Raw genomic sequence first — 57,671 nt, 5'->3', positions numbered from 1 at the left:
GCGCCGACAACAAGCCCGTCTACAACCCCAACCCCGGCCCGCCGCTGCCGGGCTGGAACGGCTCCAACCCGCAGATCAACAGCTCCGACAGCTTCTCGGTTTGGTACAACACCACCGATGGCGTGAACATGGAATTCGACGGTGAGATCGTGCTCGAGGAGACCTTCCCGGGCTCGGGGGTCTACAGCTTCGCGGACAACATGTTCTACCCCCTCACCGACATGGGCTTTGGCAACAACACCACGCCAAACTACGGCGGCGAGACCTACCCCAACTGGAACGGGGCGTTCACCACCGAGATCCACGTCGAGTTCGAGTATCAGCCCGGGCAGGAATTCACCTACATCGGCGACGACGACGTCTGGGTGTTCATCGACGGCATGCTCGCCCTGGATCTGGGCGGCCTGCACGGCCCGGTCGAAGGGACGATCTTCCTCGACGATCTGGGCCTCGTCGCCGGGCAGTACTACCCGCTGGACGTGTTCCACGCCGAGCGCTGCGGCTCGGGCTCCAACTTCCGGATCGACACCTCGATCCAATGTATCAACCCGCAGTGAAACGCAAACCAGAAGCGGTCGCTCGAATCGGCAAATCGAGAGCGTTCGCTGGCCCGCCAAAGCGCCCCCCTCCCAGGGGGGCACCTCGGGCGGTCTAGAACCCACGAACGACCCCGCCCGACGAGCGCAGCGAGGAGAGGACCTGCCAAAGGCAGGTCCGCTGCGGCCCCAGGCGAAAGCGCCTGCGGGGGGTCTAAATCAGTTGAACGCGCTGAGGCCCGTCAGCGCGCGGCCGATGGCGAGGGTGTGAATCTCGTGGGTGCCCTCGTAGGTGTAGACCGTCTCGAGGTTGCACAGGTGCCGCATGATGTGGAACTCGCCCATGATGCCGTTGCCGCCGAGCATGGTCCGGGCGGTCTTGGCACATTCGCGGGCGAGCTGGATGTTGTCGCGCTTGATGAAGCTGACCTGGACCGGGTCGAGCTTGCCCTCTTGCTTGAGGCGGCCGCAGTGGTGGGCGAGGAGCAGTCCCTTGCCGATGGCGTTGTGCATCTCGACGAGCTTTTGCTGGGTCAGCTGGAAGCCGGCGATGGGCTTGCCGAACTGGACGCGCTCGAGGGTGTAGCGCCGGGCTCGCTCGTAGACGTCCATGGCCGCGCCGACGCCACCCCAGCCGATGCCGTAGCGGGCCTGGGTCAGGCAGCTGAGCGGGCCCTTGAGGCCGCGAACGCCCGGGAGCATGTTCTCCTTGGGCACGCGCACGTCGTCGAGGACGATCTCGCCGGTGATCGAGGCGCGCAGGCTGAGCTTGCCGTGGGTCTCGGGGGTGCTCAGGCCCTTCATGCCGCGCTCGACGACGAAGCCGCGGATCACCGGGGCGTCGCTGCCGAAGTCGAGGGTCTTGGCCCAGACCACGCACAAGTTGGAGATCGGGCTGTTGGTGATCCACATCTTCTGACCGTTCAAGATGTAGTCGCCGCCCTCGGACTCCTGCTTGGCGTGGGTGCGCATGGAGCCGGGGTCGGAGCCGGAGTTGGGCTCGGTCAGGCCAAAGCAGCCGATGAGCTCGCCGTGGGCCATGCCGGGCAGCCACTTTTGCTTCTGCTCTTCGGTGCCGTAGGCCCAGATCGGGTACATGGCGAGGGCGGTCTGGACCGAGCAAAACGAGCGGATGCCCGAGTCCACGCGCTCGAGCTCGAGCATGATCGTGCCGTAGGCGACGGGGTTGAGGCCGGCGCAGTCGTAGCCCTCGAGGGAGCAGCCCAAAAAGCCCATCTCGGCGAACTCGGGGATGAGCTCCTTGGGGAAGGTCCCGGCCTCGTAGTGCTTCTCGATCACCGGCATGACCCGGGACTGGCAAAAGTCGTGGGCGGCCTTCCAGGTCAGCCGCTCGTCTTCGGTCAGCAGGTGATCGATGCCCAGGAGGTAGGTACGCGGGTCCTTCGACGCCATGGACCATCGATAACACGGCGCGCCAGCTGCGACGGCGCCGCGCGGGCGTGGGCGTGAGAGCTAGCGCTCGCCCGGCTGAGCTTCCGGCTCATCCTCACTGGCGCCGCGCAGCTCGGGCGGCCAAAACGCGAGGCCGATGGCCGCGAGCAAGCCCACGTCGCGGATCAGCAGCGGCCAGCCGACGGCGCTGGCCTCGGAGGCCTCGCCGAAGCAGCCGCAGGCCAAATCGATGTCGCGCACGATGATCGAGACGATCAGGCCGAGAAAAGCCACGGTCAGCGCGCCGAGTACGAGCGCGCCGGCGCGTCGCTTGAAGCCGGTGAGCACGGCGAGGCCGCCGACGATCTCGGCGATCGGCACGAAGGTCGCGGCGAGGTTGAGGCTCCAGTCCGGGAAGGCCTGGTAGTTGGCGATGTCCTCGGCGAAGGCGAGGGGGTCGAGGAGCTTGAGCCCGCCCGCGTAGATGAACACGCCGCCGACGACGACCCGCGCGATCCACCCGGCGACGAGCAGGGCGCGGTCGCGGGGTTCGGCCTCGGCCCAAGCAGTGGCGAGCGCGTTCACGGCGACACCTCCGAGCTCGACATGCCCGAGCCAAAGCGGGTCGGGCCCTGGACCGTCTCGCCGTCGGCCGCGGTCCAGGCCTGCCACCCGCCATCGAGGACGCGGACGGAACGACACAGGTCGCGGCTCTCGAGCACGGCGCCGAGGAAGTTGGACTGCTCGCACGAGCCCCCGTCGCAGTAGGTGATGACCTGGGCGTCGGGGGCGATGGGCAGGGACTGGATCTCGAGCAGGACCTCGGCGTCGGGGGCCGGGAGGTTCACGGCGCCGGGGATGTGCGCGTACTCGTAGAGCGAGGTCGCCCGGGCGTCGATGAAGGTGACCCCGGGCTTGCCGAGCAGGGCCTTCGCCTCGTCGATGCCGATGCGTTCGAGGTTCGGGTCTTCGGCGGCGCCCTCCTCACCCTCGGCCCCGCAGACCTCGTCCGCGCGGGGCTCGGCGAGGATCGTCAGGTCCGGGTGGGCGGTCAGCAGGGCCAACGCGCCGACCAGGCTGACCCCCACCAGCCAGGCTGCGTCCCGGAGCAGGTCGAAGTGGTGGGCGAGGACGGCGGAGACCCCCGCGAGGCCGATGAGGAGGAGTAGACCCATCGTCGGAGGGAGAGAGTAGCCGATTTCCCGGGGCTCGCAGCCCGCAGCGCCCGGAATCACTCCAGCTTCGATACCCGCTCGGGGGGTGCCCAAACCCCGCGGCGCCGGGAATCGCCTGACCTGATCGTGGTTCTAGGAGAGATCTGCGCGACAGAATCGCGCGAAGGTTTCGGGTCTCGCGCGCGTCCGCTACAACTCCACAGGCCCCGCGATGTCGACCGCCCCCAAGTCCTCGCTCTCCCCGCGCCTGCCCCGGGCGCTCCTGCTCCTCCGTGCCGTGCTGATGGGCGCGGCGCTCTGGCTCGCCTCGGCGCCCCTGACCAGCGGCGAAGCCCTCGCCGGTCCAGCCCCGACCAAGGAAACGCTGAACACGCGACCGGGCGGGACGAACTCGACCACCGGCGAGAGCAAGATGCCGGACTTCGTCTACGGCGGAAACGCGCTCTCCTTCCACGGTCCCATGCAGTTCGGCCTGACCCGCAAGGGCTTCTACCCCCGGGCGCGCCTGGCCTTTCAGTACGACCGCCAGCTGCACCGCGCCCACTGGGCGCACGTCAACGTCGCGGCGCTGTTCGACCGCGGCAACTGGGAGACCTTCGGCATGGACAGCTGCGGGCTGACCCAGGCCGGGACATGCGAGGCGGGCACCGTCGCCGGCATGGACATCGCGGTGGGCTACACCTACAAGCTGTTCATCGAGGACAAGCCGTGGATCGTGCCGACCTTCCGCGCCGGGCTGGCCGGCGGCTTTTGGTACTACCCGCGCCTGGGCGGCACCCGCGAGCAGACCCGCGAGCTGACCTGGACCCTCGGCATTCAGGCCGCCGCAGGCGTCCGCTTCTTCCTGCTCCGCGAGCTCGCCATCGGCCTCGACATCGAGTTCCGCCCCGGCCTGGCCGTGCACCGCGAGCGCCAGGAGGCCGCGAGCGACTCGGACAACCTCGCGGGCTTCGTGCTCCCCTTGCAGGTGCTCCCGCTCATCGTCGAGTACCGCTTTTGAGCCCGCGAGCGTCGAATCGCCATTCGCTTCACTGTCGAACGCACGGTGAACCAGGCTCCGCCTCGCGGCGCGGGTCATGAGCCGGCTTCACACGGCCTGAGTCGTGGACGTGGGGCAGGGAGGGCGTGGCGTCGTCCACGACGGCTAAATAGGCAGAGGGCCCGTTCTCGTGGTCTGGGCACTGATGTGCGCATCGGAGGATGCGATGGCAGCCATGGATTACGTCGAGTGGTTCGCGCCCCGACGGCGACCCATTACTGCTGCCAATGCGTTGCTCGACTACTTCTGCCTTGTCTCTATTGTTTCTAGCGACCATGCCCGCTTGCGCGTCCGGAGAGGGCCTCGACACCAACGAGACCTTCGGAGAGGGCGGCGGCTCCTCGTCGGAGGACACCGGCGACACCGAGACCGATGGGGGCGAAACCGAGACCGACACGGGCGAGACCGACACCGACGGCACCACCGACACCGGCGAGGATCCGCTGCTGTTCTTCTCCGGCCCGACCAAGGGTGGGCCCATCGCCGCGTCTCCCGACGGGGCCCACCTCGCGGTGGTCAACGGGATCAGCGGTGAGCTGACCCTCTTCGCCCTCCCGGACCTCCAGGAGGAAGGCCGCGTGATGCTCGGCGGGCAGCCCGAGTCCGTGGCCTTCTCCCCCTCTGGCGAGGAGCTGTTCGCGGTGCTGCGCGAGCAAGGCTCGGTCGTGCGCGTGAGCGGGATCGGTGGCGAGCTGCTCATCGACGCCGGCGTCAGCGTGGGCTCCGAGCCCGGCCGGGCCGCGCTCTCGGCCGCCGGCACCCGGCTTTGGGTCCCGCTGTGGGCCGAGGGCTACGTGCTCGCCGTCGACGCCCAGAGCATGGAGATCGCCGCCGAGTTCGAGACCGGCGGGTCGCCCTACGCGGTCTGCGTCACCAACGACCTCGACGAGGACGAGGGCGACGAGACCGTGTTCGTGACCGACTTCTACGGCGTCCCCAAGGCCGGCGCCCGCGAGGCCACGGACGACGCCCGCGAGGGCCGGGTGTTCACGATCCGCGACGGAGAGCTCGGGGAGCTGCGCCTGCCCGCGCTCGCCAGCTCCGGGACCCCCGGCTTCGAGGCGACCGGGGCCTACCCCAACCAGCTGTACTCGTGCGTGGTCAACCAGGACACCCTCTACGTGACCAGCGTCGGGGCCTCTCCCGCCGCCTTCGAGGGCGCGACCGACTTCCGCCAAAACCTCCAGGGCCTCGTCCACCGGGTCGACGTCGCCACGCTGACCCCGGACGCCCAGCCCGTCGACCTCAACGCCCTCGTCGACGCCCTCGACGCGCCCAAGCGCTTCATCCCCGTCCCGACCGACATCACCTTCGCGCCCAACAGCGAGTTCGCCTACCTGAGCTCGCTGAGCTCGGACAGCGTCCTGCGCGTGGACTTCGAGGTCAGCCCGCCCACCGCCGGCTCCCCCTCGGGCGCCAACTTCCTCCCGGCGAGCCAGTCTCCGGTCGGGGTCGCGATCGTCGGCAAGGAGATGTACACGGCCAACGAGGTCGGGCACAGCATCTCGCTGACGAGCCTCGCCGACCAAGAGACCATCGTCACCGACATCCCCGCGGGGACCCTGCCCGCCACGGCCGCGGAGCTCGAGGCGCTCCAGGGCCAGCGCTTCTTCAACACGGGCATGGGCCGGTGGTCGACCAACGGCTGGGTCAGCTGCGCGGGCTGCCACCCCTTCGGGACCACCGACAACGTGACCTGGTCCTTCCCCGCCGGGCCGCGGCAGACCGTCGACACCTCGGCGACCTTCAGCGCGAGCGGGACGGAGCAGCGGATCCTCAACTGGACGGCGATCTTCGACGAGATCCACGACTTCGAGCTCAACACCCGGAGCGTGGCCGGCGGGACCGGGGCGATCGTCAGCGACACGACCCTCAACGCCGACGGCTCGGCCAACACCGCCGCGCGCATCGACATCGTCGGGCTGGGGGGCGTCGCCGACCCGATCAACGCCTTCAACCGCGGCTCGGCCCGGGGCGCCGCCCTGACCGGCGCGACCCCGGATGACTGGGACGCGATCGAGGCCTACATCGCCAGCATCCGCTCGCCCAAGGGCTCGACGCGCCTGGACGGCGACCCCCTCGCAGGCCGCGAGATCTTCCTCGAGGGCGGCTGCGACAATTGCCACAGCGGCTCGCTGTGGACCTCGTCCCAGCGCAGCTACACCCCCGCCTTCAACCCGAACGACGGCACCGACAACGACGAGCGCGCGGTCAGCTTGCTCGAGGTCGGCGTGACCTCGACAGGCGACGTGCGCCCCGACCAGCTGACGAGCACCGACACCTCCGTGCTGACCGTCCTCGCGGACGACACAAACGGCGCTCCCGCGCGCCAGGTGTGCACCTCACGCATCGTGGGGACCTACGGGGCCGAAGGCGCGACGACCCAGGGGGCCGAGGAGCTGCGTCAAAATGGCACCCAGGCCCAAGGCGTCGACGGCTACAACGTGCCCTCGCTCCTCGGCGCGGGCCAGGGCGCGCCCTACCTGCACAACGGGGCGGCGGAGAGCCTCGAGGAGCTCTTGGAGCCGGGGGGAGCGTTCAGCACCCACCTCCGCGCCGGGAACCAGGTGTTCTCGCCGACGGACGAGCAGCTCGCCGACCTCATCGCCTTCGTCGCGTCGATCGACGACGACACGGAGGTCATCCCGCTCGACTCGAGCTACGACATCTGCCCGGACTCGGTCCCGCAATAGCGGGACGATCGAAGCTAGCAGACTCCTTGGAGCCGCGTGCATCGATGCCCCCGCCTCGATGAGGCATGATGCGATCGGCATGGACCTGACGCACCTCCGCTACTTTCGGATGATCGCCGAGGTCGGCAACCTGACCGCGGCGGCCAAGCGCCTGGGCGTCGCCCAGTCCACGCTCACGACCGCCGTCAAGCGGCTCGAGAAGCACTACGACAGCACGCTCTTGCTGCGCAATTCTCGGGGCGTGACCGTGACCCCGACGGGGCGCGAGCTGGCGAGCTCGGCGGGCGAGATCCTCGGCATGGTCGAGGAGATGGAGGAGCGGATCCGCGGGCTCGAGAACGACGACGTCGGCGAGTTCACCATCGGCTGCCACGAGTCCCTGGGCGCCTACTTCCTGCCCCAGTTCCTCAACAAGTTCCTCGAGACCGACACCGGCATCGAGCTGCGCGTGTGGAACGGGACCTCCGAGGGCGTGCGCCAGGCGGTCATCGATCGCAGCGTGCACTTTGGGCTCATCGTCAATCCCCTGCCCCACGACGAGCTGGTGATGATCGAGGCCTTCCGCGACGCCGTCGCGCTCATCGGCCACAGCGAAGGCCACGGCCGGCCCGGGACGCGCGCGGAGTTCGAGGAGCGGCTGCGCTCCTCGCCGCTGATCTACGCCGACCGCGTGGACCAGTGCAAACAGATCGTCGACACCCTGCGCGGGATGGACCTGCTGCCCGAGCGGCTGATCACCACCGGCGACCTCGAGCTGACCAAGACCCTGGTGCTCGCCAACGTGGGCATCGGGATCCTGCCGCGGCGCGTGGCCAACTACGGCCACGAGGGCGAGCTGGTCGTGCTCAGCCCCTCCTTCCCGGAGATCCCCGACCGCATCCTGCTGTGCTTTCGCGCCGACGCCCACCGGACCGCGGCGTGGCGGCGGACCAAGCAGGCCCTGCTCGAGCACGCCAACCACCTCGCGCCCATCCCCGCCGCGCGCAAGACCCCGAACCCGGCTCCCTAGCGGGATTTATGGTTATCCAGGGTCGGCGGCAAGGTGTTGCCGGCCGCCTGCAGGCTCAGGGCCTCGGGGTTGGCTTTGTAGTGGGCCCGGAGAGCCTGGGCCAGCTTCGCGCGGGTCGCCTCGTCGACCTCCGAAGCGCCCCCCTCCGCGCCGGCCGGCAGCGCCTCGACGAGGGCCCGGACCAGCGGGCGCTGCAGCGCGGGCACCTTCGACTCCCACGACGCGAGCCGCTCGCGGTCCACGAAGCTCGGCAGCGAGCCCATGATGCCGACGTCGTTTTGGTCGTGGACGAGGATGCCCGAGGTCGTCCCGCGGTCGAGGGTGAGCACCTGGAACAGGTAGACGGTGTGGTAGGCGAGCTGGGCCGCGCGCTCCGGTCCGCTCGGCGGGCCGCCCTGGGCGACGGCGGCGAAGCGCTCGCCGAGGATCTCGACGTAGGTGTCGAGCACGACCTCGCCAAAGCGCCGCGCGAGGTTGTGGTCGGCCTCGGCGTCGTCGGTGGCGTAGCCCTCGAGGTAGAAGTGGACCACGCCGCGGTGGCGCTCGAGGGCGGGGATCGAGAAGTAGCGATCGCCCTGGGCCGCGGCCTCTGCGTAGCGCTCGCCGGCGACCTCGCGCATGCGCGCGGCGAAGCGCTCGCGGTCGGCCGCGTTGGCCAGGGCCGGGTTGAGGTCAGCCATCATCCGCCAGTAGCCCGTCCCGTCCTTGCGCTCGGTCCAGCTGATGTGCACGTGGACCGAGGGCGCCCGCGGATCCCGGGGGTGGATGATGGTCGAGAGCGCCGACGCCGAGCCCAGCTTGCGGCCCGGATCGTCGTCGTAGTGGACGTGGGACACGTTGATGGCCGCGCGGTTGAACAGCGGCCCGAAGGACGCGGCGTAGCGCATCCCCCCGCCGTGGCGGCCCTCGTCGCGCAGCCACTCGATGCGCTCGAAGGGATCGGCCTGCCCGCGCGCCGCCGCGACCGACTCGAGCCCGACCTTGAAGCGGGCCTGGAGGCTCTCGACGAGTTCGATGGCGGCGGCAGCCGTGGGCGAGCTGGAGCGTGTGCGGGTCACGTCGCCCTTGATAACCCATGCCCGCGCGTACCAGCCCGGGGTCCGACGGCAGCCTTTTCGTCCGCCTGCTCACGCCACGAAAAAGGCGGCCGGAGCATGGGGCTCCGACCGCCAGGGTGGGGACGCGGTAGCAGAGAATTCTCGGGACTCAGTTGCCGTCGTGACGAGGACCGTGGTCGCGGCCGTGGCGGGGACCGTGCTTGCGCCCGTGGCCCTTGCCGCCCTTGCCGAGCATCGCCCGGGGGCCCTTGGCGGCGATCTCATCGGCGACCTGGGCCCGCTGCTCGGGGGTCAAGATGGCGTGGACCTCGGCGGCGACGGAGCCAAAGCCCCGCTCCATCTTGCCCTCGCCCTTGGTCTTCAGGGCCAGCAGCGCCGCCTTGGCGGCGTCCTCGTCGAGGCCCTCGGCGCTCAGGGCCGCGGCCAGCGGAGCGAAGTCCGGCTTGCCCTCGGCGCGGCGCTCCTCGTGGGCCCCCTCGAAGGCGGCGCGAAGCTGCGACTGCTGGTCCTCGGTGCACGCGAGGGGCTCGCAAAAGCGCTCGACGTGGTGGGCGAGGCGAGCCTCGTGGTGGGCCTTGCGGTCGAACTTGCCGCCTTCACCCTGGGCCTGCCCGCTGTGCTCGCGCTCGCGGTGCTGTCCGTTCTCGGGGTGGCGCTGCCGCGAGCGGTGGGGCGCGTGGGGCAGGGGCAGCTCGCCCGCGGCGATCTCCTTCGACAGCTGCTCGCGCTGCTCGGGGGTCAACAGCGCCGTGAGCTCGGCGAGCATCGCCACGGCCTCATCGACGTGGGCTGACGGATCCCCGCCCACCCCACCCTCCCCCTCGAACTTCGCCTTGGCGCCGGCGTGGATCGCCTCGAACACGCTCGGGTCGAAGTCCTCGCCGCGGAAGGCCTCGGCGAGGCTCTGGTGGGCCTGGTCGCGCATGGCTTTGTGGGCCTCACGGTCGATGTCCATGCCCTCGAAGCGCTCGTGCGCCGCGGCCTTGCGGGCCTCGAACACGCCCTCGATCTGCGCTTGCTGCTCCTCGCTGCACTCGACCATGGCGCACAGCTTGGCGCCGGGCTTCATGCGGTGCTTGCCGCGCTTCATCGCGCGGTCGTCGGGGGAGCACGGGGGCTCGTCCAACTCGGAGGATGCGGCGGGGTCGTCGACGTCGGCGTCGAGGGCTGCGCTGCGCTCGACGTCGGTGTCGAGCTCCGAGTCGCAGGCGCCCATGAAGCAGAGCGCGGTGGCCAGGAGAAATGCGGTGCTGAGCTTGGTGGTGGTCATGGTCGGTGTCCGGTGCTCTCTCAAGCTAGCCCGACACCCGCGCAAAGTGCGTCAGCGTCTCGCAGTCCGAATGTAATCCTCGTGCAAAGCGAGCCGTCCGCGGTGAATGCCAATCTGGCGCGACGCGGACGGCTCGACTGTCAAAGCTGCATTTCAGGTCGCACTGCGACGGCGCCGGATCAGGCCCAAGAGCCCAAGGAACGCGAGTCCAAGGGCCCCGCGACCGGGCGCGTCGGTGTCCGCTCGGCAGTTGCAGCCATCGTCGAGGAGCTCCCCGTCGGCGCCCGCTTCACCGGTACCGTCGGTCCCGACCTCGTCCACGGCGTCGTCGGCCGAGCCGTCTCCGTCGCCCTCCGAGTCGCCCCCGCTCTCGCCCTGACCGGTCCCGCCCTCGCTGGACTCGTCCGTGTCCGCGCTGTCGTCGGTGCTCGTGTCCGCCGTGCCGCCGTCGGTGCTCGTATCCATCCCGCCGTCGGTGCTCGTATCCATCCCGCCGTCCGTCGTGTCCACGCCCCCGTCGGTCGTGTCCATCCCGCCGTCCGTCGTGTCCACGCCCCCATCGGTCGTGTCCATCCCACCGTCGGTCGTGTCCACGCCGCCATCGGTCGTGTCCATCCCGCCGTCGGTCGTGTCCATCCCGTCGTCGGTCGTGTCCATCCCGTCGTCCGTCGTGTCCACCATCCCCTCGCACTCGAGGTCCGGATCGTCCGGGCAGGGGTCACACGCGTCGCCCAGCCCGTCCATGTCCGAGTCGGCCTGGTCGGGGTTGGCGACGTCGGGGCAGTTGTCCTCGGCGCAGACCAGGTCCGCGTCGTTGTCCCCGGGGCTCGACACGATCTCGCAGGGTCCCCCGCCGTTGCACTCGATCCCCTCGACCGAGGTGAACAGGTCCTCGAAGTCGTTGTCGCCGCCTTGCAGCAGGTCCTCCCAGGCGAAGTAGTAGGTCCGCGGCTGGTTGGCGCTCTCGTAGATCAGCAGGTGGATGTAGGGGTCCTGCTGGTTGCTGTCCGGGTTCCACTCGATCTCCGAGTAGAGCACGTGGATCACGCTGGCCGGGTTGTCGACGTCGGCGCAGCCGCCCACGGCCTGGAAGAAGCCAATCTCGCCGCCCTCGTAGTTCGGGTCGCTGAGGATGTCGACGGTCTTGGCCGTGTCGACGGGCTCGTCGCAGTCGAGGATCTGGTGGAGGTCCTCGAAGGCCGGCGCCACCCCGTTGGCGTTGTACCAACCAAAGGAATTTTGATAGCCGGCGTTGCGCAGGTGCACGACGAAGGACACCTCGCAGTTGGGGATGAAGGTCGCCGGCGTGACCTCGGCGTCGAGGACCGCGTCGACGGGATCGTTGAGGGCGTCGAAGCCCTGGACCTGCAGCGAAGAGCCCTGCGGGATGGCCGTGGAGTCGGGCTGGAACAGCGGGCCGGCCCATGCCGAGGTCGGGCCGACGAGCGCCAGCGCGACCAAGCCGACGGCGGTGATCGAGCCGAACAGAGCAAGTCGAGAAGAGGTCGTGCGCAATCCCCGTGACATGCCTCTAGCTTGCACGCATCGGCGTCGGGAGACGAGGCCCAAGACGCCTCAATTCGGCTCCAAAACGCAAAGCAGACCGTTTCCGCGCCCGCACGGGTGTGCTAACAACCCAGCCCCATGGCCAGCGCAGAGCCCGAACTCATGCAGAAGATCGTTTCCCTGTGTAAACGCAGGGGCTTCGTGTTTCAGAGCTCCGAGATCTACGGGGGTCTGCGCAGCGCTTACGACTACGGCCCCATGGGCGTCGAGCTCAAGCGCAACCTGATGAACGAGTGGTGGACCTCCATGGTCCACAGCCGCGAGGACATCTACGGCCTCGACGCGTCGATCATCATGCACCCCAAGGTGTGGCGCAGCAGCGGCCACCTCGCCAACTTCACCGACCCCCTCGTCGACTGCCAGGTCTGCCAGGAGCGCTTTAGGGCCGACAAGGCACCCAAGCTCGCCGAGGGCGAGGACGCGCCGATCACCCTGGGCGACAAGGGCCGGGCCAAGGCCGCCCTGGCCAAGCTCCACGAGGCCGGCCACGAGCACATCGAGCGCAAGGGCAAGCAGCTGTTCGGGGCCAAGGCCGGCGACCGCGGCTACGTATGCCCCAACTGCGGCTCGCCCTACCTCTCGGCCGAGCGCGACTTCAACGGCATGTTCCGGACCAGCCTGGGCGCCGTCGACCCGATGGCCCAAGTCATCGCCGCGGTCAAGGCCAGCGTCGCCGAGGGCGGCGACGACAAGGCCATCCGCAAGGCCGTCGACGCGGCCCTCGAGGAGTCCGCGGTCTACCTGCGCCCCGAGACCGCCCAGGGCATGTTCGTGCAGTTCCTGAACGTGCAGCAGTCCATGGCCGCGAAGATCCCCTTCGGCATCGCGCAGATGGGCAAGTCCTTCCGCAACGAGGTCACCGTCGAGCACTTCATCTTCCGCTCCTGCGAGTTCGAGCAGATGGAGATGGAGTGGTTTTGCGAGCCGGGCACGGGCCGCGAGTGGCTCGAGTACTGGAAGGAGACGCGCATGAAGTGGTGGCAGAGCATCGGCCTGAGCGCCGACAAGCTGCGCCTGCGCGAGCACGAGAGCAGCGAGCTCGCCCACTACTCCGACGGCACCTTCGACGTCGAGTACGACTTCCCCTGGGGCTGGGACGAGCTCGAGGGCATCGCCTCGCGCACCAACTACGACCTCAACGCCCACGCCGAGGGCTCGAACAAGAAGCTGGTCTACACCGACCCCGAAAAAGACAACCCCGAGACCGGCAAGAAGGGCTGGCGCTACGTCCCCCACGTCGTCGAGCCGGCCGCCGGCGCGACCCGGGGCATGCTCGCGGTGCTGTGCGCCGCCTACGACGAGGAGCCCGGCGACGAGTCCGGCAAGGGCGCGCGCACGGTCCTGCGCCTGCACCCGCGCCTGGCCCCGGTCAAGGCCGCCGTCTTGCCCCTGGTCCGCAAGCAGGGCATGCCCGAGACCGCCCGCAAGATCGCCGACGCCTTCTTCGCCGCCGGCGTCAACGCCAAGCTCGACATGCAGCACGCCATCGGCCGCCGCTACGCTCGCCACGACGAGATCGGCACGCCCTACTGCATCACCGTCGACGGCCAGACCGCCGAGGACGACACGGTCACGATTCGCTACCGCGACGATCGTCGCCAGGAGCGGATCAAGGTCGAGGCCGCCGTCGACGAGGTCCGCCGGGCGCTCCGCGAAGGCCGCGAGTAGATCGCTCACTCAATTCGGCAAAGCGCGCAGGTCCTCGAAGACCTGCGCGTTTTGTTATTCGAGGCTGTCGAAATCCGCACCTGCTCCGAAGCCACGGTTCGGAAACGAACCTCGGCGGGACAACGCGCGCGCTGGCGCCCCCGAAGTCCCGTGGACATGGGGTATGACTCAAACCGGCTTTGCGCCGAGCCCATGCCCGACGGTCCGCACATTCGCGCGCGCCAGGTTCAAAACAGCCTCGCCGCCCTGGCCAAGCTCACCCCCGAGCGCGAGCACGAGATCTACGCCAAGCTCGACGCCATCGACCCGGCCATCCTCGCCGGCGTTCGTAGAGCCCGGGCGCGGGACTGGATCCCCCTGGCCCACGACGTCCAGCTGTCCGAGGTCGTCGAGGCGACCCTCGGCCCCGGCTCAGACCGCGCCCGCGCCCGCGCCTCCTTGACCCTCTCGCTCGAGTCGTCGACCTTCCTCGAGCCCCTCGTCCGCGGCGTCGAGCTGGTCTTTGGCCTCGAGCCCTCGGCCCTCCTGCGCCAGACCACCCGGGGCTGGGCCGCGCTCTTCCTGAACGCGGGCTCGATCCGCTACGTCGTCGCCGGCCCCAGCGAGCGGCTGATCGAGTACACCGAGATCCCCCAGGTCGTCGTCGACAGCGAGGTCTACCTCAACTCCATCGCCGGCGCCCTCGAGGCCCTCGCCGGCCTGGCCAAGGTCGCCGCCACGGTCGAGGTCCGCGAGCGCGACACCGCCGAGCGCCGGGCGGTGTTTCGCGCGCGCTGGTGACCCTCGCCCGCGCAGCCGCCCCCCAGGCTTCCAGGTCCCAGGCGCCTCACCACCGCCCATTTACCCCGAGCGCTTGATTTCCCGGCTCAGGTCGCCAACTCTTGCCCCGCGATGAACCAAGCGCGCGTGGTCCAATGCATCAAGCTCGGGGAAGAGCTGCCGGGCATCCCCTTCCAGCCCCTGCCCACGGAGTTCGGCAAGCTCTTGTTCGAGAAGGTCTCGATGCAGGCGTGGCAGATGTGGCTGCGCGAGTCCCCGCGGCTGATCAACACCTACCGCGTGGACCTGCAGACCGCCGAGGGTCGGGCCTTCCTCGAGAACCAGATGAAGATCTTCTTCGGCTTCGAGCAGGGCGACATGGCCGACACGGCCTGGCGGCCCCCCGAAGAGGGCTGACTCCTCCTCGAGGGCTCAGGCTCAGGCCATCATCGCGGTCAGCGGCTGGCGGTCGAGGCTCGCGTCGCCGAAGTCGCTGATCAGCTCGTCCGAGGGCGTGCGCAGCCCGGCCGCGCTGCCGAGGGTGTTGAGCACGGCGGCGTGGTTGGCCACGTTGTCGCCCTCGTGGAGCTCGATGCACTCGCCCTGGCGCAGGAAGCCGCCCGCGCTGCCAGCGATGATCATCGGGATGCCCCGCCGCGAGTGCCCGGGGCCGCTCCCGTTGTCGTTGTACCAGACGCAGGTGCCGCAATCGACGAGGCTCTCGGCGTTGGGCAGCTCGTAGGCCGCGAGGCGATCGACGAGGTAGTTGAAGGTCTGCGCGAACTGGCGATCGACCATGGCGTGGAGCTTGTCGGCGTTGGGGATCGGGTCGCCGCTGCTGTCGTGGGAGGCCCGCCGGTGGGAGACGTAGTGGAAATTCTCCATCAGCGAGTCGTCGTCGAGGTTGCGGTAGCGCGTCGAGCCGTCGTTGCCCGAGCCGACCTGGATGGACACCGAGCGGGTGTAGCCGCAGGCGACCGCGAGCGCGGCGACGTGCATGTGCGCGCGCACGGCCGCGAGCACCTCGTCGCCGATGTTGCTCTCGTAGCCCGCGGACAGCCCCGCGAGCATGGCCAGCTCGTCCTCGGCGAAGTTGCAGCCGAGGTTGTTCTCGAGCTCGCGGATGCTGTCGAAGTGCAGCTCGAGGCGCTGGAGGTCGTTGCTGCTGAGCTTGGGCGAGCTCATCAGGGTGTCGAGCTGGTCCTTGACCATGTCGTTGACGCTCGACTGCCGGGCGATGAGCTCCTCGAGCTGGTCGCCGTCGAGGCCCATCATGGTCTGGTAGGCGAGCATCGGATCGTGGAGCGCGGCCCGGCGGTTGTTGGGCCCGCGGTAGGCGATGCACGGCCCGCCCAGCCAGCCCCCGCTCATCCCGGCGTAGAGCACGAGCGAGTCGCGGCCCTCGGGGTTGAGCTCCCGACCGATGCGGTGGTCGATGGACTCGCCGTTGGCCTCGGAGTCTCCGCCCACGCCGGGGACCACGGGCCCCTGCGCGGTCAGGCCCTGGAGCGCCCCGCGGGCGTGGCCGTCGGCGAAGTCGAAGGCCTCCATGTTGACGTTGCGGACCACGAGCAGGCGCGAGAGGTGCCCTGTGAGCTCGTCGAGGGAGCGGCCGGCGACGGTCTCGGGCGTGAGCGCGCCGAGGGCCGTGGGCCAAAAGCTCTCGGGCTCGTCGCCGAACTCGGTGCTCTGGGCACAGGCGACGCCGTTGGCCTGGCGAAAGAAGATGGCGAAGGGCTCGATGTCCCCGGAGTTGGCCCGCGCGGGCCGGGGCGCGAGGGCCTCGAGGAAGGGCAGGCCCACGGCGACGCCGCCCAAGCCCGCGAGGAAGGCCCGGCGGGTGGTCTGACCGCGGCTGTTGTGGCCCTGGTGGCGAGCGCGGCGTTTCAGGAGGTCGAGTAGGGCGGTCATTGCAGCTCCTCGGCGGCGCGGGTGGAGAAGGCGACGGAGGTGGTCAGGGCGACGAGCAGCTCGCGCATCGACTGCTCCTCGGCGAGGGAGTCCCCGCCCAGGCGGGACACGGTCGGCGCGTCTCCAAACACGTAGTTGCGGCCGGTCGCGTACTCGAGCCAGTGCCGGGCGTAGCACTCGTGCACCTGCTCGCTCGCGGCCATGACCTCGGCGAGCTCGACGGCTCCAGACACGGACTGCTGCCCGTCCAGGAGCACCATCGTCGCGGTGTCGACGGGCTGGCCGTTGTCCACGGTCCGCCAGGCCCCGAGGGCGTCGTAGCTCTCGTAGGGGAAGCCGAAGGGGTTGATCAGCGGCCCGTGGCAGCTGGCGCAGGGGTTGCCCGAGGTGTGCGCCTCGACGCGCTCGCGGTTGGTCTGGTCCTCGCCCAGGGGCGGCAGCGGGGGCACGCCGTCAGGGGGCGCGGCGATGGTGTGGCAGGCCATGCGCTTGGCCAGGAACACCCCGCGGTGGATCGGGTCGGGGTCGAAGGAGCTCGCGTTGGCGGCCAGGAAGCCCAGCTGGGTGAACACGCCGCGGCGCTGGGTGGGGTCGAGGTCGACCTCGACGAAGTCCGAGCCGGTGACCCCGGCGACGCCGTAGATCGCCGCGAGCTCGGACTCGACCATGGTCTGGCTCGAGGTCAGCAGCTCGATCAGCCCGCCGCCGTTGCCAAACACGACGTCGCGGATGAAGTGCTCGTGCTCTTCGATGGCCAGCTCCGGGAGGTTGTCGGGCACGTCGAAGACCAGCTCCGAGGGCGAGATGGTCTCCATCTTCTCGACCTCGAGCAGCTGGTGGTGGAAGCGGACGACCATCTCGGCGGCCCGGGGGTCGGCGAGCATGCGCTCGGCCTGGGCGGCGATGTCGGCCGCGGTCTCCAGCTCGCCCGCCTCGGCCGCGTCGAACAGCTCGGCGTCGGGCATGGTGTTCCACAGGAAGTAGGACAGGCGCGAGGCCAGCTCGTAGTCCGACAGCGGGATGACCCCGTCGACCACGGCCTCGCTGGTCTCGACGCGGTAGAGGAAGTAGGGCGACTGCAGCACCGCCTCGATGACGTGGCGAACCCCGGCGACGAAGGGGTCCTGCACGCCCGAGTAGAGGCCCGAGCCGGCGTTGAAGAGGTCGGCGAGCGCCGCGACCTCGGCCTCGCTCAGCGGCCGCCGGTAGGCCCGCGTGCCGAAGCTGCGCACGAAGCTGTCGATGCGCTCGGCCTCCGTGTCCCCGGGCACGTCGACGAAGGGCGCGAGCAGGTCCGGGTCCTCGGTCACGGTCTGGGCCAGCTCGCCCGCCGCGATGCGGTAGCCGGTCCACAGCGCCTCGTCGACCTCGAGGCTGGTCGCGTCGTTGTCGAACACGTAGCCGGCGATCTTTGGATCATCTCGGAGCAGGCCGGTCAGCCCCGTGGGGCCCGGCAGCCCGAGCAGGTCCTGGGCCGTGTTGTCCCACTGCGCGTGGGTCAGGCGGTAGGTCCGGGGCGCCGGCGCCGGCGCCTCCTCGGCCGGGCCGCCCTCGCCGCCCCCATCCGAGGAGCCGTCCTCGCCCTCGCCCGCCTCCGACTGGGTCTCGTCCCCGCCGTCGGCGTAGCTGTCCTCATCGATTCCGGCGTAGCAAGCCAGCGGCGCGCAACAGCACACCGCGACGGACCACGCGGGCCACCGCAACATCATCGCCATGGTCAGACTATCGATTAAAGGAGCTACGAATTCAATGAGCAATCCCGTGGGGAAACCATGCAATTTAATTTCATCCAAACCGCCAAAGTAGGATTCACGGTAGTTCGAGAGCGACCCCGCGTAATCGGGGTAGAGCAGCTCACGGTCGCAATTCAACGCCGCTCGAACGCACCCACAGAGCGTTGTTTTGGGTGGCACTGCGCGTCCCGGGCGACGCCGCGCGAATGGTCACTACAAAGACCGTACGCAGTGGGATTATTGGCTCAATCGAGCCACTCGAGCAAGCTCCGAGGCGGGAGCCAGGCCCGGGGAGACGGGCCCTCACCGGCCAGCGCGGCTTCGATCGCGCGGACCGTCGCCGCGGTGTCGCCGGGCTCGACCGCGCGCACGCTCGCAGGCTCGAGCAGCCCGGTCGAGGCCAGCGTTCCGACCACGGGGATGCCCCGCTCGAGGGCAGCCGTGACCGCGGAGGGGTGGGACTCGAGGGGGCTCAGGCTGAGCACGACCCCCACGCCGTCGAGGCTGCGATCGACCCGAACCCGCGGATGCTCGAGCAGCCCGGACGGCTCGGCGGCGGGGCCGGGCTGAACCCGGAGCTCCCGCCCGGGCAGGGCCTCGAGCAGGGCCGGGAGCTGCGTGGAGCCGCAGCGGGCCAAGGGCGGGCCCGCGAACGCGATCGCGAGGCCAGACCGGTGCGTCGCCCTGGACGGCTCCTGGGGGATCGCTACCCGCTCCTTCGCGTCGCCGAGGCGCTGCCAGGCCACGCGCCCGCGGACGGCGATGACGTCGCTCTGCCACCGCTCCGCCCGCTGGCGGGCGTGATCCCGGGCGCGCGGTCGATGGTTGCGGAGAAAGGACGCCCGGGGGTGGGCGCGCGCCATCCGGTCGAGGCCGTCGACGAGGCTGTCGAGGTCGGGCATGTCCTCCACGAGCACGCAGGTGCTGCCGAGGGCTCGGGCGCGGGCGAAGCTTCGGCGGGCGCCCAAGCTGGGGGCGAGGACCAGGCGGGGCGGGCCAGCCTCGCGGCGCCCCAGGAGCAGCGCCGCCGTGGCGTCGGCGAGGGCCCGCATGTGGACGCGGTTGGCCAGGGTCCGCGCGGTCTTGCCCCGGGCGAAGGCTCGAGCGAGCAGCTCGGCGGCGGTGAACCATCCCCGCCCGCGAGCGCCGGGCAGGTCGTGGCCCTCGCGGCGCCGCACGAAGCCCACCCGCCGGCCCAGGCGGACGACGGCCCCCGGGAGCACCCAGGGCGCGAACACCTCGACGGGTCCTCGGGCCTGCAGCACCTCGAGCACGGGCCCCAGCCAGTCCGCGGGCTCGGGCGCGACGACGAAGACCCCTACGTTGGGCCGCTTGGGCTGCTTGGGCTGCTCGGGCTCAGGCCCCGCGGTGTCGGCCACAGCTGTGTTCCTGACAGGTGTCGCAGTTGCGGGTCGGCATCACGATCAATTTTTTGCGATCGCGGCCGATGGTGGTCGGGCCCCGTCGAATCGTCGTGTGGACGTAGCGCTGTCCGGCCTCGACGCAGATCTGGGGCTCGGAGACCTCGACCGGCCAGGCCTCGACGGGCGCGTCGCCGTGCAGCGCGAGGTGCAGCCCGTCTTTGCGAGAGCGCGTGCTCAGGCGCAACAGGCCCCGGGCCGGGGCGAAGCGCAGGTCGACGTAGGGCCACTTGACGGTCGCGTCGACGCGCTTGCGCCGGGGGCCCTTGGGGCCGCGGTCGACGGCCAGGGTGTGCCCGTGTCGCTCGAGGATCGTGCACCCCGAGCGCAGCGCGAGATCGAACAGGGCGTCGCTCAGCGAGCAGACCCCCCCGCCCACCGCCGGGACGATGCAGCCGCCCTCGAAGTGCGCCCCCTCCACGAAGCCTCGGCCGGCGCTCAGGCGCCCGACCGTGCGCCAAAACGAGAACGGGCTGGCCGCCGAGATGCCCACGCCGTCGAGGGCCGTGGCGGCCAAGCCCAGGTTGTGCCAGCGCCCGCGCTCGAGCTTCGGCCCAAACGAGGAGGCCCGGCGGGGGATCACGAGCTGCGCGACGAGGTGGGGCGCCGCGTCGGCGCCGACGCGGGTCGGCTCGGGGTAGCGCTCGGGCTGCAGGGCCCAGCCGGCGAGGCGCTTGGCCGCCAACCCGGCGACGCGCGCGGCGAAGTCCGCTCGCTCGAGGGTGGACCAGGGACCGGAGGATGAGGGCGAACGCCGCACGGGGCCTTGGAGACGCACGAGCCCGCGCAGAGATTCCAGAGACTCCAGCCCACCCAAGCTACACATCGATGGCGGGGACCTTCACGGCGCGCGCGACCTCCCGGCGGCGCATGCTGAGGATCATCGGCGTCAGCGCGGCCCCAACGGCGAAGCCGAACAGGTGCGCGTACCAGGCCACGCCCGCGTCCTCGGCGATGAGGCTCAGCAGCGCCTGCAGCCCGACCCACACGAACAGGTAGACCCAGGCCGGCAGCTTGAGCTGGATGAACATGACCACCTGAAACAGCTTGTTCCGCGGGAAGCACCACAAGTACGCGGCCATCACCCCGGCGATGCCGCCAGAGGCGCCGACGAGCGGCGCGAGGGTGTTTTGGGTCAGCAGCACCTCGCCCAAGCCCCCGCCGACCGCGGCGAGCAGGAAAAAGAGCGCGAAGCGGACCCGGCCGAACAGGTGCTCGACGTTGTCGCCAAAGATGTAGAGGAAGTAGGCGTTGCCGAGGATGTGCGCCCAGCCGCCGTGGAGGAACCAGTAGGTCAGCAGGGTGTACCAGGTCCCGCTGACGAGGGCCTGCGGGCCCTGGTTCTCCCACTGGTTGCGCAGCGCTCCGGCCACCGGGGCCAGGCAGCCCGAGCCCAGGGGCATCCCGCCCGCGCCGGGCATGCACGCCTCGAGGTCGATGGTCCCGGCGATCTGCAGGCCGAACATCGCGGCCACGATCACGAGCAGGGAGTAGACGACCCAGGGCGTGCCCGAGGCGGGGTTCTCGACCTCGACGGGCAGCTGCGTGAGCAGCTGCGCCGCCCAGATCACCCCGCGCCGAGCGATGCGCTTGCCCCGAGTCCGCTGGCCCTCCTTCGTCGTCGCCTGGGCGAGCTTTTGGCGCTCGTAGCCGTCGAGCCACACGCCGTGGCAGGTCGGGCAGTGGTCCAGGGGCGTGTTGATCTGCCCGGGCAGCGCCCGCTCTTGCATGATCCCGTGGCCCCGGGGGCAGCGGCGCCGGCTCTGTTGGCTCGGCGCGGCGAGCAGGCTCTCGAGGTTCGCGCTCTCGCCCGCGAGCAGGTTGAGCTCGCCCGGGTCGAACCAGGCGCCGCGGCAAACCGGGCACGCGTCGATCTGCACGACGCCCGGCGGCGGCGGGCCTTTGTGGTTCTCGAGGGTCTTCCACAGCCCCTCTTCGCCCCGCTGCAAGTACACGGGGACCAGCTCGTGCAGCCAACACGAGGGGCACTGCGCGCTGATCTCCTCGTGCCCGTGCGCCCCGTGGGTCGGTGTCTGTGGGGATGGCTGCGACATGAGCGGGGGCCTCGATTGTACGCCATGGACTTCGCGCGGCGCGTATCGCTCATGACCGCGTGACCTCAACGGCGTTCGAGAAAAAATCGGATCCTTCTCGCCGAGTTCATCGAAGACATGCGTGCGACGCACGTCTGTTGCCGTACACTCCTCCAGTCGAGTCTCATGTTCCGCACTGCACGCCTACTCAGCCTCTCTCTGCTCTCCCTCGCGCTGGTGCTCCCCGCCTGCGGAAAGTCCGCGAACGACGCCAACAAGCCCCAGCGCAGCCTGAAGGTCCGCGTGGGCAAGGGCGACGCCAAGTCGGTCACGGCCAACGTCGCCGACTTCGATCCCAACGGCGACTTCAACCTCGACCTCGACGCCTACGGCAGCGAGCGCCCCGACGAGTACGCGGTCCAGCAGGCCTTCTTCGGCCAGTTCGAGGCCCTCGACGCCTGCGTGTGGACCGAGAAGGAGCGGCGCTCGAGCGAGGACCAGCTCCCCGGCGACGCGGTCATGGCCGTGATGCTCAACCCCAAGCAGGCCCGCCCCCTCGGCGTCAACGCGACCATGCCCGAGGCGCTGACCAAGGCCTCGAAGCTGACCGACTGCCTGCGCGAGGCGACCGCGGCCGCGCCCTACCCCACCTACGACGGGCCGCCGGTCGTCGTCGAGTTCGAGTTCGAGGTCGACCCCGGCTCCTACGAAGTCGTCGAGTAGGCGACCCAAGCATCAACAAATCAACAAGCCCGCGTCGAAGGACGCGGGCTTTTTGTGGCTGGCGGAGCTACTCGTTGATGACGTTGAGCATCATGTCCGCGAGCGCGGCGTGGCCGGAGGCCGTGGGGTGGATGCAGGTCAGGTCGAACCAGGTCTCGGACCCGGGCCCGCGGTAGCAGGGCCCCTCGGGGTTGTCCGCCTGGTAGCCGTGGCCGCAAAAGCCCTCGAACATGAACACCACGTCGGTGCCGGTGTCCTTGGCCATCTGCGCGTACTCGGTGTTGATGTAGACCATGATGTCGATCAGGAAGTCCGGGTCGTCGGGGTTTTGGTCAAAGCCGGCCGCCGACGCGAAGGGGCACGAGAGCAGGTCCGTGGTCCCGTCGGTGAACTCGTAGACGTTGGCGAAGACCACGAACACGCCGTTGGGGAAGGTGTCCGGGTCGGCGAGCAGCCAGTCGATGAACTGGCGCTGGTAGTCGAGCATGGACTCGACCTCGTCCCAGATCGCGGTCTCCTCGACGCCGTCGATGGTGTCCTTGGCGATGGACGCCAGGTCGTTGCCGCCCATGGTCGTGATCACCAGGGTGCGCTTGTCGAGGGTGTCGGCGGGGAAGCAGTCGTTGAGCTGGCCGCCGCCGCGGATGAAGTCGTCGGTCCGGGCGCCCCACTCGGAGCAGGACGCGAAGTCGCCGTCCTCCTTGAGGATCGACTTGCCGCTGAAGGGGTCGTACTGCTTCCACAGGAAGCTGGGCGCGACCAGGTCGAACTTCATGGCCAGCTCGTCGGCGACGATCGAGCGGTAGAAGTCCCCGGCCCCGGCCGGCGGCGTGCCGACGGTGACCGAGTCGCCGAGGAAGACCACGCGCTCGATGCCCTCGATCTCCTGGTAGTTGCTGCCGTCGCAGTGCGAGCCGATGGTCAGCTCGAGCTCGGCGTAGTCGACCCCGGGGGGCGGGCCGTTGACGAAGGGCTCGTTGATGCAGGCGTAGGGGTCCTCCTCGCCGGTGGTCTCCGTCCCCTCGTCCGTCGTGTCCGTCCCCTCGTCCGTCGTCTCCGTCCCCTCGTCCGTCGTCTCCTCGGTGCTCTCCTCGGTCGAGTCCGTGTCCGTGCCGACCTCGTCCATGCCCTGGTCGCCGGTCTCGGCGTCGGTGCTCTCCTCGGTCGTGTCGTCCCCGGTGTCCTCTTCGGTCCCCGCCTCGTCGTCGGTGCCGTCGGTGCCAGCGTCGTCTGCACACGCCGCCAGCGTCATCGCGCCACACAGGATCGAGGCGCCCATCAGAGTCGAGAAACGGTCTTTCATGGGGGTTTTCATGGTCATCAATGCCAGTCGCAGTCGAGAAGTGGCGCAAAGGTACACCAAAATAAAGTGCGCAGTTTGGTCTTTGTGGCCGGCCGGCCTTTGGTCGCCCGAGCAGCCACGCTAGCCTCGGACCATGCGCACCTTCGAGCGGATCCTGGTCCCCGTCGACTTCACCGAAGACGCCGACGCCGAAGTCCACTCCGGCTTTGGCGTCGAGACCGAGGGCGGCACCGTGGCCATCGCGCCAGCGACCGCGCGAGTCCTCCAGCTCGCGGCCCGACTCGCGGGCGAGGACGGCGAGCTGCGCCTCGTGCACGTGACGCCGACCTACGAGAGCGCCCGCATCTACGGCGGGGCGAGCATGGGCGTGCTCGGCTCCAAGGACATCGAGGCCATCCACAGCGCGGCCAGGGATGCGTCCTTGCAGGTGCTCGAGACCGTCGCGCAGCGCTTCGCCGCGAACGCCCGCTGCACCTTCCTGGTCAAGCCCGGCGCCGCCTTGCCGGTGATCCTGGAGGAAGCCACGGGCTTCGACGCCCAGCTCATCGTGATCGCGGCGAGCGGGCGCAGCCGGGTGGCGCGCTTTTTCCTGGGCAGCACCGCGGACCGCATCATCCGCGAGTCCCCCTGCCCGGTGATGGTGCTCCCCTGCCACGACGCCCACTGACAAAAAGGGCAGCGGAAACTCTCGGCGAGGCGCGGGGCTCCAGGGGCCCGCGGCGTCGCCGGGCTCGCCGTGGCCCGCGAGCGCGGAGTCTGCGACAATCGCGACCATGATGGCTTCGCACTCGTCCTCGCCCCGCGCCCTCGCCCTGTCCGTGGTCGGCGCGTGCCTGCTCGGCGGACTCGGCGTGCTCGCGCCGAGCGCTGCCCAGGCCTGCGGCGGCACCTTCTGCGACCAGGGGCCGCAGGTCATGCCCGTCGATCAGACCGGCGAGACCATCTTGTTTTGGCTCGACGAGTCCCAGGCCGAGCCCTTCACCGAGGCCCACATCCAGATCGCCTACGAGGGCGACGCCGAGCGCTTCGCGTGGATTGTCCCGGTCATGGCCGCGCCGGAGGTCCTGGTCAGCTCCCAGCGCCTGTTTGACAACCTGCTCAACGCGACCGTCCCGACCTTCACCCTGCAATTTCAGACCTCGGACTGCATCGGCGACGACTCGGTGAGCCTGTGCGGCGGGGTCTCGAGCTTCGAGGGCGACTTCATCGGCGACACCGGCTTCTCCAGCTTCGGCGACGACGAGGTCGGCGGCGAGGAGGGGGGCGGCGGCATCGAGATCATCGACCGCGGCCTCGCCGGCGCCTTCGAGTACGTCGTGCTCACCGGCTCGACCGTCGACGAGGTCGTCGACTGGCTCGACGAGGCGGGCTACGCCCAGGACGAGGACGCCCCGCCGATCCTCCAAGAGTACCTCGACGAGGACTTCCTGTTCGTGGCCCTCAAGCTGCAAAGCGGCGCGGGCGTCGACGAGATCCACCCGCTGGCGATCCGCTACCCGGGCACCGAGCCGTGCATCCCGATCCGGCTCACGCGCATCGCCGCCGTCGAGGACATGGCCGTGCGCGCGCTCTTCCTCGGCGACCAGCGCGTGGCGTCGAGCAACTGGCCCATGGTCGACCTCAACTTCGCCGCCCTCGACTGGGTCGGCAACACCGCGGCCAGCTACGAGGAGCTCGTGTCCCTGGCCGTCGACGAGGCGGGCGGCCGCGCGTTCACCACGGAGTACGCGGGCACCAGCGCCCTGGTCAATCAAAACGGCATCTACAGCGCGAGCTGGAACGCGGCCGCCTTCGCCGAGATCGACCCCACCCTCGTGGTCGAGCAGCTCGACGCCCAGGGCCTCTACGAGTGCGGCTTCGACGACTGGGGCGAGGGCGAGGAGATCTGCCAGTTCACCCACCCGCAGGTCCAGGCGCTGCTCGAGAAGTACCTGCCCGTCCCCCTCGGCGTCGACCCCATGGAGTTTTGGGGCGACCTGGCGATGTACGCCGACGGCATCGACCTCGACGCGTGGATGGCCAGCCCCGGCTTCTCCGCCGACTTCGAGGAGCGCATCGTAATCCCGGGGCAGCACGGCATCGAGATGCTCGACGGCTCCAGCCAGCTGACCCGGCTCTACACCCGCATCTCGCCCCACGAGATGATCGAGGACCCGCTCTTCCACGAGACCGAGCTCGGGCCCGTCGACAACAGCTACTCCGCCACGCAGATCAGCGACTGCAACGGCGAGGTCCCGGACTACCTCGAGCTCGACGGCGGCCGCACCCTCGCCCTGCCCAACGGCGTCTCGGCCAGCGTTCCCGGGGCCGCCAACGCCCGGCGCATCAGCCTGGCCCCCGCCACCGGCCCCGAGCAGGTCCAGACCGACAACGCCGCGGCCATCGACGAGGCCATCGAGGACTTCAACCGCGAGTTCCTCGTGGGCCCCCAGGCCGGCTGCAGCATCACCAGCGCCCGGGCCGAGGCCATCCTCGCCCTGCTCGCCGTGTTCGGCATCGCGGGGCTCCAGCGAACCCGGCGCCGCTCGCGCTAGTGCCATCTCGGTCGCGGATCGATCATGCTCCTGGCCCCAGCCGGCCGGAGGAGGGTCACACCGCAATTTGGATCCAAGTTGGCCCTGCGTGTGAACCGGTCGGCGCCGCGAGGGACGAACCCCGCGTCCCCCCCGCGATTGCCTCTCGGAGCGCGCCATGATCGACCGCCAGCTCAACTCCCGCCTCACCACCTTGGCCGCCACCGCCGCGCTGACCTGCGCGAGCGCCCTGGCGGCCTTCTCCCTTGCCCCCAGCCAGGCCGAGGCCTGCGGCGGCACCTTCTGCGACGCCGGCCCCCAGGTCATGCCCGTCGATCAGTCGGGGGAGAACATCCTGTTTTGGATCGACCAAAACGAGGGCGAGCCGCACACCGAGGCGCACATCCAGATTCAGTACGAGGGCGACGCCGAGCGCTTCGCCTGGCTGATCCCCGTGATGGAGGTGCCCGAGGTGCTCGTCGGCTCCCAGGCCCTGTTCGATCGCCTGCTCGGCTCGACGGTCCCGACCTTCACGATCAACACGCGCTTCGACGGGGACTGCGGCGGCGTCAGCGGCATCGGCTGCGGCTTCGCCCTCGAGGACGCGTCCGTCGCCGGAGGCGGCGACGAGGCCTCCAACGGGACCTTCGGCCAGGAGGACGACGTCGGCGGCGTCGACGTCATCGATCGCGGCTTCGCGGGCGCCTTCGAGTACGTCGTGCTGACCGGGACCTCCGTCGAGGAGATCGTGACCTGGCTCGACGACGCCGGCTACGCCCAGGACGAGGACGCCCCGCCCATCCTCCAGGAGTACCTCGACGAGGACTTCAAGTTCGTCGCCGTGAAGCTCAAGAGCGGGGCCGGGGTCGACGAGATCCACCCCCTGGCGATCCGCTACCCGGGCATCGAGCCGTGCGTGCCGATCCGCCTGACCCGCATCGCCGCCACCGAGGACATGGCGATCCGCACCTTCTTCCTCGGCCAGAGCCGCGCCGCCCCGCAGAACTGGCCGCACGTCAGCCTCAACCTCCTCGGCCTCGACTGGACCACCGATCCCAGCGCCGACTACAACGAGCTCGTGTCCCTCGCCGTCGACGAGGCCGGCGGCCGGGCCTTCGTCACGGAGTACGCGGGCACCGACTCCGTCGTCGACCCCACGGGCATCTTCAACACCGACTGGAACAGCGCAGCCTTCGCCGAGGTCGAGCCCGTCAACGCCGTCGCGCTCCTCGGCCAGCAGGGCCTGGCGAGCTGCAACTACGCCACCCGCAACGGCGAGGCCTGCGAGTTCTTCCATCCCCAGGTCCGGCCCCTGCTCGAGAAGTACCTGCCCGCGCCCGTGGGCGTCGAGCCCCTCGAGTACTGGGACGACCTCGGCGGCTACGAGGAGTTCATCGACATGGAGGCGTGGAACACCTCCCCGGGCTTCGCCGCCGAGTTCGAAGAGCGCATCTCGATGCCAGCCGAGCACGCCATCGACATGCTCGACGACGCCTCCTACCTGACCCGGCTGTTCACCCTGCTCTCGCCCCACGAGATGCTCGAGGACCCGCTCTTCCACGAGGTCACCGACCTCGGCACGGTCGACAACAACATCACCGCGACCCGCGTGTTCTCCTGCGACGAGTCCCCGGACTACTTCGAGTTCACCGACGGCCGCACCCTCGCGCTCGAGGACTCGATCAACTACCCGACCCTCGAGGGCATGCCCCTGGCCGAGCGCATCGAGCTCGTCCCGATGATGGGCCCGCCCCAAGTTCAGACCGACAACGGCGCCATCATCGACGACTTCGTCGATGAGTGGAACAGCGACCGAATCCTCGGGCCGTCCGCGGGCTGCTCGGTGACCCGGGTCCGCGCCGAGGCGATCCTCAGCTTCATGGCGATCTTCGGCATCGCCTGGTTCCAGCGTCGCCGCCGTCGCGACGCCTGACCTGGGAGCTCAAGCTCGAGCGTGCGCCGGGACACCACCCGGCGTCGCGCGTCGACCAAGCCCGCGGCGGGGTCTGCCTTCGGCGACACCACCGCAACTTCGCGACTCGCGCCCGACCACGAGGCCATGGACCGAGACCGAAGCTGGGGGTAGAGTTGCCACGGCATGGTCCATCCGGTCCAGAGCGTCATCGACTCGCTGTACGCCGCCGGGCGTTGCCCTCGCCTGCACGTCAACGCGACCTGCGAGGGCGTGGTCTGCCCCGACCACATCCGCGAGCAGTGGCAAGAAGAGCTGATCATCGACCTCGACGCCAGCTACCCCCTCGACCTGACCTTCGCCGAGGACGGCATCGGGGCCGACCTGTCCTTTGGCGGCTACGTCACGCGCTGCACCTTCCCCTGGGAGGCCATCTACGTCGTCGCCGACCGCGCGACCGGGCGCGGCATCGTCCTCGACCAGAACATGCCGGACTCGGTCCGCCACGGCCGACGCCAGCCCGAGATCATCCCCATGGACGAGGCGACCACCGCGGCCCTCGACGGCCTGCTCGAGCGCCGCGGGGCGACCAACCCCAACGCGACGCCCGCCCAGGACTACGCGGCCCGCGAGCGCGAGGCCCAGCGACGGCGCGCGGCCTTCCGCGTCATCGAAGGCGGAGAGTGAACCCTGGCCGCGGACGAAGCAGCGAGCGCGAGCGGGCCCAGTGAGCCCCCGCCCGATCCCAGCGTCGACATCCCGCTGGCCAAGATCACCGGCATCGCCTCGATCGGCATCGCCGCCGCCGTGTTCGTGTTCTGGCTCGGCTGGGTGCGCGCGCCGAGCCCCGAGGTCGTCTGCGCCCACAAGATCCAGCTGATCGTCGAGACCGCCACGCCCGACCAGCGCGAGGGCGCCGAGGCCCTGGTCAACCGCCTCGAGGGGCGCTGCGTGACCGCGATCCAGCGCAAGATCCAGCTGCGCGGCAAGCTGGTCTACGCCGAGTACGCCAAGTGCGTGATGGCGGCCGAGTCCCTCATGGACGCCGAGCGGTGCTGACTCGACCCCCGCATCCATCCTGAACCGGGGACGCGTCGTCGCTGTCCGCTCCTGCGCTCAGGGATCAGCCCGCAGCACTCGTTGGAGCCATGCAAAAGTGTAAAGTGGCACTTTACACCTCGCCGGGGGACGCGAGACCATGAGGTCGATGATGGCGCGCGGGAAATCTCGAGTCATGGACCTCCTCCCGCGGGTGCTGCGACCGCGCGCCGAGCAGCTCAGCCGCGACGTCGAGATGGTGTTGGCGGGGCTGCGGGGAGAGCGAGCGCCTCCGTGGCTGGCCCGCGACGGCGCGCGCTACGGGGCGCCCCTGGTTCCCAACCCGCAGCGCAGCCACGACGCCCGCGCGCTCGCGCAGATCCTCGCCGTCGAGATCGAGGCCTCCGACGCGGTCAGCTTGATCCTGCGCTGGCCCGAAGCCTTCCCCGCCCCGCGCCCGGGCCAGTTCATCACCCTCGAGCTCCCCGAAGTGGACGAGGGACTGCGCCGGACCTACTCGATCAGCTCCGACTGCCGCGCGCCGGAGCGCGTGTCGATCACCGTCCGCCGCGTGGCCAATGGCCGGGCCTCGACCTGGCTCAACCGGGAGGCTCGCGCGGGCATGGAGCTGCGTGTGACCCGGCCCGCCGGGCGCTTTGGCGAGGCCCTCGAGACCTCCGAGGGCGCGGTGGTGATGGTCGCTGGTGGCAGCGGGATCACGCCGTTGATGGCGATGCTGCGCTCGGGCCTGGGCGACCCCGGCTCGCCCCGGGCGGTCACGCTGATCTACGCCAACCGCAGCGCCGAGTCGACGATCTTCGGCGCCGAGCTGCGCGCCATGGCGGCGGCCCCCGAGTCTGCGCTGCGCCTCATCGAGGTCCTCGAGCCCAGCCACGGGCGCCTCGACGCGGCCTGCTTCGCGTCCCTCGTCGACCGCCACGCCGCGCTCGCCGAGGCCCTCGGACAACGCTCGACCCAGGTCCTGGTGTGCGGGCCGCCGCCGATGATGGGCGGCGTCGTCGAGCAGCTACGCGGACGCGGCGTCGACGACGAGCAGATCCACCTCGAGCACTTCACCGCCGGGCGAACGCGGGCCGAGCCCAACCCCGAGCGGGGCCGCGCCTGGTCCGTGGAGTTCGTCGAGGGCCCCGACGGGCCGGCGACCACCGTCGTCGTCCAGCCCGGGCAGTCGCTGCTCGACGCGGGCCTCGACGCCAACATCAACCTCCCCTACTCCTGCGCCATGGGGGGCTGCGGCGCGTGCATGTCGACCCTCGAGGAGGGCTCCGTCGCCATGGACGAGCCCAACTGCCTGCGGCCCCGCGAGCGCGCCGAGGGCCGCGTGCTCACCTGCGTCGGCCGCCCCACCAGCCCCTGTCGCCTCCGGATCACCACGGGCTCCTAGGACCTCGACATGGCCCCCAAGGCGAACAAGGCCGTCGACCGTACGCGCTGGCCCTACCGGATGCGCGACCTGTGCGAGCGCACCGGCCTCGATCGCCAGACGATCCACTTCTACATCACCAAGCAGCTCGTCCCCGAGGGCTTCAAGACCGGGCGCAACATGGCCTACTACGGCGAGGAGCACCTCGAGCGCCTGCGCCTGGTGCTCGAGCTCAAGAACGAGCGCTTCTTGCCCCTCGACACCATCCGGGCCGTGCTCAACGGCGACGACGACGGCTTCACCCCGGAGCAGCGGAGCTTGCTGTCGGAGGTCAAGGGCCGGGTCAGCGACGTGCTCGGGCCCCTCGAGCCCCGGCCCGACGGCAGCCCGCGCGAGCGCGTCCGCGTGTCCGAGCTCGTCGAGCGCTATGCGATCACCGCCGCCGAGCTGACCGAGCTCGACGGCCTCGGCTTGCTCAACCTCGTTGCGACGGACGCCGAGCCCCACCTGCCCGCCGACGATCTGTGGCTCGTGGAGCTGTGGCACGACCTGCGCGGGGCCGGGTTCACGCGCGAGCGGGGCTTCGAGGTCGCCGACCTGGCGCTCTACGCCGACACCATCCGCGGGCTGTTCCAGGCCGAGCTGCGCACGCTGACCCCTCGCCTCGCCCGCCTGCCCGCCGACGAGGTCGCCGAGCTGTTCCGCAAGGGGCTGCCGCTGATCAACGCCTTCTTGACGCGCTTTCACCAGGCCAAGGCGCGGGACTTCTTCCGCTCGTTGGACTGAGTCGTGGACGTGGGGCAGGGAGGGCGTGGCGTCGTCCACGACGGCTAAAATAGTCAGGGACTGTGAAAAGTTCACAGTCCCTGAGTCGTGGACGTGGGGCAGGGAGGGCGTGGCGTCGTCCACGACGGCTAAAATAGTCAGGGACTGTGAAATTTTCACAGTCCCTGAGTCGTGGACGTGGGGCAGGGAGGGCGTGGCGTCGTCCACGACGGCTAAAGTAGACAGAGGGTTGGCCAAACTCGTTTTGGCCGACCCTCTGACGGACGGTGAGTCGTGGACGTGGGGCAGGGAGGGCGTGGCGTCGTCCACGACGGCTAAAGTGGATAGGGACTGTGAACACTTCACGGTCCCTGGGCTCTCTCAAGGCTCGTCGGCCCACTTGCGGAGCTCCCGCTTGAGCTTCGCCGAGACCTTGATCTCGATCTCCTCCCAGTCGTCGTCGGGCGCGGCCTCGGCCCACTCGCGCAGCTTGTTTTCGAGCTTGGCCTCGACCTTGCGGCCGACCTCGTCCCACTCGCGGTCGTGGACCTGGGCGCGGCGCTTGTGCGAGGCCCGGGTCCCGCCCGCGCCGCCGCTCCCGGAGATGATCACGATCCCGAGCAGGAAGCCGGCGTCGTACCACCAGCCCGTGTTGTCGGCCTCGTAGAAGGCGACGTCGGTGAACAGGCTGAGGATCAAACCGATCAGCGAGATCAACCCGTGCCACAGCCCGGCCCAAAAACCCGCCGGCGTGTCGACGGTGAACTGCGGATCCCCGGCCGCACAGCCCGCGAGGCCGACGGCGAGGACCAGGACGGTCACGGGGATCGAGAGGGCGTGCTTGCCAGCTTTCACCCCGCCAAAATGGACCAGGCGAGGCCCGCGGTCACACGCTCGCTTTTCGACCCGCGCCCAGCTCGGACCGTGAAACTTGCGGGCCCCGCTGCGGCCGCGACACGAAGCGTCAAGTCGGCGGCAGCAAAGGCGCCTCGAGATCGGCGGCGCTGGCCTTGGCCGGAGGCAGCCTCACCTTCCACTCGCCCGCCCCCTCGCTGCCCTCGGGCGCGGCCTCGAACACCAGCTCGAGGTGGACGGTGCGCCCGCTCGTGGTCGTCAGCTCGACGTGGGCGAGGGACTCGCTCTGGTCGATGAGCTCGGCGTGGCTGACGGCCTCGGTCCGGTCGACGCCGACGATCTGCAGCATCTCGCTGGTCTCGATGTTGCGCCGCCCGCCGACCTGATCGCTGGCCTGCTCGGCGGCCAGCTCGAGGCGCTCGACGGCCGGGCGCTCGAGCACGGCCATCATCGCGTTGACGTCGCTGCGCCGGGCCGCGTTGGCGAAGGCCCGGGCCACGGCGACGGGCTCGGACTCCTGGCTCTTGCAAGCGGGCGCGCCGAGGGTGGCGGCGGCGAGGATCAGGCTCAGCGCCAGGCTCGACAACGCCCGGCGAGGGCGCTCAGTTGTCACCCTCGGCCTTCTTCTTGCTGCTCTTGTGCATGCCCAGGCGCTTGAGGAGCTCGCGCAGGTAGTAGCGCGTGATCCCGGCCTCGGCCGAGGCCCGGCTGAGGTTGTTGCCGGTCTTGGCCAGCAAGCGCGCGAAGTAGGCCCGCTCGAAGTCGTCGACGACGACCTGCTTGGCCTCCTTGAAGGGCATGGCGTAGAGCTCCTCGGACAGGCCCTTGCCCGCCTCTTTTTGCTCGCCCTCGGCCTGGGTCTTGGCGATGGCCGGTCGGCCCTCGCGGCGCCCGAGGTGCAGGTCGGCCGGCTCGATGCTCGTCGAGCGGGCCAGGTGAGCCGCGCGCTCGATGGTGTTCTTGAGCTGGCGGACGTTGCCCCGCCACGGCTCGGACAAGAGCACGGCCTTGGCCTCGTCGTTGAGCACCAAGCTGCGCCCGTGGATGCGCGCGAAGTCCTCGAGGAACTTGTTGGCCAGGAGCAGGATGTCCTCGCCGCGGTCGCGCAGCGGCGGCATGTCGACGGTCATGACCGACAAGCGGAAGTAGAGGTCCTCGCGGAACTGGCCCTGGCCGACCATCTGGCGCAGGTCCCGGTGGGTGGCCGCGACCACCCGGACGTTGACCTTGCGGACCTGGCTCTCGCCGATGCGCTGGACCTCCCGGCGATCGAGGACGCGCAGCAGCTTGGGCTGGAGATCGAGGGGCAGCTCGCCGACCTCGTCGAGGAAGAGGGTGCCGCCGTCGGCCTCTTCGAAGGCGCCGGGGCGGTCGCTGATGGCACCGGTGAACGAGCCCTTCTTGTGGCCGAGGATGGCCGCCTCGGCCAGCTCGCGGGGCAGCGAGCCGCAGTCGAGGACCACGAAGGGCTTGTCCGAGCGCTTCGACTCGTCGTGCAGAGCGCGGGCGACGAGCTCCTTGCCGGTGCCCGTGTCCCCGCCGATCATCACGGACATGTCCGTGGGCGCGACCTTCTCGAGGATCGCAAACACCTCGCGCATGGCCGGGCTCGCGCCCCACAGCGCGCCGAAGTGATCCTGGCCCGAGAGCGGGATCTCGATCTCGTCGGCCGACATGAACGAGACGTCGGTCTTGCCCAGGCTGATGGTCGTGCCGGGCTCGATGTAGGCCTCGCGGATGCGGTAGCCGCCGATGCTCGTGCCGTTGGTCGACTCGAGGTCGCGGAGCAAGATGCCGCGCTTGTCGCCCAGGGAGATCTGCAGGTGCGTGCCGCTGACCGAGGTGTCGGTGAGGACCAGGTCGTTGACGGCGCTGCGGCCCACGGTGATGCGCGGGCGGGCGACCTGAATCTGCGCGCCCTTGTCGGGGCCCGAGGTCACGCGCAGCATCACCCGGCGCAGCTGGGTGTGGCCGTGCGGGGCCGAGAAGAAGGTCGTCGTCATGCCCGGGTCGAGGTCATCCTCGAGCCGGGAGATGCCGGGGCCCTGGGGCTCTTTGGTGGAGTTGGTCACGCCTACCGCGATCGGGGCGAGCTGCGATTCAGCTCAAATCGGTGAGTCAGTTGAGCATGTCGTCCGGCGTACGGACGATCCGCAGGTGCGTGGCCCCGCGCTGCTTGCTGGGCTCGACTTTGCCCGAACTCGGTCGTGTACGCCAGGGCTGGACGAAGAGCACCGCGACGATCATGCCAAACACCGAGGGCAGCAATTGGGGCCAGACCTGGGCCGGGGCCGTCCCCCCAGCCAGGGAGGTCACGAGGGGGAAAGCGAGCACGAACACGCCCCCGACGGCGGCGACGACCTTGGGCGAGAGCTCCCGCGATCCCACGCGCATGCGTTGGTCCGCAAACACCACGGCGAAAGCCAGCACCGCGGCCGCGTCCATGGGCGTGGGCCCGGAGTAGATCGATTCGCGGATCGCCGGCACGAATACGCCCAGACCGATCACCGATGCGTAGCCGACCAGACCCGCGACGAGCACCATGACGAGGTAGCGGGTCGTGCCCCAAAAGCCCTCCAGGCGCGAACCCAGCACCCACTGCACCCCCAGGGTCACGAACAGGCCGAGCAGCCCGACGCCCTCGGGGTAGCGGAGCGAGGCCGTGACCACGGTCCACAGCTGCTTGCCCTCCATGACCAGCGTCGGCTGGAGGCTCGAGGCGGAGGCGAAGCCCTCCCGATCGCCGAGCAGCATGGTGACCAGGAAGGCCAGGGCGAACACGCCGAAGGCCCCACGGCGAAATCGCGGCAGCACGACGTCAATATAGCAGTTGGCGGCCTTGGGGCTGCCCGGCGCTCATGCAGCGCGGCTCACAGCGCGGGCAGGCAGCCGTCGAGCCCGACGCGCGGCGGCTCGTGCTCTTCCAGATCGACGCTCGCGCGGGCGATACTCCCGGCCCGCGCCTGGCTGACGTAGGCGTAGACCTCGTCGCGCTCGGGCCGACCCACGGACACCACCGGCGAGGTCAACACGTCCGTCGCCGAGCCCCAAAAGTGGATCCGTCGACCCACCCAGCTGGCGCTGTCGAGCACCGCTGGGAGCTGCAGGGCGTGCAGGCGCAGCGCCGCGTGATCGGCCAACCATTCCCCCGTGCTCCGCTCCCGGACCCCCACGCACTCGTCCCCCCGGAGGTGGTACTCGGTGTGGCGCGTGAAGAAGACCCGATGGCGACGACGGTTGGCGGCCATGGCAGCAACCTGCCCAAGGTCCGCGCCGCGGCCAAAAAATCTACCAATCTGGGCTCGATGTGCGTGGGTGTCAGACTCGCCTGGGGTCCCCCACCGTGGCACGGGGAGATCTCTCTTGCGTGTTTTCGCGCGTCCTCACCCCTGATCCCGTCGCAGTTTCGTGACGCATCGGCGAATCCCGCAGACCAGGAGCGGCTCCAACGACATGCGGTGTCTGCACACTTGGTGCGGCTCCGTTGGCGCCGCCGAGGCCGATCGCACGCGCGGAGCCCGTGTCTCTCTTTCACCACCCTCGGAGATTCTCTAAACTGTGAAAGACGTGGGAAAGCTCAAGGCCAGGCAGCCGCGACCGCGCGTCCGGGATGAGCTCGCGCGCGTGCTCGAAGAGTCCGGAAGCGTGGACGCGTTCGCCCACGGGCTCATGGGCTTCCTGGTCGAGCTGGCCGAGGCCCATCCGGCCCACCCGCTCGTCCTGGCACTTGGTGAACAGCTTTCACAGGCCGCCAGCATCCCCTTCACCGCCTCGGCGATGCACGACATGCGCTCGCTGCTCAGCGGCGTCAGCATGAGCCTCGAGTTCGCCCCCGTGCTGCTCGAGCGCAGCGGCGTGCTGGACGACTCCCGACCCACCGATCCCCACCGCGTCGCCCTGTTGATGGAGGCCCTCGAGGACGCCCGCGTCGGCACCCGCACGGCCGGCGATCTGGCCCGGGAGGCCTTCGAGCTGCACCGCAGCGCCGTCAAGTCGACCACGATCCGGACCACCGTGCTCAACGGGCTGGTCGAGACCGCCGTCCGCCTCGCCCAGTCCCGCGTCCCCGTCGACCTGCTGCTCGAGACCGAGGCCGTCTGTGAGGTCCTCGCCCGGCGCAACGACCTGCTCCGGGTCCTCGTCAACCTGCTCGGAAACGCGGCCCACGCCATCGAGGAGCTCGACGACCCCGAGGACGCGCGCATCCGCGTGTCGACCTGGGCGACCCCGGAGTACGCCTTCGTCCAGATCGCGGACGACGGGCCCGGCATCCCCGCAGCGACCCTCGCCGAGATCTTCGAGCTGTTCTTCACCACCCACGGTGAAGGCACCGGCATCGGCCTCCACGTGTGCAAGACTCTCGTCGAGGGCTGGGGCGGGCTGATCCACGTCGACTCCGCCGACGGCGAAGGCGCGAGCTTCACCTTCAGCATTCCCCTGCACCGGCCCTGAGGACACCGCCGAGCTCCAAGGGCCCGCTGCGCCCGACGCAAGGGGCGCGGAGCCTCCCACCGCCTCGGTGAGGTCCAGGCCGGGGAGGCTCGGGCAGGGTCGAACTGGTAGAATGGTTCTTCGCAAGGGTGGCAGAGCGATCCAGAGAGCCGGCCGACCTCGGCCGCTTGACCAGCGTCGATCCCCTGGAGCTCGAGCCCGGGATGATCGTCTGGGAACGCTTTTGCGTGGTCGGGACGGTGCGCCACTCGAGCCCCTCGTGGAGCGTGGCGGTCACCGACCTGGCGCGGGAGTACGGCCGGCCGCCCCACCACCGCGTCGAGCTCCAGGTCCTGCCCATGTCGGAGTCGGCGCGCGAAGGCGTGCACCGGGCCATCACCGCCGACGAGCAGATCCAGCCCCGGGTCCGCGCGACCATCGACCTGCCCAAGGCCGTCGCGCTCATCCACGAGCCCGTCCAGGGTGAGCGCCTCGGCGCCGAGGTCCCCGCCCGCGTCGCCCGCAAGCTCGCGCTCATGCTCTCGGGCCTGCTCGTGCGTCTGCACGAAGCCAAGGTCCGAGGCGTCGACATTCGGCTGAGCCACCTGCGCCAGAGCGAGGGACAGTTCCGGCTGGTCGGTTTTGGCCACCTCGCCGGCCGGGGCAGCCGCGAGCGCGACCTCGACAACCTCCTGACCCTGCTCGAGCGAGTCGCCCGCAGCCACCTCGGCGAGCTCCTCGAGCCGCGCCCGCGCAGCGCGACCGAGCTGTGGGGCCGCGCCCGCGCCCTCAACCCGGCCGCCTCTGACGACCCGGCCGCCACGCCCCTGAGCCAGCACCCGCCCTTCGTCGGTCGCGAGGGCGCCCGCGCCAGCCTCGAGAAGTCCTACCAGGCCGCGAAGATCGCCCGCTCGTCCGTGACCTTGGTGTGCGGCGTGCAGGGCGTGGGCAAGACCCGGCTGCTCGACGAGTTCGCCAGCTCGCTGCGCAGCGGGGGCCAGGCGATCGTGCTGCGCGGCGAGTACCTGCGCGGCTGCGGCGAGAGCCGGGGCGGGCTGATGGGCGCGCTCAACCACCTGCCCGAGGCCCTGGCGACCTGCGAGGCCGACGAGACCGCCGCGCTGCGCGAGCGCCTGACCCGGCGCACCGGCGCCCTCGCGGCCATCCTCGCCAGCTACGCCCCGGGCCTGGCCGACCTCCTCGACACCGAGCAGCCCATGCTCGCCAGCGCCGACGAGTCGCCCGAGTTCGAGGACGGCTTCGTGCGCCACGCCGTCGCCATCGCCGACGGCATCCGCAGCATCGGCTCCCAGGGTCGGCCGCTGGTCATCCTGCTCGACAACTTGCAGCTCGCCGACGAGGGCTCCGTCGCCGTGCTCCGCCGCCTGCTCATCGAGGACCGCAGCCACCACACGATGATCGTCGCGGGCCTGTGCGGTCCGGCCCCGGAGGGCCTCGCGGGCACGGGCGAAGGCTCGGGCCAGGCCCCCGCCGAGACCGGCAAGGGCTGGTCGGCGACCCGCGACCCCCAGCTGCTGATGCGCCGGCTGATCCTCGAGCCGCTGACCATGGAGGAGCTCGAGCGCCTGCTCGTCGCCGGCCTGCCCGGGCCCATCGACTCGACCCCCGCCGTCGCCGACAAGCTGTTCGAGAGCAGCCGCGGCAACCCCCTGGTCGCCTGGGCCACGCTGCAGTCGTGGATCGATCGCGGCGCGCTGGTCCGCAACAACGGCTCGCCGTGGGCCCTGCGCAAGCGCAAGATCGAGGGCACCAGCCCCGAGCGGGTGTTCGGCGAGCGCGTCGACCAGCTGACCCTCGACGAGCGCTGGCTGGCCTTGCTCGCCGCGGTCGCGGGCGGGCACGTCGACGAGGCCTGGTTCCAGCGCGTCTCGGGCTGGTCGCCCACGCGGGTCGAGGCCGCCGTCGCCGGGCTCGAGCGCCGCGGGCTCATGGACCAGGTCGGCGAGGCCAGCCTCCGCTTCCCCCACGAGCTGGTCCGCGAGCTCGTCGTCAGCCGCACCCCCGTGGGCGAGGTTCGCCGGGCGCACAAGGAGATCGCCAGCTGGCTGGCGACCCTGGGCCCGCGGGTCAGCCCGGCGCGGCTGGCCTTCCACACCGACCGCGCCCTCGGCCAGAGCTCCCGCAACGACCCCGACCTGGCCGCCATGCACCTCGCCGCCGGCCGCGAGATGCTCGGCGTCTACGACCTCGAGCGCTCGGGCTGGCACTTCACCCGCGCCCTCGTCGAGCGCGGCACGGGGGACGCCCGGCTCGCGGCCATCGAGGGCTCCGCCGACGTCGCCCTGCTCGGGGGCAAGTACGAAGAGGCCGCGCAGCTCTACGCCGAGGCCGTGGTCGAGGCCGAGGACCCCCTCGTCGCCAGCCGCATCGCCGCCAAGGCGGTGCACAGCTTGTTCCGCAAGTCCGCCGCCAGCGAGGCCGCGACCATCGGGCGCCTCGCCGTCGCCCGGGCCCACGCGTCCTTGCCCGAGGGCGACATCGGCCGGTGGTTTGGCCTGCTGCGCGCCCGCATCGAGCTCGCCCTGGGCCGCAGCACCGTGCCCAACGAGCCCCTCGTCGAGCAGCTGTGCTGGCTCTACGCCCGACTGTGCGTGGTCCTGGCCCTGCCCGAGCCCGGGCTCTCGATGCTGTGCCTGCTGCGCGCCGTCAACATCGCCCGCCAGCACGAGTGCCCGGCGGCCGCGACGATCCAGGCCCTGCACGGCGTGGTCCTGATCGCCCGCGGCAAGCAGCAGGCCGGGACCGCGGCCATCGAAGCCGCGGCCGCGAGCGCGGCCAAGCTCGAGAGCGACTGGGCCCGGGGCATCGTCGCCCACATCCGCGGCCACCTCGTCGAGCTCCCCGCCGGCGAGTACCCCCTCGGCCTCGCCTCCCTCGACGAGGCCGTCGGCCACTTCCGGCGCACCGGCGACCTGTCCATCGCCGTGTCGAGCCTGTTCTTCAAGGCCGTCTACGGCCGGGACCGCGAGCCCATCTCCGTGCTCTACGGCTGGCTCGACGAGGCCGCCGCGCTGACCGAGGCGCAGGGCGACGCGATCGTCGACCTGGGCATCGAGGCCCTGCGCCTGTACCTGCGCGCGCGCACGGGCTCGCGCGGGGTGGTCGAGGCCGCGGCCAATCTCTCGGCCCGGGCCTGCGCCCGCAAGATGGTCACCTTCGAGGGCTACCTCGCCCACAGCTACCTCGCCCTCGCGCTGCTCGAGGTCGGCGAGCCCGCCCGCGCCCGGGAGCAGATCGACATCGCCTTCGCGCGCATGCTCGAGCGCCGGCGCATGCCCGAGTACGCCTTCGACCTGTGGGCGGCCATCGCCCTGGTGCTCGTGCGCACCGGCAACTCCTCCCGCGACCGCCGGCGCATCGACCAGGCCCTGCGCCACCTCAACGCCGCCGGCCGGCGCTACCCCAGGCTGCGCGCCCTCGCCGGGCTGATCCAGATGCGCCGGGCCCAGGCCACGGGGCGCCGCGATCGCGCGCGCCAGCAGGCCGCGACCTTGCTGTCCGAGCTCGGCACCCACGGCCAGGTCTACATCGCCCTCGAGGCCCACCACACCCTCGCCGAGCTGCTCCGCGGCACCGACGTGCTCGCGGCTCGGGAGCACGTCGCCCTCGCCCAGGAGATCGCCGAGGAGCTCGGCCTGGCCAAGAGCCCGGAGCAGGCGGCCGAGCGCGAGATCTCGAGCTCGACCAGCGACAGCCTCGAGGACCACGCCGACGCGCCCCAGCCCCGCGTACGCGATCGCACCAGCCGGGTGCACAGCACGGCCTACCTGCGCACGGTGTCCCGCAACTCCCTCGTCGGCGTCGCCGAGGTCCTCGAGGGCTCGCGCCCCGTGCTGCTCGAGACCGTCGGCAACGTGCCCTGGATCTACCTGCGCGCCCAGCCGGAGCTGCGCGTCTACGGCGAGCTCGTCGAGCTCCAGTCGCTGCTCGTGCACCTGGCCCTGTGCGCCCGCGACAGCATCCGCGAGCCCGAGCAGCTGCGCGCCGTGGGCACCCTCGAGACCCTCGACGACCAGCGCGCCTCCGAGATCCCCGGGGCCAGCCCCGGCACCTGGGGGCGCATCGCGGTGTCCGTCGAGGGCGATACGGAGAGCCACGGCGGCGTGACCGGGGGCGTGAGCGCGTGCCGTCAGGTCGCCACGCGCCTCGGCGGCTTCCTCGAGGTCAAGCACGAAGAGCGCGGCCTGTCGCTGTCGGTCTACCTGCCCCCCGAGCCGAGCAGCGCGGCGATCAGCGCATCGGGCTCGCGGGACGACGACGCCGCCAACTCGGGCGTCGTCGCCCTGCGCCCGGCCCCCGCCGCCCCGCCGCCTTCCCTCGTGTTCGTCATCCACCCCGACCCGCGCATCCGCGACACCCTCGCGGGCTCCATCGGGCGCCTGGGCTACGAGGTCGAGCACGCCCACGGCGACGAGATCGACTTCCGCACCCTGACCCACGTCGCCGTGCTGTTCGCCGACGGCGAGAGCCTGACCGAGGGCGAGGCGACCATGCCGGACATCCCCTCGATCGTGGAGATCCTCAGCCGCGGCTATCGCCCGACGGGTCAACACACGACCCTGCGCGTCCCCTTTGCCCTCGGCGAGCTGCGCAAGCAGCTCGAGAGCGTGCCCAAGAAACCCTGACTCGCCGCTCGTCCGGCGCGCTCGACCTGCGCTACTGCCCGTCCGGGGTGCCGCTGCGCTCCCACAAGAAGCGGATGAAGTCGTTGCGCGACTTGAGCCCGAGCTTCGAGAAGGCCGCGGCGAGCAGCTGCCGGGTGCGGCTGTAGGAGACCTTCATGGCCGCGGCGATGTCGGCGTCGGACAGGCCCTCGGCGACGCCGGCCACGGCCTGGGCCTGCCGGGCGCTCAGGCCAAACTCCGAGGCCAGCAAGGCCAGGCGCTGGCTCGAGTCCGAGGCTCGGGTCGGCGCCTTGTCCTTGGCCTTGGCCAGGCGCTCGCCGACGGAGTTGGTGATCTCGCTCTGGACCACGTCGCCCTTGTGCTCGGCGAGGATGCGACGCAGCAGCTCGCCGCGGTCGCGGGCCCGGGACACGGCCGCCTCGAGGCGGTCGAGCTCGATGGGCTTGTCGAGGAACTCCGTGACCCCGAGCCCCGCCGCGATCCGGGCGACCGCCGACTCTGGGGAGCCAGTCATCACGACCACCGCGCAGGGGACATCCCGGGTGCGCAGCTCGACGACCAGGTCGAGACCGTTCCCGTCGGGGAGGTGTACGTCGAGCAGCGCGATCTCGGGATTGTGCCGCTCCGCCAAAGCCCGCGCCTGATCGATGCGCGTCGCCCACAAAATCTTGGCGCCCCGCTCTTCGAGCGCCATCCGTGCCCACTTCGCCGCTCTCGGATCGTCCTCGACCATCAAGATGGTCACGCCTGCGAGATCGTGCGGCCCCTGAGCCTGCCCACTGTCGCGTTCCACTCCACGAGTGTATCCCATGCCCTGGTTTTGGCTGGCGCGAGTCCAAGGCTCGAGCTCAGCTCCGCGCTGACGCGCAGGCTCGAAAGAGTCACCGCGAGGGTCGACTGGCCGGGGAACACGGAGTCCCCGACCATCCACAGACCGCCCCCGAGATCGGCGCGGAATGGCCCTCGGAGCTGGGTTTGCGGCAGACCGCCGACCCAGCCCTGGGCGCGGCCCGTGTAGTGAGCGTAAGTGACCGGGGTGCCGGCAAAGACCTCACCCACGCGCCGGCGAAAGCCCGGCAGCGCAACCTCGGCGGCCGCCAACAGGCGATCTTGATAGCTCGCCTTGTGGACGGCGTACTCCTGCTCGTTCTCCTTTAGCAGGCGCCACCACGGGCGCAGGCGCGTGTGCGTGGAGATGGTGACCGCCCGCATCCCCGGCGGGGCGCGGCCCTCGTCCCAACCCGGCGAGACCGAGATGAAGGCCGTGTTGCCCTCGCCCATGGGGCCGCCGAGGTGGACCTGATGATGAAGCGGCCCGGCGTCCGGAACTGCGGCCTCGTCCACGCTGCAGTGCAGGACGAAAGCGCCCCATCCACCTTGATCGAGGTCCGCGTCCGGTGAGCGCAGCGTGGCCAGGCTCGGCGGCAAGGGGCCCTGGTCGGGGTCGAGGAAGGCGCGGAGATTCCACGGGGTCGTGTTGAGCACGACCGCGTCGCCGTGGAAGCGCTCGCCGGTGTTGCAGACCACCGCGCGCACCCGCCCGGCCTCGCGCTCGACCGAGACCACGCGCCGACGGGTGAGCACCCGGCCGCCATGCTTGCGGATCCCTTCAACCAAGGCGTCGGCGATGCCCCCCATGCCCCCGCGAACATGGGCAACCCCGCGCCAGGGAAAGTCGAGGGCCCCCGCGCCGTAGAGCGCCAGCGCCCGATCGCTCCGGACCTGGGCCGAGATGAGCAGCAGCCCGTCGATGAAGCGGTGGAGATCGCGGAGCGAAGGATCGTCCCCGGCCGCGGGCAAGCGATGCTGGAGCGGCCGGATCGCGTCGAGCAAGAGGCCCATGTGCACCTGGCCGAGCTCCGAGCCGAGGGTCCGCACGCCCGCGCCCGCGCACCGACCCCACTCGCCAAGCCGACGGGCCGGCCAAGGCGGGAGGCGCAGGGCGAGATCCCAGACAAGGCTCGCCGTGCGATCTTGCCAGCGCCAAAAAGCTCGGGACTCGGGCCCAAAGATCGCCTCGCGCTCCGACTCCCAGCGCGCGCGATCCGTGGGCAGGACGATCGGCGAGCGCCCCGGGAGGTGCACGGCCATGCTCGACTCGGCCAGCTCCGCCTCGACCTCGACATCGAGCCAGTCGAACAAGGTCTCCATGACCCCGCCCGTCCCAAAGCCGGCCGCCACCGTCGCGCCGGCGTCGTAGCGGTAGCCCCGGCGATAGAAGGTCCCGGCGCAGCCGCCAAAGTAGGTCTGCGCCTCGAGCAGCAGCACGCCGATGCCAGAGCGCGCCAAGGCCGCCGCTGCGACGAGGCCACCGATGCCGCCGCCCACCACGACAACGCGGGGGGCGCTGTTCAAGGTTGCTGGGATTGTGTCATCAGGCATCGGGTTTCGAGCTCTAACCTTATACAGGTCCTGCGTAAGGTTGTTCAGGGTTGACTGGATTGGTCCAAAAGACCGGTCGTGAGACGCTTCTCGAAAAAAAGTGACCTCGACGGCCAACAATTACTTACCAAACCTTGAACAAGCATGCTACAAGTGTCGTGCAATCTTCAGGAGAACGGCCATGGACACCCATAATCGCACAGACTTTGTTGAGAGTACCCCTCGAACCAAGAAGTCGCGGAGTGCGCGTCACCGCATCGACGAAGGACGCGACAACGCGCTTCGCAGCTACCTCCAATCCATGGGCGCCTGTGAGACCTACTCCTCGGACGAAGAACAGAGCGCTGCCGTCCGCCTGCGCAAGGCTCGGTCTGAGCGCTGGGCCGCGCTGGTCTCCTACCCGCCGCTGTACCCGGGTGTCCGCAAGCTCATCGACGAGCGCCTCGAGGTCGACGCCGCGCTCTCGGATCTCCTCGATCGCGTCGGCGTCGCGGCCGAGGCCTACCGCAAGCGTCGCACCCTCGCGAACGAGGCGGCCTTCGCCGAGCTGTGCGTGGCAGCGGGTGAAGCCCTGCCCGAGGTCGACGTCGACAGCGAGCTCGCCGAGCGGCTGATCGCCGACGTCGATCGCATCGCCAACAACGAGCGCGACGGCCTGCTCCTCGACGTCCCGCGCATGCCCGGCGACTCCCGCCCCTTCCGCATCTTCCACGAGCGCTGCCGCCGGACCGCCGGGCGCGTGCGCAAGTACACCAACGACTTCGCCAAGGCCAACCTGCGCCTGGTCGTGAGCCTCGCGCGGCGCCTATCCAACGGTCGCCTCCCGCTCCAGGACCTGATCCAGGAGGGCAACATCGGCCTGCTCAAGGCCATCGAGCGCTTCGATCACCGCAAGGGCTTTCGGTTCTCGACCTACGCCAGCTGGTGGATCCGGCACTCGATCAGCCGGGCCATCTACAACAAGGGCCGGCAGGTTCGCCTCCCCGTCCACGTCTACGACGTGCACCAGAAGATCACCCGCGTGCGTCGGCGCTACGAGGCTCAGATCGGCCGCGAGCCCACCCACGAGGAGATCGCCAACGAGATCGGCGTGCCCCTGGCCAAGGTCGAGAAGATCGCCGCCATCGAGCTCGGCCCCATCGTCAGCCTGGACGCGCCCCTGTCCCGCAACGACGATCGCTCCGGCGTCGACCTGCTCGAGGACCAGGTCTCCCCGGGTCCCGGCTTCGAGCTCGAGCTCGGCGAGCTCGAGGAAGGCCTCGAGGACGCGCTCTCGGCTCTGCGGCCCATGGAGGCGGACATTCTCCGTCGGCGCTACGGCCTCGACGGGGTCGAGAAGGAGACCCTGCGCGAGATCGGCGAGCGCTACGCCCTGTCGCGCGAGCGGATCCGCCAGCTCCAAGAGCGCGCCGTGTCGCGCATGCGTGAAGAGTTCGCTCGCCGTTCGTTGATGTAGACGGACTTGGGCCAGGGAGGCCTGTCGACGGCGGGGATGCGGACCAAAAACGGGTCTTCATCCCCGCCGAAGCAATTCGCAACGCGCGGTTGAACAACCCCGCACGCAGCAGCCACCGCCCCTAAACCGGCGTCACGAAGCGCGCAACGATCGTCCGCCGCGTCCCGCCGAAGCCGATCGTCAACTTCGCCGTCGGCCCCGAGCCCGTCCACCCGATCACGATCCCCACGCCATACTTTTTGTGACGCACGCGCATGCCCTGGAAGATCTCCGCGTCGGCGTGCGCCTCGTACTCGACCGTCGTCTCCGGCTCCGCGGGCTCGTAGGGCCCCGTCTCCGGCTCGGCGAAGCTCAGGCTCGAGCCCCCCCAGGACAGCACGGTCTGCCCGCCCTCGGTCTGCACGCCCTCGGTCCGCTTGCTGCGGGCGCTGCGGGTGCTGCGGGTGCGCACCCGCCCGATCGAGCCGTCGTCGCGGTACTCGGGGTCGAGCTCGATGTCGTCGTCCCAGCTGGGCTCGCGGCGCCGGGGCGCGAGGGCCCTCGCGCGCTGCTTGTTCTGCTTCAGCGCCAGCCCCTTGCGCACGATGCCCTCCTCGGGAAGAGCACGCAGGAAGCGCGAGGGCTCGTTGAGCTGGGTGCTGCCCCACAAAAAGCGCCGCTCGACGAAGCTGAGGCTGAGCCACCGACGGGCCCGGCTGATCGCCACGTAGGCCAGGCGCCGCTCCTCCTCGAGGGCCTCGCGGCCCTTGGGGTTCTCGGGGTCGAGGGAGCGCACGTGGGGGAAGACCCGCTCCTCCATGCCGGTGAGCATGACGCGATCGAACTCGAGGCCCTTGGCCGAGTGGATCGTCATGAGGGTGATCGCGGCGTCGACGGTGGCCTCGTCGCCGCCGGCGGCGAGCGAGATCTGCTCGAGGTACTCGGCCAGGCTGACGTCGGGCTGCTCCTCGCCGAACTCCTCGAGCGCGCCCCTGAACTCGTAGAGGTTCTCGGTCCGGGTCTCGGCGTCCTGCTCGGCGGCGAAGCTCTCGAGGTAGTTGGTCCGCCCGAGCACCAAGGACGCGGTCTCGTGGTGGCTGAGCTCCTCGCTGTCGTCGCGCAGGCCCTCGACGAGCTCCCAAAAGCCCTTGACCGCCTTGACCGCCGCGCGCCCGAGGCCGGCCTCCTCGCCGTGCTTCGAGGCCGGGCCGCAGGCGTCGTAGAGCGAGCTCTCCTTGCTGATGGCCCAGGCCGAGAGGCGCTCGATGGTCCGCGCGCCGATGCGCCGGGCGGGGACGTTGATGACGCGCAGGCAGTCGAGGTCCGAGCCGGGGTTGGTCAGCAGGCGCAGGTAGGCGATGAGGTCCTTGATCTCGCGGCGATCGAAAAAACGGATCCCGCCGAGCATGCGGTAGCGGACGCCGGCCAGGCGCATGGCCTCTTCGAGGGGCCGGGACTGGGCGTGGGTCCGGTAAAAGACCGCGATCTCGCCGGGCGACTCGCCCTCGTCGATGGCACGGCGCACGCGCCGGGCGACGTATTGCGCCTCGTCGCGCTCGTCGGCGAAGCCGTGCAGCTCGGCCCGCTCGCCGGGGCCCAGGTCGCTCCACAGTCGCTTGGAGTGACGCCGCGCCCCGCCGCGGATGACCGCGTTGGCGCAGTCGAGGATGTGGGTGGTGCTGCGGTAGTTCTGCTCGAGGCGGATGACCTCGCAGCCGGGGTGGCGGTCGGGGAAGTTGAGGATCTGTTTGACGTCCGCCCCGCGCCAGCCGTAGATGGCCTGGTCGTCGTCCCCGACCACGCACAGCTGCGCCGAGGGTCCGCACAGCAGCTCGACGAGCTCGGCCTGCACGGGGTTGGTGTCCTGGAACTCGTCGACGACGACGTGGAAGAAGCGGCGGCGCAGGCCGAGGACGGGGTTGACCGCGCCCCCGCTGGCCGTGGGCGCGCCGCTGCCCGGGCCCCGGGTGGTCCGCAGCGCCATGCGCCGGGCGCCCGAGCCAGAACCCGAGCCAGAACCCGAGCCAAAAGAGCGAGCGCCCGGCTGAGGCTGAGCGGGCTTGGCCTTGCGCAGCAGCTCGACCGCCAGCGCCAGCAGGTCGTTGAAGTCGACGGCGTCCGCGGCCCGCAGCCGGCCCTCGTAGAGGGTCCACGCCTTGCGCGTCCAGCTGGCGACGGGCTCGGAGTAGTTCATGGCGTCGAGCTGATGGCGCGCGTAGCCGAGGTTCTTGGCCGCGTCGATCTTGCCCAGGGCCGCGCTGGCCGAGAAGGCCTTGGGGTCGATGTCGAGGTCCTTGAGGACCCTGCGCATCAGCGTCTTTTGGTCGTCGGCGTCGTAGATCGAGAAGTTGCGGGTCAGCCCCACGCCCTGGCCGTGGCGCCGCAGGATTCGCGCGCAGATCGAGTGGAAGGTGCCGATCCACGGCCCGTCCCGGCGCAGCTCGTCGAGCTCCATCTCGAGCAGGCCGGCGATCCGCTCGCGCATCTCGCCCGCGGCCTTGTTGGTGAAGGTCACCGCGAGGATCCGCCACGCCGGCACGCCCTCGTCGATGAGCGCCGCGACCCGCTGGGTGATGACCCGGGTCTTCCCCGTCCCGGCGCCCGCGAGCAGCAGCAGGGGCCCGCCGCGGTATTCGACGCCTGCGCGCTGAGCGGGGTTGAGGGGGATGCTCGGAGCCATCGGGAGTCGGCTGTGTACCACGACAGTGCTAAGGTGCGCGGGCGTGAGCGCCGACGAGGGCCGCAGCGAAGACGAGGGGTCGCCCCCCGCGAGCGAGGACGAGGCGCGCGCCGCCTCGTCGCGGTCCGCCGCTGCCTCGTCGCGGGGCGAGACCAGGCGCGCCGCCTCGTCCCCGAAGACCCTCGGCCTCGTGGCCGTCGGGCTGTGGCTCGTGCTGACCCTGCTCGCCGGCCTCGCGCGCCTCGGCGGCAACGTCGGCGGCATCGGCGAGGCCCTCGGTGAGGACGCGCTCTTGCCCGCCGAGCACCGGCTCAGCGACGAGCGCCCCCTGGCCCTGCTGCGCGTCGACGCCGAGGCCCTCGAGGGCGCCAACTCGAAGGACACCCCGGGCGATCGAGGCGGGCCTGGCAAGGCCGTGGCCCCCGACGCCGGCGCGGCCCTGGCCGAGGCCGGCTTTGCGATCGAGGAGGCCCTCGGCGAGGAGCGCGTGCCCTACGGGCCGCCGAAGACCGAGATCACCCGCTGGCTCGACGCCCACGCCCTCTACCTGCTGCCCGTCGACACCCACGCGGCCCTGCGCGAGCGCCTCAGCGACGAGCGCATGCTCGCCCAGGTCCAGGGCCTCGAGGCGCGCATGAGCAGCCCGCTGTTCTCCGTGTCCGGCGAGCAGCCGCGCCGCGACCCCCTCGGCCTGTCCGTGCTGACCCAGCGCGAGGCCGGACGCCTCGGCCACGTCGGCGCCCAGCCGGGGAGCGCGGGGCCGCAGATCGGCCCGGGCGGCGACCTGGTCAACGCCCGCGGCGACCGGGCCCTCGTCCAGCTCGACTCGACCCGGGACCCCGAGGTGCTCGAGGCCGAGCTGCGCGCGGCCGTGGACGCCCTCGAGCTGCCCGTGGAGGTCGAGGTCCTCGACCCCCGGCGCCGGGCGGCCCGGGGCGGAGAGCTCCTGGCCCGCGACGGCCGAGCGGCGCTGACGGCCTGCTTCGCCGCCCTGGTCGTGCTGCTGAGCCTGAGCCTGCGCCGGGTGATCCCCGTGCTCGCCCTCGCGGCCTGCCTGGGCAGCGCGTGGCTGCTCGCGGCCGCGCTCCTCGACCGCCTCGGCCTGCCCCTCGACCTCGTCGGCGGCGCCCTGCTCATCGCGGTCATGGGCTTCGCCTGCGACGCGGCCCTGCGCCACGGCGGCGCCCGAGCCCGGCGCGCAGGCAACGACGGCGAGCCCCCCCTGCGCGCCCTCGCCGACGAGCTGAGCCGCGACCTGTGGCGGGGCTGGCTGGCCGTGCTGATCGCCGCCACGGCCCTGACCCCCCTGCTGCTGACCCCCTACCCCGCGTGGCGGCGCTGGGCCCTGGGCTGGGCCTGCGCCTGCGTGTGCGCGGCCCTGATCATGCGCGTGGTCCTGCCGGCCCTGCTCGGCCTGGTCGGCGACGACATGGACTGGCGCCGACCGGGCCGCCGCCTCGTCGCCCTGCCCGTGCCCGCGCTGCTCCTGGTCGTCGCCGCCATCGCGGCCGGCGTGTGGGGCTGGCAGGGGCTCCGCTACCGCCCGGCCGTCGCCCTGCCCGTCCCCGACGCGGTGGTCGGAGCCGAGGCCGAGCTCGCCGAGCACTTCTACGACCCCGCGATGATGGTCGAGGTCCGCAGCCAGGCCCACGCCGACGCGGCCGCCGATCCGAACGCCCCCGAGGCCTTCCGGACCGAGGCCGCCGCGGCCCTCGACGCCGCCTCCCTCGACGCGGCCGCCCTCGCCAGCTTGGTCCCCAACGAGGCCCGGCGCATCGACTCCCCCGCCAGCTTCGTGCTCCCCCAGGGCGAGCTCGAGGCGCGCCGCCAGGCCCTCTCGACCCTCGCCCTCCAAGAGCGCATGGCCGCCCTCGAGGTCTTGCTCGAAGACCAGGGCCTGCGCGTCGAGGCCTTCGCCGAGTTCGTGCGCGGGGCCGCGGACATCGAGGAGCTGCCCAGCGCCCAGGCGGCCCTCGACGGCCCCCTCGGGCCGTGGATCGGCGGCTACCTCATCGGCGCTCGCCTCGACACGCCGCCCGAGGCCATCGAAGGACCGGTCGAGCTGCGCACGCGCGTCGAGCTGCGGGGCGAGGACGGCCTGCCCGCGGTGCCCATCGCCGACGCGCGCCTGGCCGAGCTCCCGCCCCTGCGCGGCCCGGCGATCGCCGCGATGATCGACCAGCGCAGCTTCGAGGACCGCCTGGCGATCGTGCTCCTGGCCAGCGCCTGGCTCCTCGCCTTCCTGGCCTGGGTCGGCTCGCGCAGCTTCCCCGTGGCCATGGCCGTGGCCCTCGTCGCCGCGGCCAGCCAAGGCGGCGTGTTCCTGGCCCTGCGCCTGCTCGGTCTGCCCATCGGCCCCCACCTGCTGCCCGTGCTCGCCCTCGTCGGCGCGGCCGCGGCCATGGCCAGCGCGCGCACGGCCACGGCGACCTTGCGCGACGAGCCCCTCGTCGCCTGGGGCCTGCTGCTCAGCGGCGGCTGCCAGGCCCTCGCGGGCGTCGCCCTGCTGACCTCGGCCCAGCCGCTGTGGCGCGAGCTCGGCCTGGCCCTCGCGATCGGCTGCGCCCTCGCCAGCGGCCTCGCCGTGTTCGCGGCGCCCGGCCTGGCCGCGCTGCTCGCCAAGCTGCGGCGCGGCGCGCCCAAAGCTCCGCCCAAGTCTCCCGGCAAGTCCAAGCCCAAGTCGGCCAAGCGTCCGGCGACCAAGCGCGCGCGTGGGGAGGTCGACCCACCCGCAGGTCGGGACGCCCGAGACGATCCCGCCCCCGCCGACGACGCCCAAGCCGAGGAGCCCAGGGATGACTGACTCGGATCCTCGGACCAGCCGCCGCCAGCTCCTGAGTCTGGGCGTGGGTCTGGGCGCCGCCGGCTTGTTCGGCGCGCTCGCGTGGGCGGCCCCGCCGGTCGACGCGCGAACGAGCGAGCAGCGTCGCCTCGACAACCGCCTGGAGCTGTGGGGGACCTTCGCGCGCAAGACCCGGACCAACCTGATCGCCCGCTACTCGTCCGTGCGCACCTCCTCGCTGCTGCGCGAGGACCTCGTCGGCGGCGGGACGCTGGCCTTCGTCAACCCCGCGACCCTCGTGCTCCGCGACGACAGCGCGACGGGCTCGACGACGCGGATCGAGCGACAGGGGATCCGCATCGCGACCAACGACCCATCCCTCCCCGAGCGCAGCCTACCCCCCCGCGCCGAGGCCCCAGCCATGCGCTGGCTCGCCGATCACCTCGTCGCCTGCTTCGCCCCAGGAGACGGCCAGGCGCTGCTCGCCGACGCCCGGGCCGAGGTGCCGCGAGGTCGAGCGCCGCGCCTGAGCCTGATGCCGCCGCGCGAATCCCCCGCGCGGGCGATCATCCGCAGCTTGACCCTGACCTTCGACCCCGTCGGCGGGGCGGTGGTCGAGATCGAGATCGCCGAGTCCGACGGCGGGACCTTCACCCTCGCGCTCTCGGATCACCGTCAAAACGAAGCCCCCGAGGCCCTCGCCCGCGTGCTCGACTGAGCTCTACTTTGCCCCCACGGGCGTCTGAGGACCGGGGGCGCTTCGTCGCTGTCCGCTCCTCCGCTTTGGCTTGGTGGGCAATGGAGTTCGTGCCTTTGAGAGGGCATGTGGTCGCCCCCGCGAGCGGGGGCGTGGATTCGTTGACAGTCTCTGAGTCGTGGACGTGGGGCAGGGAGGGCGTGGCGTCGTCCACGACGGCTAAAGTAGACAGAGGGTTGGCCAAACTCGTTTTGGCCGACTCTCTGAGTCGTGGACGTGGGGCAGGGAGGGCGTGGCGTCGTCCACGACGGCTAAAGTAGACAGAGGCTGTGGATTCATTCACAGCCCTGAGTCGTGGACGTGGGGCAGGGAGGGCGTGGCGTCGTCCACGACGGCTCGTCTGGATGAAAATTTTTTTGAGGGCGTGGGCGCCTCCCTCGACCGGACGCCGGGGCGACGAACACCCCGTAGCGGCCCGCGAAAATCACCGCCGCGCAGCCGCTCGCGCTCGCCTCGCGCGACCGCAACACTGCGTGCCTCGTGTACAATCGCGCATGCGGGAGGCCCCCCGAGCGCCCCCACGATCTAGCTACACACAGACTTTCGAGAGACTGAGAGAACTTTCCATGGACGACCTTCGCCTCCCCTCGGCCTCCCCGCGCCTGCCCCTGACCCTGTCCCTGCTCCTCGGCCTGAGCCTGTCCACCGCCTGCTTCGACCCCGAGGGCGAAGGCGAGGGCGCCGACGACATCGGCGACACCGAGACCGACACCGCCGCCACCGAGGAGTCCACCGACGAGTCCACCGACGAGTCCACCGACGAGTCCACCGACGAGTCCACCGACGAGTCCACCGACGAGACCACCGACGAGGGGCCCTGCGTGGGCGAGGGCTGCCCCTGCGCGGCCCAGGAGGACTGCGACGAGGGGCTCTACTGCGTCGACGACGTGTGCGTCGCGGGGGAGTGCGGCGACGGCGAGGCCAGCGGGCCCGAGCAGTGCGACGACGGCAACGACGTCGACGGCGACGGCTGCGACTCCGACTGCACCTTCACCGAGGTGCTCTACGTCGACGCCTCCTACCAGAACACCTGCGCGCTCATCGAGGGCGGCCGGGTGCGCTGCTGGGGCCGCAACTCCGCGGGCCAGCTCGGCTACGGCCACACCGACGACGTCGGCGACGACGAGACCCCCGCGGACGTCGGCGACGTGATGCTGCCCGAGCCCGGCGTCGAGCTGACCATGGGCGACTCGCACTCGTGCATCCTCATGGCCGACGCCGCCGTGCGCTGCTGGGGCACCGGCGGCAGCGGTCGCCTCGGCTACGGCAACACCGAGAACATCGGCGACGACGAGTTCCCCCTGTCGATCACCGACGTGCCGATCGGCGGCGACGCCCTCGAGGTCGACGCGGGCGGCAGCCACACCTGCGCGCGCCTCGACGACGGCAAGCTGCGCTGCTGGGGCTCCGGCGGCAACGGCCAGCTCGGCTACGGCAACACCACCACCATCGGCGACGACGAGGCCCCCGCGAGCGCTGGCGACGTGCCCGTGGGCGGTGCGGTCATCGCCCAGGCCACGGGCATCGGCCACACCTGCGCGATCATTGCGAACGGCGCGATCCGTTGCTGGGGCTCGGGCAGCTCGGGCCGCCTGGGCTACGGCAACACGGAGGCCATCGGGAACGACGAGACCCCGGCGAGCGCCGGGAACGTCCCGGCCGTGCCCATGGGCATGCCGCCCACGACCAAGGCCACCGCGCTCGCCCTCGGCCTGAACATGAGCTGCGCGCTCTACGAGACCGGCGACGTGCTGTGCTGGGGCAGCAACTCCTCCGGTCAGCTCGGCCAGGGCAACACCGAAGCCCTCGGGGACGATGAGTTCCCGGCGACCGCACCAGCCATCGAGCTCCCCGCCCCCGCCGTGGCGATCTCGACGGGAGACACCCACGTCTGCGCGCTCCTCGAGACCGACGAAGCCATCTGCTGGGGCAGCAACTTCAACGGCCAGCTCGGCTACGGCGACACCGAGATCGTCGGTGACGACGAAACCCCCGCGAGCGTCGGCGTCCTCGAGCTCGGCGGGCCGGTCAAGCAAATCGACGCTGGCGGCAACCACACCTGCGCGATCATGGCCGAGACCAACGAGGTGCTGTGCTGGGGCTACAACGGCGACGGCCAGCTCGGCTACGGCAACGTCGACCCCATCGGCGACGATGAGCTGCCCACGGACGCCGGACCCATCTCGCTATTCTGAGCAGCTTTGGGAGGAACGCCAGGAGCCCGCGGTGAATCCACCGCGGGCTTCTTGCCAAACCGCAGGGCACGCCGCGCGGCTGGCTGGCCGAGTCACCTTCCGCAGCGCGGCTTGCGTGTGTTCAAAAGGCGGCGCATTGCCGTGGCCTCGACTTCGCGAGCTCGCGACGCTGTTCGGATAATCACGCCTGTACCCCTGCCAGGCGTCGATCGCCGTGCGAGCGCCGGGTACACTGACGCTCTCCGTCGAGTGGGCGCTCCGCGCCTCCAGACGCGCTTTTTCCATGGCCTCCAAGACTTTCGACATCCACGCCGTCCTCCCCCCGACCCGGGGCCCCTGGGGCTCCGCCATGCTCGCGACCGTCTTGGTGGGCGCGTTCGCGTGCGCCTCGGGTGAAACCATCGACGGCGACGAGGCCAACGCCGACGACACCGTCGGCGACACCGTCGGCGACACCGAAGCTGGAACCGAGTCCACCGAGGACGGCACCGCCGACACGGAGACCACCGCGGGCGACGAGGCCACGACCAGCACCGAAGACAGCGGCACCACCGACGAGGGCGAGTGCACCTCCCTGGGCTGCGCCTGCGACGGGAGCGAGGAGAGTTGCGACGAGGGCCTGACCTGCATCGACGGGACCTGTCAGACCCAGGGCTGCAACAACAACGGCGTGGTCGAGGACGGCGAGCAGTGCGACGACGGCAACGACTTCGAGGGTGACGGCTGCAACAACGACTGCACCTGGACCCAGGTCCTCGACGTCGCGGCCGGCCGCTCGCACACCTGCGCGCTCATCGAGGGCGGCCGCGTGCGCTGCTGGGGCCTCAACAACAACGGCCAGCTCGGCTACAAGAACACCGAGAACTTCGGCGACAACGAGCCGCCCTCGGACCCCGCCGACGTGCCCCTGGGAGAAGACGCCGTGGCGATCAGCGTGGGTGGCTCGCACGCCTGCGCGACCCTCGACAACGGCACGGTCCGCTGCTGGGGTCAGGGCGACTCGGGCCAGCTCGGCCTGGGCAACACCAACAACGTCGGCGACGACGAGTTCCCCTTCGACGTCATCACCGTCAACAACCTCGACGACGGCGTGCTCGGCATGGCCGCGGGCGGCAGCCACTCCTGCGCCCTGGTCGGCGCCGGGGCGGTGCGCTGCTGGGGCCTCAACGCCTCCGGCCAGCTCGGCTACGGCAACACCACCAACCTGACCGTGGTGCTCAACGTCGACCTCACCCTCGGCGCCCTCGCGACCTTGCTGGTCGCCGGCGAGGACCACAACTGCGCCCTGCTCGACGACGGCAAGGTCCGCTGCTGGGGCCGCAACAACCGCGGCCAGCTCGGCTACGGCAACACCGACAACATCGGCGACGACGAGTCCCCGGGCAGCGTCGTGCCCGTGCCGATCACCCCCCAGGGCATCCCCGACGGCACCGCGATCACCGACATCGCCCTGGGCCACAGCCACAGCTGCGTGCTCTACGAGACCGGCGACCTGCTGTGCTGGGGCGACAACTTCTACGGCCAGCTCGGCCAGGGCGACACCGAGACCATCGGCGACACCGAGACCCTCGCCACCTTGTTCCCCGTCGACGTCGGCGACGACGTCGACGACATCGCCCTGGGCAAGCAGCACACCTGCGCGATGATGAGCGGCGAGATCAAGTGCTGGGGCCGCAACCTCTACGGCCAGCTCGGCCGCGGCAACATCCAGCACGTCGGCGACGACGAGGTGCCCGCGGACATCTCGCCCATCGTCCTCGGCGGCACCGCCACGGCCCTGACCGCCGGCGACTACCACTCCTGCGCCATCGTCGATGGCCACGAGGTGGTGTGCTGGGGCTTCAACGACTACGGCCAGCTCGGCTACGGCGACACGGAGCTGCGCGGCGACGACGAGCTGCCCGCGGAGTCCGGCGGCATCCCCCTGCTCTGAGCCCGACGCCTGCCCCCCGACCTTTCCCTTCGATCTGAATGAGCTTTGCCATGACCACCCGAGCGCCCTCCCTCTTCTCGCGCGCGACTGGACCCTTGCTGTGCGCCGCGAGCCTGGCCCTGCTGACTGCCTGCCCCGACGGCGAAGGCAACGGCGAGAGCTTCGGCACCGAGACCGCCGGCACCGAGACCGACACCACCGTCGGCGACGAGGCCACGACCACCAGCGAGGACACGACCGACGACGAGACCACGACCACGACCACGAGCGCCGACGACGGGCCCTGCACCTCCGTCGGTTGCGAGTGCGAGGGCGAGGGCAGCTGCGACCCCGGCTTGGTCTGCTTCGAGGGCGTGTGCACCGACGCCCTGTGCGGCGACGGCGAGGTCCAGCCCGGCGAGGACTGCGAGGACGGCAACGACGTCGACGGCGACGGCTGCGACAACGACTGCACCTTCACCCAGGTCAACACCGTCGCCGCCGGGGCCAACCACACCTGCGTGATCATCGACGGCGGCACCGTGCGCTGCTGGGGCCGCGGCGACAGCGGTCAGCTCGGCTACGGCAACATCAACCAGGTCGGCGACGACGAGTTCCCCAGCGACGTCGGCGACGTCGTGCTGCCCGGCCCCGTGCTCCGGCTGAGCCTCGGCGGCAACCACAGCTGCGGCATCTTCCAAGACGGCGGCCTGCGCTGCTGGGGTCAAAACGACCGCGGCCAGCTCGGCTACGGCAACACCAACAACCTCGGCGACGACGAGAACCTCGCGGGCCTGCCCGCCGTCGGCGTGCCCCCGACCATCGCCGTGCAGCTGGGCGCCAAGCACACCTGCGCTCGAGTCGGCAACGGCGAGGCGCGCTGCTGGGGCTTCAACGAGCAGGGCCAGCTCGGGGCGGCCAGCATCGCCCTCCAGGAGCTCCTGCCCGGCGCGTCCATCGACGTCGGCGCCCCGACCTCGGGCCTGGGCGTGGGCGGCGGCCACTCCTGCGTTCGCTTCGTCGACGGCGGCCTGCGCTGCTGGGGCCTCAACGACAGCGGCCAGCTCGGCTACGGCAACCTCAACAACATCGGCGACGACGAGGTCCCCTCCGCCGCCGGCCTGGTCAGCGTCGTCCCGCCCAACCTCCCCGCCAACACCGAGATCGTCGACGTCGCCCTGGGCGGCAACCACAGCTGCGCCCTGCTCGGCAGCGGCGACGCCGTGTGCTGGGGCCTGAACACCTCCGGCCAGCTCGGCACCGGCAACCTCAACAACATCGGCGACGACGAGGTCCCCAGCACCCAGCTCGCCGTCGACCTCCCCGGCCCCGTCGCCCAGCTCGCCCTCGGCGCCAACCACAGCTGCGCCATGCTCGTCGGCGGCGAGGTCTACTGCTGGGGCGACAGCCAGGTCGGCCAGCTCGGCTACGGCAACCTCAACAACATCGGCGACGACGAGTCCCCCAGCGCCGGCGGGGCCGTGAACCTCGGCGCGGCCGCGCTGCAGATCGCCGCCGGCAACAACCACACCTGCGCCCTGCTCGAGGACTTCGAGGTCCTGTGCTGGGGTCAGAACACCCACAGCCAGCTCGGGCTGGGGACGATCACCGTGGGGGACAACGAGACGCCGGCGGACACCGAGCCAGTCTCGGTGCTCTGACCATGCCCCCGCAGGCGGCTGGGACCGGGGGCGCTTCGTCGCTCCCGCTCCTCCGCTTTGGCTGTAAGGCAATGGGGTTCGTGCCTGCTAGACCGCACTGGGTCACCCCCCAAGGGGGGTGTTGTCGGGGTTCGGTGAACCCGTGCTGCATGCGGCGGGGTTCGATGTACCCGTGCTGCGTGTGGCGGGGTCGCTGAACCCGTGCTGCGTGCGGTGGGGGGTCGCTGTACCCGTGCTCCATGCGGTGGGGGTCGCTGAACCCGTGCTGCGTGCGGCGGGGGTCGCTGTACCCGTGCTGCGTGCGGCGGGGTTCGCCGACCACTGCTGCATGCTTCCCGGGTTGGAGAGCAGGCTGGTTTTCCCCATGAGGTGCTATCGAGAGGCCCTCGACAGCGTCCGCCCCGACGATGAATCGTGCTCGCTTCGCTGCGCGCGATTCATCCACCTCACGCTCGCTTCGCTCGCTGCGGCTCCGGTCATGGGGCGGCGAGTCGAAATGTTTTGGCGGGGGTGAAGCGCGCTGGTGGTGGCTCGACCCCTGCTGCATGTGTCTCGGGTTCAGACGCAACTCGTTCGAGATCCCGGCATTCGTTTTGCGTACCCCGAGCAGGCCGCTCGGTGGGAGGGGTCCCTGCGACGAGCATCGAGCCGGCTACATTCTTGGAAGAGCAGTTGAGCGTGGCTCGGATCGAGCGCAGGAGTGGGGAGGGCGCCCGCCGAATAGGCCGCGGTGCACCGTCGGAGCCCCCACGCGTGCAGACCAGCACCTCGAGCCCTCGCTGAGCCGAGCCATGGGTTGGTTGAGACCGTGCTGCTCGCGGCGGGGTTCTCCAACCACTGCTGCGTGCGGCGGAGTGGGCTGGACCCGTGCTGCTCGCGGCGGGGTTCTCCGACCACTGCTGCATGCAGCCCGGGTTGGAGAGCAGGCTGGTTTTCCCCATGAGGTGCTATCGAGAGGCCCTCGACAGCGTCCGCCCCGACGATGAATCGTGCTCGCTTCGCTGCGCGCGATTCATCCACCTCACGCTCGCTTC

At 70.7% G+C, this 57,671-nt stretch carries 43 protein-coding genes (1 of these 43 running past the window's edge); 23 read left to right on the top strand and 20 right to left on the bottom strand.

What is annotated here, in order from left to right:
- Positions 1-557 carry the 3' portion of a fibro-slime domain-containing protein gene (locus tag PPSIR1_RS43760; RefSeq protein WP_157595950.1) on the top strand. It extends 532 nt beyond the left edge of the window, so only the last 557 of its 1,089 coding nucleotides appear in the window; its start codon lies beyond the left edge, outside the window; it ends in the stop codon at positions 555-557.
- Positions 558-755: 198 nt separating this feature from the next.
- On the opposite strand, the gene PPSIR1_RS24910 is transcribed toward PPSIR1_RS43760, so the two are convergent.
- Genes PPSIR1_RS24910 through PPSIR1_RS43750 form a run of 3 tightly spaced genes read right to left on the bottom strand, consistent with a single transcriptional unit; the run spans position 756 to position 3,103 of the window.
- Positions 756-1,949: an acyl-CoA dehydrogenase family protein gene (locus PPSIR1_RS24910; protein WP_006973945.1), complete on the bottom strand. Its 1,194-nt coding sequence runs from the start codon at positions 1,947-1,949 to the stop codon at positions 756-758.
- Between the two features lie 60 nt (positions 1,950-2,009).
- The gene (locus tag PPSIR1_RS43755) at positions 2,010-2,513 is read right to left on the bottom strand and encodes a MauE/DoxX family redox-associated membrane protein (protein ID WP_006973944.1); all 504 of its coding nucleotides are present in this window, start codon (positions 2,511-2,513) and stop codon (positions 2,010-2,012) included.
- Positions 2,510-3,103, bottom strand: a complete 594-nt coding sequence (locus PPSIR1_RS43750; protein WP_006973943.1) for a rhodanese-like domain-containing protein — start codon at positions 3,101-3,103, stop codon at positions 2,510-2,512. Before PPSIR1_RS43750 ends, PPSIR1_RS43755 begins: the two co-directional genes overlap by 4 nt.
- A 211-nt stretch (positions 3,104-3,314) precedes the next feature.
- Here PPSIR1_RS43750 and PPSIR1_RS24895 point away from each other — a divergent pair, with 211 nt between their 5' ends.
- From PPSIR1_RS24895 to PPSIR1_RS24885, 3 genes are all read left to right on the top strand, one after another.
- The gene (locus PPSIR1_RS24895; protein ID WP_006973942.1) at positions 3,315-4,103 is read left to right on the top strand and encodes a hypothetical protein; all 789 of its coding nucleotides are present in this window, start codon (positions 3,315-3,317) and stop codon (positions 4,101-4,103) included.
- 314 nt (positions 4,104-4,417) lie between these two features.
- Entirely contained in the window at positions 4,418-6,835 is a 2,418-nt protein-coding gene (locus PPSIR1_RS49555; RefSeq protein ID WP_006973941.1) for a YncE family protein, read from the top strand.
- Positions 6,836-6,914: 79 nt separating this feature from the next.
- Positions 6,915-7,844, top strand: a complete 930-nt coding sequence (locus PPSIR1_RS24885; protein ID WP_006973940.1) for a LysR family transcriptional regulator — start codon at positions 6,915-6,917, stop codon at positions 7,842-7,844.
- On the opposite strand, the gene PPSIR1_RS24880 is transcribed toward PPSIR1_RS24885, so the two are convergent.
- The 3 genes from PPSIR1_RS24880 to PPSIR1_RS43745 form a co-directional block, all read right to left on the bottom strand.
- Positions 7,841-8,902 (bottom strand): coproporphyrinogen III oxidase, encoded by a 1,062-nt coding sequence (locus tag PPSIR1_RS24880; RefSeq protein WP_006973939.1) that lies wholly within the window; start codon positions 8,900-8,902, stop codon positions 7,841-7,843. The two genes, PPSIR1_RS24885 and PPSIR1_RS24880, sit on opposite strands and share 4 nt — an antisense overlap.
- Before the next feature lie 148 nt (positions 8,903-9,050).
- Complete coding sequence (locus PPSIR1_RS24875) at positions 9,051-10,172, bottom strand: hypothetical protein (RefSeq protein ID WP_006973938.1); 1,122 nt, start codon at positions 10,170-10,172, stop codon at positions 9,051-9,053.
- A gap of 153 nt (positions 10,173-10,325) precedes the next feature.
- Positions 10,326-11,699 (bottom strand): DUF4114 domain-containing protein, encoded by a 1,374-nt coding sequence (locus tag PPSIR1_RS43745; RefSeq protein WP_086001677.1) that lies wholly within the window; start codon positions 11,697-11,699, stop codon positions 10,326-10,328.
- Positions 11,700-11,840: 141 nt separating this feature from the next.
- Between PPSIR1_RS43745 and PPSIR1_RS24865 the strand changes: the two genes are divergently transcribed.
- The 3 genes from PPSIR1_RS24865 (at position 11,841) to PPSIR1_RS24855 (ending at position 14,582) form a co-directional block, all read left to right on the top strand.
- On the top strand, positions 11,841-13,406 hold the full coding sequence (locus PPSIR1_RS24865; protein ID WP_045116702.1) for a glycine--tRNA ligase: 1,566 nt from the start codon (positions 11,841-11,843) through the stop codon (positions 13,404-13,406).
- Between the two features lie 192 nt (positions 13,407-13,598).
- The gene (locus PPSIR1_RS24860) at positions 13,599-14,186 is read left to right on the top strand and encodes a hypothetical protein (RefSeq protein WP_006973935.1); all 588 of its coding nucleotides are present in this window, start codon (positions 13,599-13,601) and stop codon (positions 14,184-14,186) included.
- A gap of 111 nt (positions 14,187-14,297) precedes the next feature.
- On the top strand, positions 14,298-14,582 hold the full coding sequence (locus PPSIR1_RS24855; protein ID WP_006973934.1) for an oxidative damage protection protein: 285 nt from the start codon (positions 14,298-14,300) through the stop codon (positions 14,580-14,582).
- Between the two features lie 21 nt (positions 14,583-14,603).
- Here the strand turns inward: PPSIR1_RS24855 and PPSIR1_RS24850 are convergent, their stop codons facing one another.
- The 5 genes from PPSIR1_RS24850 to PPSIR1_RS43740 all read right to left on the bottom strand — a co-directional run bounded on the left by PPSIR1_RS24850 (position 14,604) and on the right by PPSIR1_RS43740 (position 21,284).
- Positions 14,604-16,076, bottom strand: a complete 1,473-nt coding sequence (locus tag PPSIR1_RS24850; protein WP_006973933.1) for a DUF1552 domain-containing protein — start codon at positions 16,074-16,076, stop codon at positions 14,604-14,606.
- Positions 16,073-17,791, bottom strand: coding sequence for a DUF1592 domain-containing protein (locus PPSIR1_RS24845; RefSeq protein WP_053335422.1), 1,719 nt, complete (start codon positions 17,789-17,791; stop codon positions 16,073-16,075). The genes PPSIR1_RS24850 and PPSIR1_RS24845 overlap by 4 nt, the downstream gene beginning before the upstream one ends.
- A 263-nt stretch (positions 17,792-18,054) precedes the next feature.
- Positions 18,055-19,188, bottom strand: a complete 1,134-nt coding sequence (locus PPSIR1_RS24840; protein WP_006973931.1) for a hypothetical protein — start codon at positions 19,186-19,188, stop codon at positions 18,055-18,057.
- Complete coding sequence (locus PPSIR1_RS24835; RefSeq protein WP_157595949.1) at positions 19,166-19,990, bottom strand: VanW family protein; 825 nt, start codon at positions 19,988-19,990, stop codon at positions 19,166-19,168. The genes PPSIR1_RS24840 and PPSIR1_RS24835 overlap by 23 nt, the downstream gene beginning before the upstream one ends.
- Positions 19,991-20,048: 58 nt before the next feature.
- Positions 20,049-21,284: a rhomboid family intramembrane serine protease gene (locus tag PPSIR1_RS43740; RefSeq protein WP_086001675.1), complete on the bottom strand. Its 1,236-nt coding sequence runs from the start codon at positions 21,282-21,284 to the stop codon at positions 20,049-20,051.
- A 165-nt stretch (positions 21,285-21,449) separates the two neighbouring features.
- Here PPSIR1_RS43740 and PPSIR1_RS24825 point away from each other — a divergent pair, with 165 nt between their 5' ends.
- Positions 21,450-21,986: a hypothetical protein gene (locus tag PPSIR1_RS24825; protein ID WP_157595948.1), complete on the top strand. Its 537-nt coding sequence runs from the start codon at positions 21,450-21,452 to the stop codon at positions 21,984-21,986.
- A gap of 67 nt (positions 21,987-22,053) precedes the next feature.
- On the opposite strand, the gene PPSIR1_RS24820 is transcribed toward PPSIR1_RS24825, so the two are convergent.
- Positions 22,054-23,265 carry an SGNH/GDSL hydrolase family protein gene (locus PPSIR1_RS24820; protein ID WP_006973927.1) on the bottom strand — a complete coding sequence of 404 codons (1,212 nt, stop codon included), beginning with the start codon at positions 23,263-23,265 and terminating at the stop codon, positions 22,054-22,056.
- Positions 23,266-23,422: 157 nt separating this feature from the next.
- Between PPSIR1_RS24820 and PPSIR1_RS43735 the strand changes: the two genes are divergently transcribed.
- From PPSIR1_RS43735 to PPSIR1_RS43730, 7 genes are all read left to right on the top strand, one after another.
- The gene (locus PPSIR1_RS43735) at positions 23,423-23,956 is read left to right on the top strand and encodes a universal stress protein (RefSeq protein ID WP_006973926.1); all 534 of its coding nucleotides are present in this window, start codon (positions 23,423-23,425) and stop codon (positions 23,954-23,956) included.
- Between the two features lie 106 nt (positions 23,957-24,062).
- Positions 24,063-25,823 (top strand): DUF2330 domain-containing protein, encoded by a 1,761-nt coding sequence (locus PPSIR1_RS24810; protein ID WP_006973925.1) that lies wholly within the window; start codon positions 24,063-24,065, stop codon positions 25,821-25,823.
- A 157-nt stretch (positions 25,824-25,980) separates the two neighbouring features.
- Positions 25,981-27,735 carry a DUF2330 domain-containing protein gene (locus PPSIR1_RS24805; RefSeq protein ID WP_006973924.1) on the top strand — a complete coding sequence of 585 codons (1,755 nt, stop codon included), beginning with the start codon at positions 25,981-25,983 and terminating at the stop codon, positions 27,733-27,735.
- A gap of 165 nt (positions 27,736-27,900) precedes the next feature.
- On the top strand, positions 27,901-28,401 hold the full coding sequence (locus tag PPSIR1_RS24800; RefSeq protein WP_006973923.1) for a ClpXP protease specificity-enhancing factor SspB: 501 nt from the start codon (positions 27,901-27,903) through the stop codon (positions 28,399-28,401).
- 120 nt (positions 28,402-28,521) lie between these two features.
- Complete coding sequence (locus PPSIR1_RS24795) at positions 28,522-28,773, top strand: hypothetical protein (RefSeq protein WP_006973922.1); 252 nt, start codon at positions 28,522-28,524, stop codon at positions 28,771-28,773.
- Between the two features lie 175 nt (positions 28,774-28,948).
- The gene (locus PPSIR1_RS24790; protein ID WP_006973921.1) at positions 28,949-30,157 is read left to right on the top strand and encodes a ferredoxin--NADP reductase; all 1,209 of its coding nucleotides are present in this window, start codon (positions 28,949-28,951) and stop codon (positions 30,155-30,157) included.
- A gap of 9 nt (positions 30,158-30,166) precedes the next feature.
- Complete coding sequence (locus PPSIR1_RS43730; RefSeq protein ID WP_006973920.1) at positions 30,167-30,922, top strand: MerR family transcriptional regulator; 756 nt, start codon at positions 30,167-30,169, stop codon at positions 30,920-30,922.
- Positions 30,923-31,282: 360 nt separating this feature from the next.
- Here PPSIR1_RS43730 and PPSIR1_RS49550 read toward each other — a convergent pair whose 3' ends face one another.
- The 5 genes from PPSIR1_RS49550 to PPSIR1_RS24760 form a co-directional block, all read right to left on the bottom strand.
- Positions 31,283-31,756, bottom strand: coding sequence for a hypothetical protein (locus tag PPSIR1_RS49550; protein ID WP_006973919.1), 474 nt, complete (start codon positions 31,754-31,756; stop codon positions 31,283-31,285).
- Between the two features lie 109 nt (positions 31,757-31,865).
- Entirely contained in the window at positions 31,866-32,369 is a 504-nt protein-coding gene (locus tag PPSIR1_RS24775) for a hypothetical protein (protein WP_157595947.1), read from the bottom strand.
- Positions 32,359-33,828 (bottom strand): sigma 54-interacting transcriptional regulator, encoded by a 1,470-nt coding sequence (locus PPSIR1_RS24770; protein ID WP_006973917.1) that lies wholly within the window; start codon positions 33,826-33,828, stop codon positions 32,359-32,361. The genes PPSIR1_RS24775 and PPSIR1_RS24770 overlap by 11 nt, the downstream gene beginning before the upstream one ends.
- A gap of 46 nt (positions 33,829-33,874) precedes the next feature.
- The gene (locus tag PPSIR1_RS24765) at positions 33,875-34,570 is read right to left on the bottom strand and encodes a hypothetical protein (RefSeq protein WP_006973916.1); all 696 of its coding nucleotides are present in this window, start codon (positions 34,568-34,570) and stop codon (positions 33,875-33,877) included.
- A gap of 56 nt (positions 34,571-34,626) precedes the next feature.
- Positions 34,627-35,004 carry a hypothetical protein gene (locus PPSIR1_RS24760; RefSeq protein ID WP_006973915.1) on the bottom strand — a complete coding sequence of 126 codons (378 nt, stop codon included), beginning with the start codon at positions 35,002-35,004 and terminating at the stop codon, positions 34,627-34,629.
- 319 nt (positions 35,005-35,323) lie between these two features.
- Here PPSIR1_RS24760 and PPSIR1_RS24755 point away from each other — a divergent pair, with 319 nt between their 5' ends.
- Together PPSIR1_RS24755 and PPSIR1_RS48250 are read left to right on the top strand one after the other, a co-directional pair.
- Positions 35,324-36,208 (top strand): sensor histidine kinase, encoded by an 885-nt coding sequence (locus PPSIR1_RS24755; RefSeq protein ID WP_157595946.1) that lies wholly within the window; start codon positions 35,324-35,326, stop codon positions 36,206-36,208.
- A 128-nt stretch (positions 36,209-36,336) separates the two neighbouring features.
- Positions 36,337-40,833, top strand: coding sequence for an AAA family ATPase (locus PPSIR1_RS48250; RefSeq protein WP_157595945.1), 4,497 nt, complete (start codon positions 36,337-36,339; stop codon positions 40,831-40,833).
- 31 nt (positions 40,834-40,864) lie between these two features.
- On the opposite strand, the gene PPSIR1_RS43725 is transcribed toward PPSIR1_RS48250, so the two are convergent.
- Both PPSIR1_RS43725 and PPSIR1_RS24740 read right to left on the bottom strand, forming a co-directional pair.
- Positions 40,865-41,566, bottom strand: a complete 702-nt coding sequence (locus tag PPSIR1_RS43725; protein WP_086001681.1) for a response regulator transcription factor — start codon at positions 41,564-41,566, stop codon at positions 40,865-40,867.
- A gap of 8 nt (positions 41,567-41,574) precedes the next feature.
- Positions 41,575-43,188 (bottom strand): phytoene desaturase family protein, encoded by a 1,614-nt coding sequence (locus PPSIR1_RS24740; protein ID WP_006973911.1) that lies wholly within the window; start codon positions 43,186-43,188, stop codon positions 41,575-41,577.
- Between the two features lie 328 nt (positions 43,189-43,516).
- Here PPSIR1_RS24740 and PPSIR1_RS43720 point away from each other — a divergent pair, with 328 nt between their 5' ends.
- On the top strand, positions 43,517-44,671 hold the full coding sequence (locus PPSIR1_RS43720; protein ID WP_006973910.1) for a sigma-70 family RNA polymerase sigma factor: 1,155 nt from the start codon (positions 43,517-43,519) through the stop codon (positions 44,669-44,671).
- 121 nt (positions 44,672-44,792) lie between these two features.
- Here the strand turns inward: PPSIR1_RS43720 and PPSIR1_RS24730 are convergent, their stop codons facing one another.
- Positions 44,793-47,330: an ATP-dependent helicase gene (locus PPSIR1_RS24730; RefSeq protein WP_006973909.1), complete on the bottom strand. Its 2,538-nt coding sequence runs from the start codon at positions 47,328-47,330 to the stop codon at positions 44,793-44,795.
- A gap of 43 nt (positions 47,331-47,373) precedes the next feature.
- Here PPSIR1_RS24730 and PPSIR1_RS50825 point away from each other — a divergent pair, with 43 nt between their 5' ends.
- The 5 genes from PPSIR1_RS50825 (at position 47,374) to PPSIR1_RS24705 (ending at position 56,637) form a co-directional block, all read left to right on the top strand.
- A complete protein-coding gene (locus PPSIR1_RS50825) occupies positions 47,374-50,133 on the top strand; it encodes a hypothetical protein (protein ID WP_006973908.1) in 2,760 nt (919 codons plus the stop codon).
- A complete protein-coding gene (locus tag PPSIR1_RS24720) occupies positions 50,126-50,830 on the top strand; it encodes a LolA-like protein (RefSeq protein ID WP_157595943.1) in 705 nt (234 codons plus the stop codon). Before PPSIR1_RS50825 ends, PPSIR1_RS24720 begins: the two co-directional genes overlap by 8 nt.
- A 605-nt stretch (positions 50,831-51,435) precedes the next feature.
- Positions 51,436-53,064: an RCC1 domain-containing protein gene (locus PPSIR1_RS24715; RefSeq protein ID WP_006973906.1), complete on the top strand. Its 1,629-nt coding sequence runs from the start codon at positions 51,436-51,438 to the stop codon at positions 53,062-53,064.
- Between the two features lie 283 nt (positions 53,065-53,347).
- The gene (locus PPSIR1_RS24710; protein WP_006973905.1) at positions 53,348-54,997 is read left to right on the top strand and encodes an RCC1 domain-containing protein; all 1,650 of its coding nucleotides are present in this window, start codon (positions 53,348-53,350) and stop codon (positions 54,995-54,997) included.
- A gap of 50 nt (positions 54,998-55,047) precedes the next feature.
- Complete coding sequence (locus PPSIR1_RS24705) at positions 55,048-56,637, top strand: hypothetical protein (protein ID WP_198154605.1); 1,590 nt, start codon at positions 55,048-55,050, stop codon at positions 56,635-56,637.
- Positions 56,638-57,671: the final 1,034 nt, after the last annotated feature.

Source organism: Plesiocystis pacifica SIR-1, from assembly GCF_000170895.1.
Lineage (GTDB): Bacteria > Myxococcota_A > Polyangia > Nannocystales > Nannocystaceae > Plesiocystis > Plesiocystis pacifica.
Note: the sequence above shows the minus strand (reverse complement) of the source record. Positions and strands in the feature narration are given on the sequence as shown.

Bases quoted from the DNA above. Each gene is read 5' to 3' on its own strand.
- PPSIR1_RS24910 (WP_006973945.1), bottom strand. From the start codon at position 1,949: ATGGCGTCGAAGGACCCGCGTACCTACCTCCTGGGCATCGATCACCTG.
- PPSIR1_RS43750 (WP_006973943.1), bottom strand. From the start codon at position 3,103: ATGGGTCTACTCCTCCTCATCGGCCTCGCGGGGGTCTCCGCCGTCCTC.
- PPSIR1_RS24895 (WP_006973942.1), top strand. From the start codon at position 3,315: ATGTCGACCGCCCCCAAGTCCTCGCTCTCCCCGCGCCTGCCCCGGGCG.
- PPSIR1_RS49555 (WP_006973941.1), top strand. From the start codon at position 4,418: ATGCCCGCTTGCGCGTCCGGAGAGGGCCTCGACACCAACGAGACCTTC.
- PPSIR1_RS24885 (WP_006973940.1), top strand. From the start codon at position 6,915: ATGGACCTGACGCACCTCCGCTACTTTCGGATGATCGCCGAGGTCGGC.
- PPSIR1_RS24875 (WP_006973938.1), bottom strand. From the start codon at position 10,172: ATGACCACCACCAAGCTCAGCACCGCATTTCTCCTGGCCACCGCGCTC.
- PPSIR1_RS43745 (WP_086001677.1), bottom strand. From the start codon at position 11,699: ATGTCACGGGGATTGCGCACGACCTCTTCTCGACTTGCTCTGTTCGGC.
- PPSIR1_RS24865 (WP_045116702.1), top strand. From the start codon at position 11,841: ATGCAGAAGATCGTTTCCCTGTGTAAACGCAGGGGCTTCGTGTTTCAG.
- PPSIR1_RS24860 (WP_006973935.1), top strand. From the start codon at position 13,599: ATGCCCGACGGTCCGCACATTCGCGCGCGCCAGGTTCAAAACAGCCTC.
- PPSIR1_RS24855 (WP_006973934.1), top strand. From the start codon at position 14,298: ATGAACCAAGCGCGCGTGGTCCAATGCATCAAGCTCGGGGAAGAGCTG.
- PPSIR1_RS24850 (WP_006973933.1), bottom strand. From the start codon at position 16,076: ATGACCGCCCTACTCGACCTCCTGAAACGCCGCGCTCGCCACCAGGGC.
- PPSIR1_RS24845 (WP_053335422.1), bottom strand. From the start codon at position 17,791: ATGGCGATGATGTTGCGGTGGCCCGCGTGGTCCGTCGCGGTGTGCTGT.
- PPSIR1_RS43740 (WP_086001675.1), bottom strand. From the start codon at position 21,284: ATGTCGCAGCCATCCCCACAGACACCGACCCACGGGGCGCACGGGCAC.
- PPSIR1_RS24825 (WP_157595948.1), top strand. From the start codon at position 21,450: ATGTTCCGCACTGCACGCCTACTCAGCCTCTCTCTGCTCTCCCTCGCG.
- PPSIR1_RS24820 (WP_006973927.1), bottom strand. From the start codon at position 23,265: ATGGGCGCCTCGATCCTGTGTGGCGCGATGACGCTGGCGGCGTGTGCA.
- PPSIR1_RS43735 (WP_006973926.1), top strand. From the start codon at position 23,423: ATGCGCACCTTCGAGCGGATCCTGGTCCCCGTCGACTTCACCGAAGAC.
- PPSIR1_RS24810 (WP_006973925.1), top strand. From the start codon at position 24,063: ATGATGGCTTCGCACTCGTCCTCGCCCCGCGCCCTCGCCCTGTCCGTG.
- PPSIR1_RS24805 (WP_006973924.1), top strand. From the start codon at position 25,981: ATGATCGACCGCCAGCTCAACTCCCGCCTCACCACCTTGGCCGCCACC.
- PPSIR1_RS24800 (WP_006973923.1), top strand. From the start codon at position 27,901: ATGGTCCATCCGGTCCAGAGCGTCATCGACTCGCTGTACGCCGCCGGG.
- PPSIR1_RS24790 (WP_006973921.1), top strand. From the start codon at position 28,949: ATGGACCTCCTCCCGCGGGTGCTGCGACCGCGCGCCGAGCAGCTCAGC.
- PPSIR1_RS43730 (WP_006973920.1), top strand. From the start codon at position 30,167: ATGGCCCCCAAGGCGAACAAGGCCGTCGACCGTACGCGCTGGCCCTAC.
- PPSIR1_RS24760 (WP_006973915.1), bottom strand. From the start codon at position 35,004: ATGGCCGCCAACCGTCGTCGCCATCGGGTCTTCTTCACGCGCCACACC.
- PPSIR1_RS43725 (WP_086001681.1), bottom strand. From the start codon at position 41,566: ATGGTCGAGGACGATCCGAGAGCGGCGAAGTGGGCACGGATGGCGCTC.
- PPSIR1_RS43720 (WP_006973910.1), top strand. From the start codon at position 43,517: ATGGGCGCCTGTGAGACCTACTCCTCGGACGAAGAACAGAGCGCTGCC.
- PPSIR1_RS24730 (WP_006973909.1), bottom strand. From the start codon at position 47,330: ATGGCTCCGAGCATCCCCCTCAACCCCGCTCAGCGCGCAGGCGTCGAA.
- PPSIR1_RS24720 (WP_157595943.1), top strand. From the start codon at position 50,126: ATGACTGACTCGGATCCTCGGACCAGCCGCCGCCAGCTCCTGAGTCTG.
- PPSIR1_RS24715 (WP_006973906.1), top strand. From the start codon at position 51,436: ATGGACGACCTTCGCCTCCCCTCGGCCTCCCCGCGCCTGCCCCTGACC.
- PPSIR1_RS24710 (WP_006973905.1), top strand. From the start codon at position 53,348: ATGGCCTCCAAGACTTTCGACATCCACGCCGTCCTCCCCCCGACCCGG.
- PPSIR1_RS24705 (WP_198154605.1), top strand. From the start codon at position 55,048: ATGACCACCCGAGCGCCCTCCCTCTTCTCGCGCGCGACTGGACCCTTG.